Origin of the sequence: Brevibacillus sp. AG, assembly GCF_028369215.1 — a bacterium.
Classification (GTDB): Bacteria; Bacillota; Bacilli; order Brevibacillales; family Brevibacillaceae; genus Brevibacillus; species Brevibacillus porteri.
Genome location: NZ_JAQMYO010000004.1, coordinates 1 through 57,671 on the forward strand (window position 1 = coordinate 1; position 57,671 = coordinate 57,671).

Sequence of the window (57,671 nt, forward strand, 5' to 3'; positions counted from 1 at the left end):
TCGTATGGAAATTCAGTTTACCAACGAAAAGTGGGACATCGGTCATACGCAAGAAGTTGATTCCCAGATGTTTGTTGAGGAATTGCTTAACAGTCTACCTGAACGAGAACGTTTCATCATTCAACAGGTGGTCATTGAAGGAAGATCTGAAAGAGAAGTCGCAAAGAGGTTAGAACTTTCTCCCTCTCGACTACACGCATGTAAAGTACAGGCTCTACAACGGTTGCGAAATAAACTCGTATATGCTTAAAAGGGGGAGTAGTGTGGTAATAGCTGAGACATTATCCGAAATAGACTTTTATAAATTAGTTGATGATGCTCAAAAAGGAAATCCGCTTGCAATTGAGGCTTTAATCCAGCACTACGAACCCGATATGAAAAAAATGACTTGGTTTATTCGTATGCCACATGAGGATAGCATGCAATCTCTAAAGCTAATGTTGGTGGAGCTGATAAAATCAACGGCCACTCCTACATAAAAGGAGGCTATTGAATGAATGATACAGTAACAGTCATCATTGCAATACTTATCGCAATTTTGACTTTGTCGGTGATCCATAAGCATGTTGAGTTGCAAGTACAAATTCGTGATTTGATTAATGTAACATTACGTGCCACTAAGAATGACGAAAAAGAAGAATCACCGTAAGGTGGTTATTCCTTCTCTCTATAAATTGTAGAAGTGAAAGGGGCTTTTCCCTCTACTTCTATCTTACTGTGAATAGGAGGATGCCTCTTGGCTACGATGTTATTACTTGTATCGAGTGTTGCTTTGGTCCAGGTATTCATAAGTCAACAAAAATTGTCTAATGAGCTAAAATCAATTAAGAAGTAGGTGGAGGAACTGAATTGGAGGCAATTCCGATTTACCTTCAGTCTGTCAGGTGGGTAACTTTTTGGTGAGCAAAGTGGTCAACATTTTGGCCAGCGATCATAGTAAAAACAAAAATCCCCTTCCATTTGGTTGTGAAGGGGATTACTCATTACTCATTACTCATTACTTTAAGAGATAAACTGCACGCGTAGTCATAAATCCTTTGACCTCTTCGCCTTTATCCAGCTTTTGCTCGACGAAAGGAATACCAGCTTCTTGCAAACGTACTTTCACCGCGTTGAAATGGTGGAAGTCTACGACCAGCGTTTTGTTGCTTGCCTTAATCTCTTCCAACTGCTTTTTCACTAATGCATTGGCACCAGACTGTCCAATGATATGAGAAGCATTTACCATCACCATGTTGGCGAGTAAAACGACAATCAGGACCTTGCCTGCATGGCGGATAAAGCCCTTCTGTACATCCCAGATGGCCAGAGCAATCAAGAGCGGAATCAGCCAAAGCTGCGGGACATAGCGCGCCCACCAGCTTTCTGGATTAATGAGCACCGTTACGAAGAGTGCGAAACTAATCCACAAGAAAGGGGCCACTTTTTTACGATTGGTCCCCAACAATAATGCGGCGAGAATCAGACATGTGACAATGACAGCCCCGCCGAAAAGCGGTCCGAATCCGGCTACCCGCACATCAGGAGAGTAGAACACAGCGAGCTCCTTCAGGGTGACCGTAAACGGCACTTTCAGTGTAGGACTATTGGGTGTTGCAATATTCTCCGATTTGGAGAAAAGAGACAAGGCCAGGTTCTCAATGCTCGTATTCTCTTTGAAGCCATGCGGGCTGTTCGAGGTCATGATATCAACGGCACCTTTGCCCGCTAACGGATAAAACGGATGTCCCTTCGTTAGCGTGTTGGTGACATACGGATTGTACCCAACAACCCCTACAGTGATAACCAGACTGACCGAGAGCCACACGAGCATGCTCTTGATGTGCTGTCGGCGATCGTAGAAAAAGAAGAGCACGAGAATAGCCAAGCCGAGCAATCCGGCATACCCCAATGCCGTGAATTTGATCTGCGCCAGCAGCATGAGCGTTGCGCATAGCGCTAGTAGCGTCCAAACATGGTAGCGCTTATACAGCAGATAGCCGAGAGCGCAAATGATGAGCACGAGTGAGCCGAGCTGTCCGTCAATATAGAAGGAAGTCGATTGCGTAATCACCGCGGGATTGAACGCTGCGAGCAGCGCGAAGGCAATCGCCGCCCCTTTTTTCTCTGGGAAAGCGGTTCGGATGGCAGCGAGTGTCAGGAAAAAGGACGATGCAATCAACAACAGGTTAAATATTTTGCTAACCTCGATCTGACCAGTCAGTTTATACATGACTGCATCGAGCATCCAAGGCCCTTTGGCGTAATGATTGATCCACAGGTGAAAGGCCGAGAGAACCTCTCTATTATCCATCTCTCCCACTTCTTTTGAACCAGAAGGCTTGACGATGGGCTGGTCATGAACCGGGTTCCAGCCGTTGGTTAATTTCACGATTGCCTCTTGATGATACGTTTGCCCGTCAAAAGAAAGATCAAACGTATTGGCACTGATGTAATAGCTGATGCCTGAAACAATCAGCAATCCAGCCAACAGGGAGAAAAACCAGGCCCGTCGACGTGAACTTACGAAGACCGATACCATCCCGCCCATCGCAGCCAAAGCCGCAACGAGGCCAATCCAAAAGCTGGCGGCCGTCACGGATACGCCGAACAAAAATAAAACGGATGTGCTAAGCACAATCGTAGCCATAAACAATAGCAAAGCCGTCCCAAGCAGGAACGAGTACGTAGCTGTACGGTTATTCATGAACATAATCTCCTGTCTACGAATCTACTAGCCAATGAGGGTAGGGAGGTTCGCTGCCAGCAGATGCAATACGGTCGCAAGCAGTACCCCGAGCACCAGACCCCCGGCAATTTCCCATCTGGTATGTCCCATGCTTTCGCGCAAAGGTTTGGCGGGAAACACGTCCGGATGTTCCTTTGCGAGCTTGTTGAGTGCCTCTGCATGTTTTCCTACCGCTCTGCGCAATCCAGTCGCATCGATGATCACAATAAACGTCACAGCCACACCCAGCCCGAATGCAGGATGAGTAAAGCCCTCCTGCAAGCCAATCAAAAACACAGTCGTGACCATAACGGTTGTGTGCGTGCTGGGAAACCCGCCGTTCCCGACCATTTCTTTGGCCCGGGACCCAAAACGGAGGTAATTAATCAAAAATTTGGTTATTCCGGACACAAGCCAGCCGATAAACGGCGCTACCGCATAAAACATGATAAAACTCCTCTACGTGAAGATTATGACTGAGAAATGACGACGACGCCCACGACGATAATCGCCAGACCGACAATACGTGTAAGGGACAACGGTTCGTTGAAGATCAAGAAGGACATTACAGCTACCAACACGTATCCGAGTGCTGCCATGGGATAAGCATAGGAGAGCTGCACCTTTTCCAGCGCAGCAATCCAGATAAACGCAGAAAGTCCGTAAAGCGTAAGTCCCACCATAATCGGCAGGTTCGTGAAATAGTGGAGGAACTTCAGTAGCAGCATGTCATTGTTGCTGGTGAGCGAGGATGCGCCCATCTTCATTGCAACTTGTCCACACGCACTGAGGACCACGGAAATGATGATTAGAACAATGGATGGCATAGCTTAATCCACAACCTATCTGAGCAAGTAACTTCATGTACAAAACAGGTTCAAAACTTCCTTACTTCCTTATTTAAATTCAAATACGTAAATAATCCCGGCTACCATGACGACATACAGGAACACCGTAATGAGAATCGGCTTGTCCTGCAACAAAACTTTTTCCGGACTGCCGCCCTGGCCCGCGACGGTGATCAAATACAGGTAACGGAAAATACCAAAGATCACGAGTGGAATGGTCCACATCAAGTGAATCGTGCGTCCTGATGTAAAAGTGAACAAGGAATAGCTGATGATTGTCATGGTTGTAACAATCGTGTTCAACTGATTCAACAATTCGGAGGAATAACTGTCGAGCACTTTGCGATGCGTCCCTTTATCCTGCTGCAACAAAATCAACTCGTGGCGACGTTTGCTGATGGCCAAAAACAGAGCGAGTAGCATCGTACAGAGCAAAAACCACGGGGTGAAAGGAGTTTGGATCATGAGACTTCCACCGATGGCACGCAAAACAAAACCGGCTGAGATAATCATGACGTCCAGAATGACGACATGCTTCAGCTTCAGTGAGTAAGCGACGTTGAGCACAAAGTAAACAAACAGTACGAGCGCGAATAGTCGGTCAAAGTAATAAGCACTAAAAAGGGAACCCAGAAGCAAAAACGCACCGAATGCTAATGCGAGCGCTGGCGGCAATGCACCAGAAGCCATGGGCCGGAACTGTTTTTCCGGGTGATTTCGGTCATTTTTGATATCGACAAAATCATTGAGGATGTAGACACAGCCGGATACAAAACAAAACAGCAGGAAAGCCAGCACGGATTTTCCAATGACATCCGGACTTACTTTGTGCAAAGAAAATAGCAAGGCAGCAAAGACAAGCAGGTTTTTTGTCCATTGATGTGGACGAAGCTGCTTCACTAACAGGTAGACCATATTTTGTCGAACGCGTGGCGTTGTTTTGACGTCAACTTTAACAGAATTTGATGTTGCCCCCATATCTAACTCCTATCCTAATATCGAATCGTACCTTCTAATGACGAAAAATGTAAAAAGAAGGTTACACCTGTAATATGGTAACATAACTTGTCCCATAAAAATTTAACGATAACAGAAAAAGTGTGAACTTGCGATAAAGAATGATTGCCAAAAATAATATCAGGGTTTACAAGAAAACGCAGCCCTCATGAAGGAGCTGCGTTTTTCAGGTTTTCTCTCTTTTAGTTCACCCGTGGAATAGGAGTGGCTGCTTTTTTTCGCGAATACAGGAATAAATTGAAAAGAACGATCACGAGTATGATCAATTGCGGGATCGTCGTTTCCCAGCTCGCGTAAATGCCGAGAGTCGGCGCGTACAACAAGTAATCGCTGCTGTGTGCAGATAAGCTTCCCGTCACCTGCAAAGCGTGGATGCTGACGCCGACGAATTTAAACGCCATGTAGTAGAGTAATAGGCTGGCTACAAAAAAGAACGGACGAACCGGAATGCGTGCACTGAGCTTGATGATGGCAAAGCCAATCACAGCCAAGACGACAAGCGCGCTCAAAATACCGATCGCCAGGTCTGTCATGGAGATCGTAGCGGCCATCCCCATATAAAAGATAATCGTTTCAGCCCCTTCGCGGGCAACAGCGAGAAAGGCCGTGAATGAGAGTGACCACAAGGCTCCTTTTGCCAAAGAAGAGCCGATAGATTTCTCGACAAATTGATTCCATGCCTGCAAATTGGACTTCTTATGCAACCAGGCACCGATCGTCACCATAAAGAAGACGGCAATCAGTCCGGTTACTCCCTCAATCGTTTCTCGCGAGTTGCCTGTGGAGAGGGTGGAGAAAACGAAACTGAGGATGACGGCAAGAATGGCGGAAACTACGATCCCGGCAATGGACCCAGACCAGATCCATTTGCGCTTGTCAGTATTGCCTGACTTGTTCAGGACCGTAAGCAGAGAGACGATGATTAAGATAGCCTCCAGTCCTTCGCGGAACAAGATGAGTCCCGCATCCCAAGCCGTGTACGAGGATGCTGTCGCAAATGGCGCAAGCTCTGTCTTCATTTCTGCAAGATGAGCCGTCGCCTTTTCCCATTGCGGGGGATTGGACAGGATGAGTGTCGGGATGGCGACCATCTTGGCTTCGATGCTGCTGTAGGTAGCAGGCGATTTGGTCATGACTACGCCTTCAACAGAGGGCCAAGAGGTAATAAAGGTCTCCATTTTGTCCGAAGCAGCGGTTGCGTCCTGATTGGCGATATCTGTTTCTACCGATGCAAGGAGTTCCAGTAGAGACGAGATGGACGGCTGCTCAGAAGAAGGATTCGCAGCCGCCTGTTGGACTGCCTTTCCTGACAAATAATTGTCCACCGTAGTAATGAGTGCCTGTACTTTCTCTGCGCTCTTTTTCGGATCGGGTGGTTCTGTGTTCAGGGCAATGCGCGCACCGCTGATTTTGATTTCCATATCCCCGTAGACTGCGGCATTTTCCGCTCGAACAAGACCCTCTGCCTTGTACCATCCGGTGACGAAGCTGTTGTACGATTGCTTGGCTTTCGTCAGATCGCCTTCCGTGATGGCTGTCATGCTGTTTTGCAAGAGCGGTAGCAATGCTGCAATTTGCTTATGTGCGCGTTCTTTTGGCTGACCGCCTTCTTCTTGGGACGAGACGTATCGATCTGTTGCTTTTGCCAGATTGGAGATGGCTGCTTTTGCAGTGTCAGGATTCGCCTTCGCTTGGGCAAGGGCTTGCTCTGCTTCCGCGATTGCTTGCGTCAATGCTTGTGCATCTGCGGAGGTTTCTTCCGAATTGCCCTCCCAGATGCTCTTCATACTGCTGATCGCTTTGGTTACTTCTTCCCAATTGTTATCGCCACTGCTAATCAAGGCATCGCTGGAAAGGGCGATCATTTGCTTGAGCTGCTCTGGCACGAGGGGCGCGGCTACAGCGGCTGACAGAGCAGATGTCCATAGCAGCATGCAGGTACAAATGATAAACAGATAGCGTTTCAAGGTGTTCACTCCATCCCAGATAGTTGGTTAAAAAAGCGTGTCCCCGATGTATCCGCCCTCACTTGCACCAGGTAGACAGGCGTACAAACCACTGCCGACATGGGTGATATATTCATTGAGCAGGTCAACGGATGCGAGCTTTTTTTGCATCGGTATGAATTGCTTGCGCGGATCACGATTGAAGCAAATGAACAAAAGCCCAGCATCGAGCTGACCTGTCTTGAGATCCATTCCACTCGAATAAGAGTAACCGCGCCGGAGAATTTTCACCTTGCCCTCCATATGGGCCAACGCGACGTGGGAATCCACAGGAACAACGGGTTTGCCCTTGGCATCCTTGCGATCGAGATCCAGCTCGTCGAACTCATTTGCTTTGCCAAGAGGAGCTCCGGTTAAACGGTGGCGACCAAATGTATTCTCCTGATCGGTGAGGGAAGAGCGATCCCACACTTCGATCCGCATGCGGATTCGACGCATGACCATGTAGCTTCCGCCTGCCATCCACGCGGGACTTTCAGCAGTGTGAGCCCAGACGATTTCATTTGCGGTAGCGGGATCGTTCACCTGCGGATTGTTCGTGCCATCCCTGAAGCCCATCAGATTTCGTGGTGTAGAGCCAGTCGGGTCGGATGCGCTGGTACGCTGGAAGCCTTCTTGTAGCCAATGGAGGACAGCTTTGCCTCGAGCGATCCGGGCCAAGTTCCGCAGGGCATGGAAGGCGACCTGTGGATCGTTGGCACAGACCTGCACGACAATATCGCCACCCGACCATTCTTTTCGCATTTCATCGCTGTTGAAGCGAGGCAAATCGACCAAGGGAGCTGGGCGTTTGGCTGCAAGACCAAAGCGCTCGTCAAAGAAAGAAGCGCCAAGCCCAAATGTGATCGTCAATTTCATTGGGCGCAGGCCCATGGCTTCTCCCGTGTCGACAGGAGGAAGAAGGGCGTTATCGCTCTCCTCATCGACGTTTTTGCCGGCAGTCATGTGTGCTGCTGCCTGCGTCCAGCTTTGAAACAGCTTGCGGACATCCCCTAGCGAGGTCGTCGTCAAATCAAAAGCACCCATGCAGATAAAATCCTGCATAGGTGTAATGATCCCGGACTGATGCTTGCCATAAAAGGGAATGACCTCATCTGCACCGGTCGGAGTGGCACTTGTCTGCTCATTTTTAGGAGTAGAGGGCAAAAGGCTATTGACCCCAGTCGCCCCCAACAGCAGTCCAATCCCTCCGACACCAGCCAACTTCAAAGCTTCTCGACGTGTGAATTTGTTCGCTGTGGTGTTTGCGAGATGCTTGTCATTCATCTTGTTAGCCTCCTACGATCGTACCCATTTTGGACAATGGTTCAGCCAATGCATCGAGGGACTGACTCAGCTTTTTCACCTGGTCTGGCTTCAACTCGGTGTACAGCACATAGCCGTCGCCTTTGCGGTATGGTGCGAGTGCTTTATCCAAATCAGCGAAGCGGGCTTCAATTTCATTTGCAAGAGCAGAGTCTTTAGCCGTAACAGCAGGCTTCAATACTTTGTAAATTTCGTGAGCGCCTTCCACGTTCGCAGCGAAATCGTACAAGTCCGTATGGGAATAGCGTTCTTCCTCACCAGTCACCTTGCTCGTCGATACCTCGTTCAAGAGCTCAACCGCACCCGTTACCAGCATAGGCACATCGATTTCGACGCTCTCTACCTTCACGCGGAGCTGCTTCACATCTTGTAGCAGTTGATCCGCCACTTTTCCTTGGTCAGCGACCGATTTGGTTTCCCAGAGTGCTTTCTCCAATTTGTGATAGCCGCGCCATTCGTTATCAGGCACATCGCCTTCGCGGGCATCGATCCACGGGTCAAAATCGCCGAGAGATTCAGCAATCGGTTCGATTTTCTCAAAGTAAGCACGGGCTGGAGCGTATTCCTTTTTCGCTTTTTCCATATCGCCTGCTTTAACGGCGGTGGTGAAGCTCTCTGTTGCTTTTACGAATTGGTCGGTTTGGTCAACGACCCATTTACGGTATTGATCAATAGAGGCTTGCAGCTCAGGAGAAGGAGCAGAAGCAGTGCTCGCTGTCGCGGACTGATCAGCAGCGGCAGGCTTGTCAGGCTGAGTGGCTTCTGGTTTTTTCTCTTCGGTTTGTGTTTGTGCGTTTCCACAAGCAGCGAGCAAGGAGGAGCCGAGAACAACTGCGGCGAGTGGATAACTCCATTTTTGAATCATGAAAAGACATCCCTTCATCTAATATGAGTGCATAATTATATGATTATATGTCGATAATGAATATCATTATCATCCACAAAGAATTTTACTCTTTCTTAGACAGTTTGCAATCTTTTTTTGGCTAACGATCACTGGTTAGTTTTGGCGTTGTTCACATAAAACCAAAAGTAGCTCAACAATCCCTTAACAAAGACTTGTTATGATCGAGCTATCAACCAAATAAATAACGTCTGTAAGTGGGTCGAGACGTGGAGAAAGCCCTCATACAGCAATAGATTCGAAAAAGACCGTTCGTTCGGTTTGTTTCTTTGTGCTATTGCCGTGTATGAGGGCTTTTTGTGTTTTCGAATGAAAGGAGCGAGCAGAGGATTTGCTAGATACAGATAGGTACGATGCGTATTTTTTTGATTTGGATGGAACGATTTTTCTCGGGAATGAATTGCTTCCTGGGGTGGAAAAGACACTTGCCGCGCTGCGGGAGAAGCAGAAAAAAATCATGTTTTTGACCAATACGACGGTACAGACAAGAACAGCTTGTCAGACTCGCCTCCAGAAGCTCGGATTGGCTGCCCGGCGGGAAGAAATCATGACGGCTGCCTATGCGGCGGGATTGTATCTTCAAGAAAATGCGGAGCAAGCGCGTGTCCTGATCGTTGGGGAGCCTGCCTTGGAGGAAGAGATTGCGAGCTTTCATATAAAGCAGGTGCAAGATGCGGAGGAAGCTACGCATGTATTGGTCGGAATGGACCGTGCATTTACGTATGAAAAGCTGCAACAAGCTGCTGACGCTGTGCGAAATGGAGCCCACCTGATCGTAGCGAACCCCGATCCGTTATGTCCGGTTCCAGGGGGTGCCATTCCTGATACATGGCCGTTGGCGAGAGCGATTGAAACGGCAGGTGGAGCCTCTGTCTGGGCGATGACTGGAAAGCCGTCCCGGTACTACGCCGAGCAGGTTTTTCAACAGCTTCAAGTGCAGCCAGAAAGATGCGTCATGGTGGGCGACCGTTTGGAAACAGACATTTTACTCGGGAAAAACAGCGGTATGAAAACAGCGCTCGTTATGACAGGTGTGACGACCAGTCGCGAACTAGAAGCCACAGAGATTCAGCCAGATTACATCCTTCCGACGATGGAAGCCATGGGGCAAGTCGAGTAGGAAAACGAGGAGGCAAGGGAGATGGAGTTGGGAAAGAGCAGCAAAAAGTGGTTGTGGTCACTAATGGCAGCAAGTCTGGTGACAGGCAGTATGCCCGCGATGGCGCAAAGTGCGGTGAGCAAAACCTTGCTCATCACAGAGGTTGTTAATGATCCCCTTTTTGATGAAAGCACAGGCGAGTTTATCGAAATCACCAATATCTCCAACGATCCGATTGATTTGAGTGGATACATGATAGGCGACGAGGAAAAGCGTGGAGGAAACGAAGGCATGCATGCGTTTCCGGAAGGCACCATGATAGAGCCTTACCAGACGATTGTCATTTCCCGCTATGCAGACGGAATCGTGGAACGCCATGGCGTCACGCCTGATTTTGAATTGTTCGACTCCATGGAGGACGTCCCTGAGCTATTGCCGACGGATTGGGCGACAGGCAGCATTTATTTGGCGAATGGCGGCGACCATGTCATTCTGATGGACCCTGAGTACAATACGGTGGATTCGATGGCTTATATGGATGCGAAGGTTCCGGGAGTCACCTCTCATCCGGGAGTCGCTGGTGGGCACTCGATGGAACGCCTGACGGAAAAGGATACGAATGATGCGTCCAGAGATTTTGTCGATCAACCCAAGCCGACCCCTGGTGAGTTGTTGTTCGGACCGAATGCCCAAAAAGACAAGATTCCGGTCTCTGATCTGAAAGACGACGTGCTGATTGTCCCTGAACCCAAGACTGGAATTGTCCTACCGCCAACGGTGATTGCCATGTACGACAAGAAGTCCGAGATCGATACGATTCTGGATGCCGAAGCGTCTTCCATTTTTATTCCGGTGAAAAAATCCGGGAAGAACGGAGTCGTCACCCAGGACGGCACATCGCTGGACGAGGTACTGGACCAGATCAAGGGCAAGGCGATCCCGGTGATTCATATCGAGGACAAGAAATTGGTAGCGGAGGTCGATCGCCTGCTCCAGAAAGAGAACCTCTCTGATGTGCACATTGTGTCTTCCAGACCGGAAATCGTCCAAGAGATGCGGGAGAAAAACAATGAATACCGTGGTGCCCTCGTGTATATCGACGGCAAGCTGAACGAAAAGAAGCAAAAGGAGCTCGTACGCTCAGCCAGAAGCAGTCGTTCCAATGTGATCGTTCTCTCGCAAACGGCGATGACGGAGGATGTCATTCGCTACTTCCGCAATCGCGGGTTGTCTGTGTGGGGAATCGATCGGGCCAACAATAGCCAAGCGAGTGAAATGATCGAGATGGGTGTGGCGGGGGTTGTCTCACACGATCCAAAAGAGGTGCATGAGCTGCTTGCTGCATACCCAGAGAAAAGCATCACGCAACCTCCAATGGTCATGGCACATCGAGGTATCCCTTCCTTAAAGCCGGAAAACACGATGTACGCCTTTGAAGAAGCGATGGAGCTGGGTGTGGAGATCATCGAGACAGACGTCCACAAAACAAAGGATGACCACCTTGTCCTGATCCACGATTTTGATCTGGAGCGTACCACCAACGGGACAGGGAAGGTAAAGGATTTCACGCTGAAGGAACTGCGTGAATTGAACGCTAACAAGCTCGATCCAGCCAATCCTTCCTGGTACCAGCCTGAGATTACCGATGCTGTCATTCCTACCATGGATGAATTGCTGGAAGCGGCCAAGGGCAAAGCGGTGGTCATTCTGGAAGCAAAGGGGATTGGGTACGAAAAAGAAATGGCAAAGGCCATCAAGGAGCACGACATGGTTGAAGATGTGATTGTCAGCAGCTTCAGCTCAGAAGTATTGGAGCGTTTCGCCAAGCTCAATCCGGAATTGGGACTAGGCTTTACCTTGAGCGGGACCAAGCCAAAGGAACAGCTGGAACAGTATGCCGAAAAGCAGATAACAGATGCGGTTCAATTGAATGCCCAATACTATATCAACCATCAGATTGTCACGCCAGAGCTGATCCGATTCGCCAAGCATCGGGGAATCATTTTGACCGTGTATACCGTTAACGAGGAAGCAGATATGAAGCGAGCAACCGAGGCGGGAGTCGGGGGAATTATTACGGATTATGCGCAAAAACTTTACAATACCCAAATATTACCTTAGTAAGCAATTGTTATAGTCGAGTGATACGTAAAAAACAGCGAGAGGTTCAGGGGGGAAAGTCGTGGCTGAAGTGGAATTGCGGCGCATTTCCAAGATGTATGGGAGTCAGAAGGTAGTCAATGAAGTGAGCACTCGTATTCTGCCAGGAGAATTTTTCGTACTGGTAGGGCCTTCTGGTTGTGGGAAATCAACCACATTGCGCATGATTGCCGGGCTGGAGGAGATCAGCACGGGAGAGTTGTTGATTGGCGGCAAGCCGATGAATCAAGTCCCTCCGAGCGGGCGAAACATCTCCATGGTCTTTCAAAATTACGCACTTTATCCGCATTTGACGGTAAAAGATAATATTTTGTTTGGTTTACAGGTTCGAAAAGTAGACAAAGCGGAGCAGGGCAAGCGGTTAGAGCGTGTAGCGGAGATGTTGGGCATCGCGCATCTTTTGCAGCGCAAGCCAAAGGAATTATCCGGGGGACAAAGACAGCGCGTAGCACTCGGACGGGCCATCGTCAGTCAGCACCCTATCTGCCTGATGGACGAGCCGTTGTCCAATCTGGATGCCAAGCTGCGCGGACACATGCGCACGGAAATCCGTCGCTTGCAGCAAGAGCTGGGCATCACGATGATTTACGTTACGCACGATCAGGTGGAAGCGATGACGATGGCAGACCGCATGATGGTCCTGCGTGACGGCGAGGTTCAGCAAGTCGGAAAACCGCTCGACGTCTACAACCATCCAGCGAATTTGTTCGTGGCGGAGTTTACGGGGGCACCCCCGATGAATACGGTACCTGCCATTTGGCGGGCAGATCAAGCAGGAATTGAGGTAGCAGGTCCGCGCTTTTTGCCGCTTCCTATGTTTCACGGTATCAAGGACCAGACCCCGGTCGTTCTCGGTCTGCGTCCAGAGTCACTGCAGCCCGTCCTTGAAGGGCAATCTATGGATGCTTCCTGCCAGCTTCCTGTCACTGTGCAGGGAGTAGAGATTCTCGGTTCTGAGACCATTGTGGAATTCACCGTGGGAGACAAGCTGTGGAAGGCCAAATGGAACGGGCAATGGCACTGTAAAAGAGGCGAAACCATGCATGTTCGTTTTGATCCAGCTCAGGTGAACGTGTTTGATGGAGAAACCGGAAAAAATCTAGCGGTTACGACCAATTAAGAAAAGAAAAGGGAGAGGTACTGCGATGCGTAAAGTCGTCAAAAGCTTGTTTGCGGTCGTCATGAGTATGAGTCTGATCACGGGTTGCTCCAGTGGCAATTCTTCGTCCACAAACAATGCGGCGCAAGGAGCCAATTCGTCAGGCAAAACAGAGCTGTCCTTCTATTATCCGGTTGCGGTTGGCGGTCCTTTGACCAAGATCGTGGACGGTATGGCAGAGGAGTTTAACAAAGAAAATCCAGATATCACAGTCAAGCCAGTCTATACGGGCAGCTATCAAGATACGACGACAAAGGTACAGGCAGCTGTACAGGGCAAGACTCCTCCAGACGTAGCGGTGATGCTCTCAACGGAGCTGCATACGATGATGGACATGGATGCAATCCTGCCGTTGGACGACTTCATTGCGAAGGATGGCGGCAGCGAATACGTAAATGATTTCTTCCCGGGCTTCTTGGCGAATTCCCAAGTAGACGGCAAGACATACAGCATTCCATTCCAACGCAGCACCATCGTGCTCTATTACAACAAGGACGCGTTCAAGGAAGTCGGGCTTGATCCGGAAAAACCGCCGACATCCTGGGACGAGCTGGTTCAGTACGCTGCCAAATTGAAAAAGGACGGACGCTACGGCGTCGAGATTCCTTCCTCGAGCTTTACGTATTGGATGTTCCAAGCGCTGGCCTTGCAAAACGGCAAGAACTTGATGTCCGAAGATGGGAAAAAAGTGTTTTTTGATACGCCAGAAAATGTAGAAGCCCTGCAATTTTGGGTAGATTTGTCCAAAAAGCATCAAGTGATGCCTGAAGGTGTCAACGAGTGGGCGACTGTACCTTCTGATTTCTTGGAAGGCAAAACGGCAATGATGTTCCATACGACAGGGAACCTGACGAACGTGAAGAAAAGCGCGAAGTTTGATTTTGGCGTAGCATTTTTGCCAGCGAAAAAGAACTACGGCAGCCCGACAGGGGGCGGCAACTTCTACATGTTCAAGGGAACGGATGCAAAGAAACAGGAAGCGGCATGGAAGTTCATTCGCTTTATGACCGAGCCTAAGCGTGCTGCTCAGTGGAGCGTCGATACGGGTTATGTTGCTACACGTAAATCTGCTTACGCAGAAGAGAGTATGAAGCAGTACGTCAAGGACTTCCCGGCGGCAGCAGTGGCTCGCGACCAGCTGGAATACGGACATGCTGAGCTGTCTACGCACAATAACGGCAAAGTGACAAAGCTCTTGAACGACACGCTGCAATCTGTGATCACTGGTCAATCCGAGCCTGCGGAAGCATTGAAAAAAGCGCAGGAAGAAGCGGACAAGATGCTGGCGCCGTTCAACAAATAAATCAAGCAAGGCAATGGGGGAGCGACAATGGGGGAACTACGCGCAAAATGGAAAGTGAACATGTACGCCTGGCTCTTGCTCCTTCCCTCCCTCATCTTCCTGCTACTGTTTACCTTCTATCCGGTTATACAAACGTTCATACTCAGTTTTCATCAAGCGGATCTGGGTTCTCCAGAGCCGTTTTTTAACGGGATAGATAATTATAAACAAATGGTGGAAGATGAAGTGTTTTGGAAGGTGCTGACCAATAATATCTGGTTTGCCATCGGAACGGTGCCGACGAGTGTGGCTCTCGCGCTAGCTATGGCTCTGTTCGCCAACAAGGCAATACGAGGGAAGAGCTTTATCCGCACGGCTTATTTTTACCCGACAGTTGTTCCGATGATTGCAGTGGCGAACATCTGGCTGTTTATTTACACACCGGAGTACGGAGCGCTTAGTCATGTGATGGAGTGGTTCGGAAAAGGCGACATGAACTGGCTCGGCGATCAGAAAAATGTGATGTGGGCGATGATCTTCATGGTCATTTGGAAGGAAGCGGGCTATTTCATGATCTTTTATTTGGCGGGGCTGCAAAACATTTCACAGGAGCTATACGAATCCGCCTCCATGGAAGGGGCATCGTCATGGACGGTTTTTCGCCGCATCACCTTTCCACTGCTTATGCCAACGACGATGTTTGTCAGTATTATCGCCTTCACTAACTCTTTCAAGCTGGTAGACCATTTGGTGATCATGACCAAAGGCGGGCCGGATAATGCCAGCAATCTCTTGCTGTACTACATATACGAGACGGCGTTTTCTTTCTGGGATCAAGGAATGGCTTCGGCATTGACGATTGTCATGGTCGTGCTGCTGCTGTTAGTCGCTGCTTTTCAGTTTTTTGGTATGGATAAAAAGATTCATTACAACTAAGGGGGGATGGCAGATGCTTCGCAAAATCACAACAGTTGGAATGTACGGCTTGGCCGTTCTCTGGTTGTTTCCTTTGCTCTGGGCGGTCTGGACTTCCTTTCGCCCGAGGGAGCTGGCGACTTCGTGGTCGCTCCGTGCAGATTTTACACTCGATAACTTTGCGAAGGTGTGGGATGCAGCACCCTTTGACCAGTACTACATCAATACCTTTTTGATCGTGACGGGTATTTTGGTGGCACAAATGATCACAGCTACACTGGCGGCCTATGCCTTTGCGAAGCTGCAATTTTGGGGAAAGGATGTGCTGTTTGTCCTGTTCCTGGTCCAGCTCATGGTCCCGGCAGATATCTTGATTTTCCCCAACTATAATGTCCTGCGTGACTTGTCTTTGCTGGATACCAAAATCGGCATTATGCTGCCGTACTTCGCTTCTGCCTTCGGGGTTTTTCTGTTGAGACAAACCTTCAAGACAATCCCGCACGAGCTAGAGGAGGCGGCACGGATGGAAGGCTGCTCCTGGTTCCAGATTTTGTGGCGGGTGTACGTTCCGTTAGCGAAGCCGACCTACATTGCGTTTGGCTTGGTCTCGGTCAGCTACCATTGGAACAACTTCATGTGGCCGCTGATTATTACGAATTCCGTGGAAAATCGCCCGTTGACGGTCGGTCTGGCGATTTTTGCCCAATCGTTTGAGACAGGGGCGCAGTGGGCCGAGGTAAGTGCAGCGACTGTCATGGTAATTTTTCCGTTGTTGCTGGCATTTTTGTTGTTCCAGCGGCAGTTTATCAACAGCTTCATCCACTCCGGCGTGAAATAAGAGGGAGGGTCATGAATGATGAGAGACAAAAGCTCGTTTGCCGTATCCACCTATGCGTTATTTGATCTGTCCTTGCGTGATGCTATTGTTCAGCTTTTACACCATGATTGGAAGGCCATCGAGATAATGTGTGAAGAGAATCATGCCGACCTCTTGGACTGGTCCTGGGAGCAGTTGAAAGAGTTGAAGCAGCAGGGAAACGAGAGAGGGATTGCCTGGTCGATTCATGCGCCGATTAGCGGCTGCAATCTGGCGGCGGACTCAGGACCAACTCGGGAGCAAACAATGGACACGATGAAGCGCTGCCTGGAGATTGCTAGCTTTCTCGACTGCACCCATGTTGTGATGCATGCGGGGGAAGTAGAAGACCGACTCGCGGAAACAGAGCGTGCCAGAGGTGTGGAAAATGTGAGTCAGGCACTCCACGTGTTGACCACCGAGCTGTCCGCAGAGAGTAGAACCATACTGACGGTCGAGAATGTTCCCCCTTATCCAAAAGTGCTGGGGTGGAACGTCGAGGATCTCGTGCGTATATGCCGTTACGTAAAGTCCTCTCGCGTAGGGATCGTGTACGACGTAGGTCATGCCCATTTGATTCGTCCGGGATATGCAATCGATGCATTGCAGGAGGTGCTCCCTCATTTGTCCGCTCTTCACCTGAGTGATAACTTTGGCAAGCTCGACGATCATTTGGCGATAGGCGATGGAACGATCCCGTTTGCTTCGATCCTGTCACTTCTGAAAGACAACGGATTCGCGGGTCATTGGGTTGTAGAGACAAAGCAGCTTGGCTGCGCTGAGGTAAGTGTGGAACGGCTACTGAGGGCAGGAGGCGAATAACATGGACATGAAAACGATTTTGAAAACGAATCCGGTTATTGCGGCAACCGAACAGGATCGCTTGGGAGAGGCGATGGCGTCTCGAGCTTGCGCGATCCTGTTGATGTACGGAAAGCTGACCAAGCTGATGGAGGAAGCCGAAACCATCCGTCAGTCGAGCAAGCCGATTTTTTTGCACACAGACCTCATGAATGGCCTGTCCAATGACAAAGAGGCTTTTCGTTTCTTGTCCACCTATATCCAACCAACGGGCATTGTCACTACCAAAGGACCGATGATTCGCGCGGCCAAAAAGGAAGGGATGCTGACGATCCAGCGAGTCTTTTTGATCGATTCGACCTCTCTCACGACGACCATCAAAAACGTCTTGGAAAACCAGCCGGATGCGATTGAGATTATGCCGGGGATAGCGCCGTCTATTATTTCGTATATAAAGGAGCATTTGCCGCAGCCGATTATTTTGGGCGGGTTGATTTGGAATATGGAGCAGGTCAACGAAGCGTTGAAGGGTGGAGCAGATGCTGTTTCCTTGAGTAAGTCGGAGATGTGGAACCATATGACTGTTTAGGAGAAAGGGCAGGTGTGAAAGCACCTGTCTTTTTTGTGTGTTATCCAGTCCAACCATAGTTTTTCGTTTTATGACGGAGGTTGCTTAAAGTTAGCTTTTTTGCCTTCATACGTGTCTTTTTCCTTGACTAAAGTATGACAGTTACACGCCAAGATTGTTATAACACAAAAATTTTGACAGACCCGAATGTATTGCTCAATCCATACGAAAAGGAAGTTATACCCATTTAATGAAATATTGGGTGTAGAGCGGTCACTAACAATAGATATAAAGTTGTGAATACACTTAAATATACATAGGTATTTGGAAATGTTTCATCCAGAAACACCGGTTTCTTTACCCAAGCTGCTTATTCATCGTGTGTAGTAAACACGTCAGCCCATGTTTCTTACAGATATGTGTCCATATGCCTACATGATTGGTAATCAAGCACGAGTAAATTTATAATGTAGGTAACAAAATTCTACGATGAAGAAAGTAACAGCGAAGAGACACCCTTCAGCGTGAAAAGAGGGTAATATGGAACCAATTCAACTAATGGAAGCGGCAGAGCAATTTATTCGGACATGCTATCGCGAACTGGACAAGACAACGGACGAAACCGAGCGACGAGTACAGGAAGTCCGACAGATGATCGAACAGCAGGGATACTATGAGCATACAGCAGAGGAGCTGCGTCACGGAGCAAAAATGGCCTGGCGTAACAGCAATCGATGTATTGGGCGATTCTTTTGGGAATCATTACTTGTGATAGATGAGCGGCACGTCGAAACTGAAGAAGAGATGGCGCAGGCCATGCTCCGACACATCGACTTTGCCACCAATGGCGGGAAAATTCGCCCGACCATCACCGTTTTTGCACCTGCTGTAGCAGGCAGAGCTCCCATGCGCATCTGGAATGACCAACTGATTCGCTATGCGGGATACGAGACAGAGTACGGCGTACTGGGTGACCCGATTTCGCTTTCGTTGACGAAGCTATGTAAGAGCCTTGGATGGCAAGGAAAAGGCACAAACTACGACGTTTTGCCGCTCGTTGTGCAAATTGGAGATCGGACGCCGCAGTTTTTTGAGATTCCTCAGGAGCTGGTCTTGGAGGTGCCGATCGTGCATCCAGATTTGCCGGGCTTTGCTGATATGGAATTGCAATGGTACGGGGTTCCTATTGTATCGAATATGCGCATGGAGATTGGCGGTATCGACTATTTGGCCGCTCCATTTAACGGCTGGTACATGGGAACGGAGATCGGTGCACGCAATTTCGCTGACCAAGAGCGATATAACATGCTGCCAAAGGTCGCAGAGGTCATGGGGCTCGATACGAGCAGGGAAGGGACACTTTGGAGAGACAAAGCGCTCATCGAGCTGAATGTAGCCGTCTTGCACTCCTTCAAGGAAAAAGGAGTATCGATTGTCGATCACCATACGGCGAGCCAGCAATTCAAGCGATTTGAGGAAAGAGAAGAGAAATGTGGTCGAGCCGTTACGGGTGACTGGACATGGCTGGTTCCGCCAATCTCCGGAACAGCCACACACATTTTCCACAGTCTATACGACAACACAATCCATACGCCGAATTTCTTTTACCAAGACAAGCCGGAGCTCGGCAAAAAATAAGGCTTTCCAATGTCGCGAATTTGCTTCGCGGCATTTTTTTGTGCGCGATGTCACATACAGGGTGATGTGGTACGTTATACCAGTTGGAAGGAGGGAGAGAGTGGACACGAAACAGATAGAAGAACTCGTGGATGAGATCATTCAGGGAGCGGATGACCGCTACGCTGCCATCATGAAAAGCTACCAAACCCCCATATTTCACTACTGCTATCACATCTTGGGGAATCGATGCGAAGCGGAAGACGCCACACAGGAGGTCTTCTTCAAGGCTTATCGCAACTTGAAAAAATACAGTCCAACCATACCCTTTGCAGCTTGGCTTTATAAAATAGCCTATCACCATTGCATCGATCTCATCAGAAAAAGGAAATGGACAAAGATGTTGCCATTTTTGATGCAGGACAAAGAGTCTCAATCAGACATTGAGCGGCATATTGAAAATGTTTATTTCAGTGAGGATGTATTTCTTGCCATGCAGACACTCTCAGTAGAGGAAAGAACACTTCTCTTACTGCGAGGCGTGGAAGAAAAGACGTACGAGGAAATTTCCTTGATCATGAACAAAAACGCTGCGAGTCTGCGCAAAAAATTCGAGCGTACGGCATCGAAGTTCCGATCCGCTTATTCTCCTTTAGGGAAGGGAGGGTCAACTCACGATGAGACCAAACAAATCGCACGAGAATATTAAGGACCTGTTCAACGACCCGCGCATCCCGCAGGAGATTGACATTAGCCATCAAGTGATGACAAAAATCAAAAGAGAGAAGGAGAGATTTTTTGTGAAGTACAAGGTAAGCATATTAGTCGCTATTGGTTTGATCGCAAGCATTTCATCGGGCTATGCTGCTGTCCAGTTCTATCAATTGAAGGATGAAAAAGGCGAAGTTATTTATCAGCAGAAAGACATCTCCCAAATCGCGGAAAAACCCAAAGTTGTCAAGGAGGTAGATCCTGAAACTAAGAAATATCAAGAAAAACGTTCGGAAATTACTAGAAGCATGGAGCCTGGAACTGCCGCAGCCGTTTATATCGCCGTCCACAATCCGAAAAAAGCGGTTGCAACGCTCTATAAAGCATTTGAATTTGCCAATTTGGCCGATCTACACAAGAAAGCGGGAGATCAGATATTTGTGCCTGAGATATTGCCAGGGGGTTATTCCTTTGAGGATGCCAACCTCACATTTGACATCAAGAGAGAGTATGATAAGGAAGCTTTGTACAAAAAGGCAGAGCAAGAGAAAAAGGAATATGTTATTCAGCCATTGGAATGGACAAATGAGCTGGACACGCTATATGCGACATATAAGTCTGGGAAAAGCTTTATAAATTTGAACATCTCCAATTATGAAGATGTAGAAGACAGCACAACTTATGTAATAGATCAGGATGAACAGCAAAAAGAGGTAATTAAAGTAGGGCAAATCGAAGTGCTATATACAGAAGAAGCTAGTAAAGACGGGGTTGACAAGAGCATCGTCTGGGTTATGGAATACACTGGAAAGAAGATGCAGTATGAAGTAGTCGCGACTGGGGATGTATTGACCAAAGGGAATATCAGCGAGTTTGTAAATGCCATGATGCCGAAAAAATAAAGCTACCAATGTCGCGAGCATGCTTCGCGGCATTTTTTGTGACAGATTGAAAATAGTATCTCTGAGAACCAAGGATGCACGATGAATTAAGGAAAATTTTAGTTTTACCCCACAATTTTGTTTAACTTTTCATCTTACCCTAGATTTAGCAAGTAAGAGAGTAAGAGATTTACTTGCACACAAAAAAAGAAATGAAAAGGAGCGAGACCAATGAAAAAGAAATGGATGACAACTGCATCAGCTTTATTACTTACTGGGGTGATTGGTACTGTTATACCGTATGCAACCACTACAGCAGATGCAAAAGCAAACGTTGCGGAAAAAAGTAACCTAGACCTGACGATTGCATTCGTTTTTTCTAAGGATGGCCAGGCAGTAACCATTAAAGACAGTCAACTAGGTGAGCACAAGGCTACGGTTAAAGATCTCTCCGAGAAGTTAGGTATAACGGCAGATGATCTTAATCTATCTTCACATATGATTGAAATGAAACCAAATGCGACAGGCAGCAAGATTATTGTCAAAGAAACTTCCTTTAAAGGTGATGTGAAAGAGTATGAGACCAACGATAATGATGTCCTCATGCTGTTCGGTCTTCACAAAGTAACGAAATAAGCCAAAAAATAAAGCTACCAATGTCGCGAACATGCTTCGCGGCATTTTTTTGTGACGGATTAAAAATGGTATCTCGGAGAACGAAAAAGATGGGCAGAGCAAGCTCCTTATGCTAAAATTCACGAGAATGATTATCAATTTCAAAATTCGTTGAAGGAGAGGTTCTTTTTGAGAAGGAGAAAATCAGGCTTAGATAAGATCATAATGGTAGCCCTTATTATGGTCATGATCAGCATGTTATCAGCCTGCGGACAGACACCAGCCAATCCAACTGCTCAACCTGCGCAGGAAAGTTCAGTTAACGAGAGTAACAATGAATATATCAACTACCAAGCGTTTAATGGCACAGTAAAAATTCCGAAGGACCCAAAACGGGTTGTGGTTCTTGCGGACAGCTATGTTGGACATTTTCTGACACTGGGGATCAAGCCTATCGGTATCACGGACCATGCTATGGAAAACCCGTATTTTAAAGGGAAGCTGGATGGTATCGAAAGCGTGGGCAACGGAACATCGCTAGAAAAAGTACTGGCGATGAATCCTGATTTACTTATCGTGTTTGAAGGGGATAAGAATATCGAGGAGTTCACCAAAATAGCTCCAACGGTAGTGATTCCATACGGTAAGAAGCCAATCCGCGAAGAACTGCGGGAGTTTGGCAAAATGACAGGAAGAGAAGACAAGGCGAATGAGTGGATTGCCGAATGGGACAAGAAAATTGCTGAGGCAAAACCAAAGGTGCAAGCAGCGGTAGGAGATAAAACCGTTTCGATTTTGCAGCCATACGCCAAGGGGATCTATGCGTTTGGGCACAACTTCGGAAGGGGCGGAGACATCCTTTACGGAGAATTCCAGTTGAAGGCTCCGAATGCCGTACAAAAAGAAGCCATTGATAGCAATACCGGCTGGGCGGAGGTCTCGCTTGAAACAATGCCGGACTTTGCGGGAGACTACATTTTTACCAGTGCATGGTCCGGAGATGATACCAATCCGGAGAGTGTATACGGTACAAACGTTTGGAAGGGCCTGTCAGCAGTGAAAAATAACCAGGTTTTTCAGATTGATCAGAAAGGCTCCTATTTTAATGACCCGATCTCATTGGAAGCGCAACTCACGTTCATTGTAGAAAAATTAACGTAGAAGAAAAAACCCCCGAAACATAGGTAGCAAGTATGCTTTGCTACGAGTATTCGGGGGTTTTTGCTATTTATTTAGCGGTTGTAATAACTGCTAAGAGCTGGGAGCAGACCTAATGGATTTTTCCGCAAGTCCTTGGCACTAAAGAAAATGCTGCCCTGAACCTGAGGAACCATCGCGTTGTAATTCAATTGGTTGATAATCTCCTGGGCGCTCTGCCAGCCAGCTTCAGCCGTTCCCAGCTTGTAAGGGGAATGACCGATGTAGAGCTTGACGTTCGTCCCTTGTACTTCGTTTGCCCACCAAGTAACGAGCTTGTCGTATTGGGCAGGGGCGAAGGAAAGGCTCCAATAAATTTGCGGAGTCACATAATCGATCCAGCCTTGTTGAATCCATGTGCGCACATCGGCAAACATGTGGTCATAAGCAGTCACGCCAGCTTTTGTATCGGAGCCGGTCGGATCGACATTGCTGTTGCGCCATACACCGAATGGACTGATCCCGAATTGAACGTGAGGCTTGACGCTCTTGATGGACTGATTCAATTGTTGAACAAATTGATTGATATTATCGCGGCGCCAGTCTGCTTTGGATACGATTTTCTTGCTGTTGTAAGCCTTGAATGCTGCATCGTCTGCAAAGGCGACATTGGAAGGATAGAAATAATCATCCAGATGGACACCATCGATTTCATAGCGCTGCACGACTTCCATTACTTCATTGATAATTTGCTGACGTGCTGCCGGAATACCCGGATTGATGTACAACTTTTTGTTGGCATTCACAATCCAGTCAGGGTGCTGCTTGATCACATGATTCGCTGGCAATTGGTCTGTTTTTGCATCCGTAGTGGCACGGAACGGGTTGAACCAAGCATGGAATTGCATCCCGCGTCTATGCGTTTCTTCTACCATAAAGGCAAGCGGGTCGTAGCCAGGATCTTTCCCTGGGGTTCCCGTCAAAAATCTCGACCATGGAGTGAGTGTAGAAGGGTACAGAGCGTCTCCAGATGGACGCACTTGCACGAAAACAGCGTTCATTCCCATGGCTTGCAGCTCATCGAGCAGCTGTATGTATTCTTGTTGCTGTTTCGCTGGGTTTCCGTTAGAACCGGAAGATGGCCAGTCCAAGTTGTAGACTGTCGATATCCATACCCCACGCAAATCTCCGTTTGTCACGACAGGTGTGCTTGGTTCCATCCCGCCAGTTTCACTCAGAACATCCTGTGGTGGCGGAGTCATGGTAGCGACGTTGCCGCTTTGTAGGCGAATCGTTTTGGTTTTGTCTTCCCAGTTTACCGTTAGGCCCAACTGCTCGGATACAAAACGCAGCGGAACCATGATTCTTCCTTGCTTGTTCTGAACAGAAGAATCAAGTGGGACGCTGTTGTTGTTCACGAGAGCGTTCTTCTGATTAACCGTCATGGACAACAAGGTATCTTGCTTGCTGATCGTTGCGGTCTGAGAATTTGGCTCCCAATTTACTTCGGCTCCCAGATTTTCACCGATCACTCGCATAGGGACCATCGTTACGTTTGCTTTTGGAATAATGTACGGAGCGACGTCACTTTTGATTTGTTGCCCGTCCAAATAGATGCTGATGCCAGAGGATGTCTGCGCGGCCTGCACGGATATCCCCATCGTTGGAATACATAGTACGAACATTAGCAAAAGCATAAACCACTTGCGTACCTTCATTTTTGCCAATCCTCCGACAAGATAGATTTGCTTAAAACATTAGCCAATACGTTTGACGCTTTATTATATCGCTTTGTTACGCTCCAGTGGGAAGTTTCGGCAAAAAATGACGACACTCATCGAAACAAGGGAACCACCCAAGCTGCTCTGGCATAGGCAGAAGCATATGTTGTTTTCCTTCTGGTCATGGGACAAAAGAGAGGGAAAGGAGTGCAAGCATGAGTTCTTTTCTTGCGCAAAAGGCACCGATTGTTTTTGTTCCGGGGCTGTTTGGGTCGATGAGTGATCAAATTATTCCGGGTACTGGTGACTGGGGCTTCGGGTTTGCCCGAACGGCTTACGAGCCATTTATCCGTTTGCTTGGAAAAATGGGATACTCCCTCAATGAACAATTGTTTGTAGCTTTTTATGATTGGCGAAGGCAGATCGATATTTCAGCAGAGCGCTTTTTGCTGTCTGTCATCGAGCGAGCGAAGCAAACGACAGGTTCCCCTTATGTCAATCTCATTTGCCATAGCATGGGGGGCCTTGTTGCTAGAGCCTATGTCCAAAGCGAATATTATCAAAACGATGTGGATCAGTTGCTCATTTTTGCGACTCCCAACGCAGGATCGCCTGTCGCCTACAGCTATTGGGCAGGAGGGAAGCTGCCGCGCTCCGTTTCTGCCAAAAGAAATGTCGTGGAGCTATATATGAATGTTTATCTAGCCTATTTGGAGCAAAGCATCCCTTTTCATCGTATACAAGCTATTCATAGACATTTTCCGAGTCTCCTTGATCTTACCCCGTCAGCAGCATATGGCGATTATTTGCTGGAGAAAAAACAGGGGGTAGAAGCCTTCGTCCCTTATGAAAAGATGGTCGTGAAAAATCAATACATGGACTACTTGAACGCAACGATGGGGATTATCGCAGCCCGCAATATTCGCGTCACGCTGGTAGCTGGCATTGGACACGAAACGATTCATTACCTGCGAACAGTCCCTTCGCTGTCTCCCGATAAATGGGTCGATGGAAGAGTAGTGGGCTCGATCAATAGTGACGCTGGAGATGGGAGTGTCATGGCAAACAGTGTATTCGCACTCGAAGGTGAGCGTTATTACGTAGAGGCGACACATCTGGAGATTTTGTATAAAAGTGAACCGCTTCTCCGGCAATTGCTAGAGTAGGGGAAAAAAGAGGACCAAGCCGGGAAAATCCCTGGACTTGGTCCTTTAGATGAGCTACGCTTTCTTGTTTCTGCGATACATGATCGAAATACCGATCAAGATCGAAACGATACCTGCAACGAGAGGGAGTGGGTTAGCCTGTTCTCCCGTCTGAGGCAATACTTTGCCTGTAGCTGGAGATTCGTTGTTAGTCTCCAAGACGTTGGAGTTATTGGCAGCTCCCGAATCGTTCGGTTTGGTTGTATTTCCTGTTTGATTCAACTCTCCCGAAGTGTTGGGGTTCGTAGTGTTGTTGTTTGCATCAGGAGTACCAGGTTGGTCTGGATTGCCAGGTTGGTCTGGATTTCCAGGTTGGTCTGGGTTGCCAGGTTGGTCTGGGTTGCCAGGTTTATCTGGTTTGTCTGGTTTATCCGGTTTCTCGGGCTTTTCCGGCTTAGGCTCAGGTTTTGGCTCAGGTTTTGGCTCAGGTTTTGGTTCAGGCTTAGGCTCTGGCTTAGGTTCTGGCTTCGGTTCAGGTTTAGGCTCAGGTTTTGGTTCAGGATTTCCGCCACCACCGCCACCACCACCGCCACCGGAGGTTACGTCATTTTCGGCAGTAACAAGCACATGCTCGCCAACTACTTGGTTCCGTTTAATCTCGAAAGCAATTGGCTTGCTGTTTATTACATAACCAGTAGGAGCCTTCGTCTCGATAAACTCGTACTTGCCAGGATTTAGGCCTTCGACTAGAAGTTCACCGTTTGCATCAGTTGTCAGCTTTGTCAGCTCTTGATCGTTCTTGTCTTTGGTTACCTGACCATTTTCATCGCGGAGCGTAAATTCAGCTCCTGTGAGCTTATGATTTGGGTATCCCTTTCTTATTTTGGTCAGTTTCACAGATCCCGGGATCAATCTGTTGGTCAACGTGAGAGCTGTCGTGCCTTCATCTGTTACTTCGAATTTCAGTGGTTCAGCAAGCTCATAACCAGCAAGCGCTTTTGTTTCCACGAGCTGGTAGAATCCTGCTTTCAGGTTCTCGAGGAGAAGGATACCGTCCTTATCCGTTGTGAGTCCATTTTGCAGTACTTTCCCGTCAGCATCTTGAAGCTCAAAGGTTACGCCAGGAAGTGGCTCTTTGGTGTAGTGGTCCACTTTCAGCAATTGAACGGACCCGATATTTTTGGTGTTCTTTTTCGTAAGGGTCACAATTTCTGTCTGGTTGGAGGCGATTTTGAATGAAATAGGAGTCGCATCCAGCTTGTATCCCTTCGGAGCTTTCGTTTCGACTAACTGATAGTTTCCTTCTGCCAGATCGCCTTTGGAGACTTTTCCGTCAGAGCCGGTTGTCAGCTCAGCGATTGTTTCGTATGCTCCGCCCTTTTCAACCTGTAGATTGAAGACAGCGCCTTCCAGTGTTTTTCCAGCATTCTCCGCGTCAACTTTGGTTAACTCAAATCCTTGACGGAGCAGCTTGTTGTCGATGGTTATTTCGATTATAACTGGAACAGCTGGGTCAGCACCTGCAGGAGCTTTTAACGTAATGTCTTTTCCATTTCTGTACTCGTCTGCGATGACGTAGCCAACAGGGGCGGATAGTTCTTTTAGCTTGTACGCTTTAAATTTGTAGCCTTTGAAGGTGGCCATGCCATTTTCATCGGTCACGACTGTTTCCAGCAAGGTTTTCCCTGCCTTGTCGTACAGACCAAACGTGGCGCCTGCCAATGCTTTTTTCGTATCTGCGTCTGTTTTGACGATTTTCAAGTCGCCTTTACCAGGTGTGCTGGCTCCGCCACCAGCACCGGACAAGCTGACTTTGACACCTTCTTGTCCGTCTTTCCCTTTACCTACAACTGTTTTCCCTGCAAAAGAGGCCTCGTTTTTGATGATCTCTCCATGGTCAGCATTGATAAAGGAACGGTACTCCAGGATGTAGGCAGTGTGCAGATCGTTTTTGAAGGTCAGTTTAAAGGTATTGCCGACTACTTCTAATTTGTAGTCCTCGGAGGCCATTTCTTTTCCGATAGTCAAAGCACCGGATTCAGAGACGGATGTCGTAAAGAGTTTGAAGGAGTCTTTCATCAGAAGTTGATTGCTGGACAGGGTATCCGTCAATACAGCACCTGCCGAAATATGAGACTGGCTCGGATTGATTCTTACTGTCCATGTTGCATACTCTGAATCTGCTCCTGTACCTTGTACGCCTGTTTTGAGGACGTATTGCCCACCGTATGTCGGTCTGACGGTCGTCTTGCCTTTATAGAGTGGAGTGCCTGTTGTGTCACTATCGTGCATAGTGGCATTGTTTTCGTACACTTCTCCGACAGGCAGATTAGCCAAACTGGTTTTGTACGTGATGCGATAGGCCGAGTCGATGGGACCGAGATGAAGCTCGAAGCCGTTGGTCAGTTCGTCAAATTTGGTGGCGACAACTGGACCCTCGACCACTTTTACACCATCTGCTCCACCTGTGAGCAGCAACTTATGGATGGTTAACGAGTCCTTCACAAAAGTTTGTTCTCCGGTATAAAAATCGCGGATGATCGCGTTGTTAATCTTGTGAAGGTTGTAGTTCACATCGATTGTCCACGTGATTTCTTTTGTGCGGGCGTCGTATGTACCCGTTTTGTTGCCGTTATTGTTGGTGTAGTTGTCTGGTTTAACAGTAGCGGATTTCGTGATAGGGTCTTGTGCTTTCCCGTTTTCCTTCCAATTTAGTTCAGCCTTGTTTTTGTACACGGATGGACGGTCCTTGGAAGTAGGATCGAACTTCGTCAGGTACGTAATGACTAGACCTTTTGTGACTGGTTTGTGGAAGGTGATCTTGAATCCTTCTTCGTACGTTGAGTTCGGAGAGATGCTGTAGTCTTTGTCAGGCCCTTCTTCCAAATCCTTTGTCCAATCGTTGATCTTTACTTTGTCAGGAAGAAGAGTCAGCCCTTGACCCGCATAACTGTCGGTAATGACGACTTCATCCATCACCTGATTGTCGTCGTTTAGACTAAGCGTCCATTCGATTGTCTTATCCAGGTAGTTCACTTTTTCTTTTTTGGCGTTTTTCCAGAAGATTGCTTGATTGATCTCTCTGGATGCATCTTTTTTGGCTCCATCATAGATCTCTACTTCATTTTTCACGAGGTAGCTGTCTTGGTGGACCCGATTTTTGGCTTTGGTTTGGTAGGTGATTTCGTAAGCGGCCGACACGTCATGGTCAAACTGCAAGCGGAAGCCAGTAGGCGATGGGGTTACGTTGTACTCTGTGATGGCAGCCCCGTCTTTTGTTCCGTTTCCGTTGTCACCGATGGTCATTTTATGAACGGTAAAGGAACCATTCACGAGCTCTTGATGACTCGTATCGAATCGATCCTCGAGCCATGCATCGCTTTGCGTGATCAGTTTTTCATTGTAGTTGTACTGAATAGCCCAGGTGATCGTTTGTTTGTTGTAATCGTAGTGAATCGCCTTTTTGTTCAAAGGCTGGCTGAATCGGACAGAGACATTCGCGGAATCGATTAAATCCTTCGGGAGGTTCGTTCCTGTGACAGTGGCTTTATTCGTGTAGGTTGTATCTGTCGTACCGGTGACGTTGGTCTTGTACACGACGCGATAAGCACCGTCGATGTCGCCAAAGTTAATTTTGAACCCGTTTCCTTCTGTCAATTTCTCAGGAGTGAAGGTGGTTACCTCAGCCTTTGGATTAACAGAGCCATTCAACTGAACTTCCAATGGGAAGACCTTAATGGAGCTCATGTCGATATCCAGACCGCTTGGAAGCTCATCCGTAAAGATAGCGCCTTTTATCGGATTTTCACTTAGGTTAAAATCGACGGTCCAGTCGAGATAGCTAGGATTCATGCCCTTGTTTGCTTTCCCGTTCTTGTCGATTTCATTGTTGTTTTTGCCTTTGAAATGGACAGAGATCGGAGCGATGCCATCGAATTTGAAATCGATCTCCTGTCTCGTGCCACCTTCAAACTTTTTCTCATCGAATTCCCGCCACACATAGAAGGTTCCGTCATTGATCTCTGCGCCGTCATTGATGGCATCACTGAAAGTGAAGGTGACGGTGCCGTCTGTTGTCACTTCATAGGTGCCGTAGCCTCCGTTCAGATCTCCGGTCAAATTGCGATCGGTCCGAAACTTATCTGGGAGAGGGAAGGTAAAGGTGGCACCTTCTGAGTAAGGATGTCCAGCAGGGATTTGCCAAGTGAAATCAACTTGAACACGCGAGCCCTGATCCGGGCGGATGTCTTCTATGTTGTTTCCGTCCTTGTCCTTCATGACTACGCTGGTGATGATGCTGTCTTTGATGATGTTGGCGTCGGGTTCTGGGAGAGGAACGGGAACTGGTTCAGGTACTGGTACAGGAGTCCCTGTGCCTGGATTAGTTGGAGTTCCCGTACCTGGATCGGTAGGAGTTCCTGTACCCGGATCGGTAGGAGTTCCTGTACCTGGATCGGTAGGAGTCCCCGTACCTGGATCGGTAGGAGTTCCTGTACCCGGATCGGTAGGAGTTCCCGTACCTGGATCGGTAGGAGTTCCTGTACCCGGATCGGTAGGAGTTCCTGTACCCGGATCGGTAGGAGTTCCTGTACCTGGATCGGTAGGAGTTCCCGTACCTGGATCGGTAGGAGTTCCCGTACCTGGATCGGTAGGAGTTCCTGTACCCGGATCGGTAGGAGTTCCTGTACCTGGATCGGTAGGAGTTCCCGTACCTGGATCGGTAGGAGTTCCCGTACCTGGATCGGTAGGAGTTCCTGTACCTGGATCGGTAGGAGTTCCCGTACCTGGATCGGTAGGAGTTCCCGTACCTGGATCGGTAGGAGTTCCCGTACCCGGATCAGTAGGATCGCCTGTACCCGGTTCCCCGCTATTGTTAATGACAACCTCACCTTGTGTTTGGGCATACGAGGTTGTCGTGAAACCGAAAAAGTTTTGGATGATGAGCAAAAGTGCCACCACAACGACCCAAGATTTCCTTTGCATATGCTCCTCCTGTACTAAATTAAAACTAGCTCGTTCCGTCTTGCAGTAGGAAGGGTTAGGGCTGAGATGAAGTCGTTTGTTTCCATTCAGCTTGAACGATCAGTCTGTCCTTCGGATCTTTTGCTCCAACAGGGGTGCATGTGACCAAGGTGATCAATGGCTTCTTTTGATCCTCTAGAACTTCTACTTGTGTACGATCTACGACAAAGGCTTTCACGACAACGAATTGGTAGGTTGCCGTTTTCGTCTTGATCTCAATCTCATCGTTAGGTGCTAGTTCGTCCAAGCGATTGAATTGCTTGCCATGAGTAATCCCACGATGGCCTGCCAGTCCAACATTGTTCACACCGAATTCCTTGTCTGGCTCGATCAGGCCAACACCTTTACTCAAGGCATGCTTGTCCGCGCCTTCAAAAATCATCATTTCCAGATCAATTTTGGGAATCCGAATCACGCCTCTGGCACCTTCCAACATAGCGAGCGGCTCTTGTATCTGAGGAGCTGGTGGGTCCTCTGATGTAGCCGTTTCTATTTGCTCGCTGACGTTGCTCAGTTGTTCGAACGCTTCGATGAGCTGTTCTTGCTTTTGTGCAGATACCGCCGTTTCCCATTGAGGATAGAAAAGGAGGAATAAGCCTGCCAGGATAAACCCAGCACTTAACAGCACTCGCACATTCTTCAACTCCCTTTTCGCACCGTTAACTCAATTCAACTTTCCCCCCTTGTCCTAATTTTTAGTTACACTAAACTTTTTCAGCAAGAGGATTCTTCGTTGTACAAATCATGTAGTCGAGAACAACAGATACACCCACTGTTCCAATTGTGAAAAAATGCCTAGAGCTATCATAATCTTTCGACCTAAACAATTTCTGAACATGAAAAAAGCCAGAGGAGAAAGACTCTCCTGGCTGGCTTTTTCGGTCTCGTTCTATGGTTAATAGGCGACGCTTTTTGCAACAAATCCAACTAAGACTTTCCCGTTTGCATCAATGGTGGAGCCGTAATACCAATCGCCACGTTCACCGACTACTTGAACAAGTGCATCTCTGACAGCGTAGCCCCTGCCTGGACTTTCTGTCGCTCCTAAGGATTGGCTTTCGCCCGCAACAGATTCAACCCCATCCCGATAAAAACAATCCCCGTCAGCTTGTTGAGTATGACAGAGAACTTCTGATTATTGCGCAATTTTTGCGTAGCAAAGGAAGCGAACAAGGCGAGGAGACTGCACCAGATGCCACCCGTAACGGTAAAAGTAAGGCCAAGAATAAGGAAAGGGAGTGGTCCTGCTTCCGTCGCGCTAACAAATTGCGGGAGGAAGGCGATGAAAAACAGGGCGACCTTTGGATTCATGACACTTGTCAGGATCGCTTGCAGATAGACCTTTTCACCCTTCAGCTTCTTGGAATCGGCCGTATCAAAAGCTGGTGATTCCTTTGTCATGAGCATGCGAACGCCCAAATAGACGAGATAGGCGACCCCCAATATTTTGACGATGTTAAAAAGCACGATGGATTGCGCCAAAATGAGCGACAAGCCGAAAGCAGCCAAGAGTGTGTGAATGAGTGAGCCTGTCAAAATGCCGAGAACCGAAAGAATTCCTGCCTGTTTTCCTTGCGAAATGCTGCGGGTGATGATGTACATCGTGTCTGAGCCGGGTATCAGGTTCAACATGATTGCAGTCATCAGAAATGCTTCATAATGAACGATTCCAAACATCGCTTCCCACTCCTTGTCTATCTATAAAATAAAAATAGATTATAGAATAATCTGACACTTAAAGCAATGCGAAAAATGAGGAAAAGCTCCTGACGCAGATCAAAGAAAGTGTATCATGATCGCGCGGGGAGCTCATTATTCAAGTAAACGGATTACGGCGTCGATTCAGTAGCGCGTACCCAGCCTTCTTTTCCATTAAATACAATCTGGTACCAGCCATTCAGATCGGCGATGACTTGGAGGGAACCATCTGCTACTACCTGACCGATCTTCTCATATTCATCACCTGGCCCCGCAAAAACATCGATTTTTTGAGTGGCAGGGGGAGTTTGATCCGTCCCTTCTGTTGAGCCGTCAGCGGGGGAGGTCGCTTCTCCTGACTCGTTACCCTCGTTCGTTTCTTCGGGATTCTCTTCTAAGTCAGCCAGCTTTTCTATGTAATCCAAGCCATTGTCCTCGAGCTTGAACAGAGCGATTTCCTTTTCCCCTTTGCCTACCGCATTTTTCATGATCACATGCTCGGAGTCTTCTACGCTGATTTCATCCGCCTCCACCGAAAAGCGCTTATCGAGTGACTCTTTTGTCAAATTCGGAGACAGTGCCGCGTAGGCGTTAGCACGCTCCTTGCCGGATGCACTCACGATAATCACAGGCTTTTCTTTACTTCCGAGCGTATCGTCGATCTTCGCCTTTGCTGATTTCATGTCCACATCGAGCGACTGATCCAGATAGAGGAGCGAGTCATTTGGCATTTTCGCTGCGAAATAAAGACGTTGATCTGCCTTGGAGAGTCCAAATGCGTAAAGCTTTGCTCCCCAGCGATCTGTGCCGGAGAGCATGTCGGTGAACGTTCTGTCTGGATATCTCAATTGCAATAAGCGTGCTGGATCGTATTCCAACCAGAGTTTTTCCAGATCGGACAGGAGTGTAGCTGTATCCTGGAGCGGATTTAACTGTTCGTACAATTCACGCGCTTTGGTGAACTCGAACGACTTGATATATTGTTCTGCCTGTTTGAGCTTGCCCTCCAGATAGCGGGTGATCGAATCGAGTACAGGCGAATCAGTAGAGAGCACATCCTCGATTTTGCGATAGGCGGCTGCCATGTCCACGAAGGCACTCAAATCCTTCGAACGGATAACTTCCTTGATTTCAGCTAGTGCATACTTTTCCAACTGACCCACTAACCAATCTGCCTCGATACCCAGTTTTTCGTAATGGCGTATGCTTGTAGCCGTTTTGGTGATGACTTCTTCAAAAGGAGCCGAAGCGATCAGCGCCCGCAGCTTGGTCTTTTCATAGTCCTGGAACAAGGCCGTGAGCTCAGCCTGCTTCTTCTTTTTGCCGCCGTAGTATTCATCCGGAATGACAAGGAGTGTTTCGATGAAAGATTCGTCTTGATAGTTTTCCTTTTCGAGATTCGATTGTGCCTGAGCCTTCGCTGTTTGCAAGGCATTCAAGTAATAATCGGAAAAGCTCTTATCCATACCCAAGTGAGCGGACAATTGCTGGAAAAACATCCCCGGTACGTCCTTTTGATTTTGGTATTTCTGTTTGACTGCTTGGTATTGTTCATAGACTACACCGATTTCTGCGACCTTCTTTTCCGAGATGGCAGAACGTGAATGCAGGTGAAGCCCTTCTAGTTCAGCACGGATAGAAGTCAGTAGGAACATGATGGAATTCCATTCGTCATCCCCGTAGGACAGGACAGCCATATCATGCGCGCGAGAAAAGGTTTCCTCGGCTTGCAGCAGGTTCTTTTGTTCATAAAACGCCTTTGCCTGTTTATATAACGTAATCTGCTTGTACCCAAATCCGAGCTTGAACAGAACGGCGATCAAACCCAAGGCAAAGAGTCCAAGAAAAATATTACGGACCCAGAGGGACCTATGATAGGGAGAGATAGGCAGCATGAAAGGCTCCTCCTTCACAGTAAGCCTTTGAAATCCGGGTCAAACGCGTAATGCGTATCCACCCTGTTTTTGGTAGAATGATATAGTTGTTCCCAACCTTCATCCTTATGGGTTTGTACCATTTTTGCCAATCGCAGAAGGCGCTCGCGAGGCAAAAAATCGATAAATTCGATAATCAGATCCTGATATTCATCCACATAAGACTTCATGCGGAGCGCTGCACCTGCCACTTGACCGATGAGCTGATCCCCATTTTCTAGTAACAATATTTGATTTTTATAACGTCTGACATAATTGAGAACAGATTTTTTGACGAGCGAAGGCTGGACCTTGATGACTTCGCGCACATATTCCATGAAGTCCTTGTCGTACATAGACGGGATGAGCGTTTCGAGCTCCAGTTCCATGTCTTTTCGCAGGACGTAATGATTGAGGAACATGATCTTGCGTATCTTGATCGTATCGGAATCGACGAAATGCCCGATCTCTCTCGTTTTTTCATAAGCTTCCTTGAGATGTCCTTCTTTGACGTCGTTGCCCACTTCCTCCAAATGACGGAGGAGTGACTTCTTGAGCGTATCCAGTTCCTTTGTCAAAAAGTGTTGAAATTGTATGTCTCTTTCATAGGTGCCGTATTTTTTCTGCATCACGAAAAACAGCACGAACAACACACAGCCAATACCTCCTGCGAGAGCTAATTGCAAAAGGGTATCCGCAGAAAGGAGAGCAAGACAGACGAACAAGCCCAAGAGCAAAAAGCGCGTCTGCACATAACGGCGCGTCACAGCGTGGGAAACCTGGCGGATCGGTGTGTAGGCTCTCCCACAGGTCTCACAATGTGTCTCCCACAGGACATGGTACGTATGGCATCGCGTGCACGCTTGAATTCTTTCATACGTATGAGTGGTTTTACGGGTTTTGCGGAATTGGACGCCGATTCGTTTTCTCATGGTGAATCCCTCTTCTCATTCAGTAAGGCATGAAGATGCTGATCGATTTCGGCGTTGGAGAGATTGCGCCGTTTTAGTCGCAGCAGCTTGAGGAATCGGACCGCTAGCAGCAAAAAAGCCGCAAACAACAGAAAGTAAGTTAACATAAAATTTCTCCTAACGAAGTTGTCGAAATCTGTAACAAAGAATCATGTCGTATCGTATTACGAGTAAGGGGCAATCATTCTAGTACTTTTTTATCATCTGTCTTCTACTTCTTGAATCTAGTGGTAATAGTGTCATAGTCTTACTTCCTTTGCAACACTTCACAAATTCTTTGTAACGAACAAGAAAAGGAGCTCTCATGAAAATAATACGATTCCGAATGTTATGTCGATACGTAGCATGTCTTGCCCTGCTTTTGGTCAGTGTCCTCTCCGTCACTCACCCAGGCTTTGCGCAAACGAGCGGAAACAATATGGACGCTGTCCTGGTCGTGGACGTCAGCAACTCTATGACCCAAAGCGATAAGAACAAAGTCAGCAACGAAGCGATGAAAATGTTCGTCGACATGACGTCGATCCAAGCGAACAAGATTGGTGTCGTCGCCTATACCGACAAGATCGAGCGGGAAAAGGCACTGCTTGAGATTAATTCCGAAGAAGACAAGAACGATATCAAAGCCTTCATCGACAGCCTGCAAAAAGGAGCCTACACCGATATTGCTGTAGGGGTTACGGAAGCAGTGAAAATCCTGGATGCGGGACGCAATCCAAACAATGCGCCGATCATCGTGTTGTTGGCAGACGGAAACAACTATTTGAACAAAGCATCAAGCCGTACCCAAGCACAATCTGATCAAGAGCTACAGCAAGCAGTGAAAGAGGCCAAAGACAAAGGCTATCCGATTTACACGATTGGCTTGAACGCAGACGGTCAGCTTAACCGCACGACCCTGCAACAGATCGCTGCGGATACAAATGGTAAATTTTTCGAAACAAGCACAGCGGACAAGCTCCCGCAAATCTTGAGCGAAATCTTTGCAAATCACTTGAAGCTGAAGGTTGTCCCGGTGAAAAGCTTCGTTGCAAACGGTCAGGCTCAGGAGATTCCGATCCCAATCCCGAATGGCAGCGTCATGGAAGCCAACATCTCGATCATGTCGCAAAAAGCAGTGGAAGTGAAGCTGTATGACCCAGCAGGCAAGGAAGTACAAATCCCTTCCAACCAGGTCAGACTGTCGAAATCCAATGCGTACACGATGATCAAGCTGGTCAAGCCACAGCAGGGCGATTGGAAGCTACAGGTAAAGGGTGCCCCGAAGGAAAAAATCGATATTAACCTCATCTTCAACTACGATCTGCAATTGGAGATGGAGCCAGTCACAGCCAAGAGCTTCAAGGCTGGCGATGTCGTACCGATCAAGGCTGCACTTGTTTCAAACGGACAGAAGGTAGTGAGTCCTGATCTGTACAAGCAGATGAAGGCGACACTGATCGTCAATGACAAGACGGATAATAAGACGAATGAGGTCGTCCTGAACAATACGGGCAGCGGGTTCGAAGGCAGCTTCACAATCCCGGCTGACCATGCGTATGAGATCAAAATCAAGGCAGAAGACACCAGCTTTTACCGGGAGACAAAACCACTCCTTGTAGATGCTTCCAAAACGGCAGGCTCTGGAGCGAGCAAGCCGAACACAACCACTGATCCTGCTGCAGAATCGAAACCATTTCCATGGATGACCGTAGTAGGAGGTACCGTGGTTCTCATCCTGTTGATTGGTGCAGGCTTGTACGCACTGTCGATCTATCGCAAGGCGAACAAGGGCTTCGCGGGCCAAATCGCCATCGAGATCGTGGATGAGGATACAGGGGAAAAGTCCAATCCGCAGTACAAGAAACTGAACGCGTTCAAAGGAAAAGTGAAGCTGCACCAACTCTTGCAGCTCGCCCCTGAGTTTGCGGAGACAGAGAAAGTCATCTTTTTACCAGGGAAAAACGATACGTTGATCATCGAAAACCGTTCAAGCTGCCGAATCGAAAAGGCCGGACGTGTGCTCGATGCAAGCAAAGGCAAAGAGCTGAAGAAAAACGATCGCATCAAAATTTCGTTAACGAATGTGAACAAGTCCTTATATGTAGATTACATCGTCTAGGAGTGAGTCGATTATGAAAGCAGTTGTGAGAGAACACATTCAACAATTGGACGTATCCCTCGGCGGAGGAATCGTCAGTGACAAGATTCGCGTAGATACAATTGATAACCCGATGCTCGTCATCGGTCTTGGCGGTACAGGAATTGATGCGCTATTGCGCCTGAAATACCAAGTGAACAGACGCTTCAAGCTGCCAGTAGACCAGCTTTCTAAGAAGCGCAAGGAAAAGCCGGACAATATTGAATTCATCGCGTTTGAAACGAATGAACATGACCGTAACAAAAAGTACAAGGGCATCGGACTCGATCCAGTGACGGAGTTCGTACTCCTGTCCAATCCTGAGATCGGCGGTGTGTTGCAGAATCGCAGCATTCTGGAGCCGTACATCACTGACTGGCTCTCACCAGAGCTGACGATTACGGATGGAATCAGCGGAGCATCGGGTGTTCGTCAGGCAGGTCGACTTCTTCTCTTTACGAAAATTACGCAAGTCGTACAAACCATTGAGAAAAAGGTCAAGATGCTGTGCGAGGGCACGAACAAAAAGCTGACTGTATTCCTCTTGAGCGGATTGTCCGGGGGAACGGGGAGCGGTTGCTTCCTCGACATCGCCTATATCGTACGAGGCATTTTGGAGCGCGACTTCGGTAGTGCGGGGGTAGACAAGGTGAATACGCTGGGCTACCTGTTCACGCCTGACGTCAACCTGTCGAACAAGAGTCTCAGCTCGCACACACGCGACTACATCATGAAAAACGGTTATGCGGCATTAAAAGAGCTGGACTACTGGATGAATGCGGATGAGCGAAATGAGCGTTTCCGCCAGCAATACGGCAATGTACTCACTGTCCAATCGCCAATGCCACCATTCAACCTGTGTCATTTGATTTCTGCGACCAATCTCGAAGGCAAAGCATTGGAAAACGCCTACGATTACTGCATGAACGTAACCGCGGAGAACATTACGAACTTCATGGCGAGCGAAGAAAAGCGTTCGGGTGAAGAGTTTGCGATCCACGACTATATCAGCAACATCCGTACGAACATCAACCAGATGCCAAAAGCGTACGCAGCGAACTACCAATACAACGTCATCGGTGCTTCCTCTGCTGTCTTGCCGATCGAAGAGATGACAACGTACTTGGCATATCGCTTGTTTAATAAGATGGAAAAAATGTTCACAGTAGCACCAACACAGGAAGATGCGGAGAAATTCGCCCGCAAGCTCGGAATCGACATCGACTCGATTTCCCGCAAGTTCGAGGAGCGCGTTCCTGAACCGTTGCCAGGCTATGAAAACAGTGAGCGTCTGAACTACAGCAACGTGATCACTCAGCAAGTCGTGAGCATCGACCACGAGCTGGAGCAGGGTTATCTCGCCAAAGCGCGCGAAGCGTACATCAAATGCAAGAAGCAGACGCCAGGCGACATGATCTCTGTTTTCGGCGAAATGATTACGCGCGTGTTCCTGCACCCGCAGCAAGGACCATTCTATGCGTCCCGTCTGATTCATTCGGACAAAGGCTATTGCCTGATGAAAATGATCCTCTCCTACATCGAGAGCCTCAAGGCGAATCTGGAGAGCTTCCCGCGTGAGATTGAGGGTGCGCGCGAAAATGCGAATGAAAAGCTGGGCGATGCCCGCAGTGCTTTCATCTCCAAGGAGAAGAAGAAAAACAGCTACATCGAAGCAAAGATCAACGAATACCAGCTCCTGGCTGATCAAGAAAAGCTGGAGCAAATGATCGAATTCTACGAAGAGCTGCACCGTTTGTTGAATGCAGAAAACAACCGTATTTATAACGTATTTACTGAGATTTTGAACGCACTCAACCAAATTTTCGAGCAAAACGGCGACATCCTGATCAAGGGCGGCGAAGAGAGCGACCGCACGGGCAACAAGACGTACTACTGGAACATCGTCAGTGTGCCGGATATCTCCAAGGTAGTCAGCAACATCCTGGAGCAAAAAGATGCGGATGACCTGATCCGCGATTTCACCAGCGAGCTGCTGCGACACTCCGATCAGTGGGTCAAAGAGCAAGAGCTGGATATCGTTAGTTCGATCTCGGAATTCCTTTCGGAGAAGTTCGGTGAGCTGATCACCAAGTCGATGGAAGAATTCCTCGTGATCAAATACGGTCAGGACGAGACACTCGATCGCATCGTAGAGCGCAAGATTGCGAGCAAGCTGGATGAAGAGGCGATTCCGGTCTTCCATCTGAGCAACAATCTCGGCAATATGCACTTCCCTTCCTGGGGCTTTGTATCCGTGCCGCTGAAAGCACCATCGATTTTGAAGGGGATTAAAAACTATCAAGATACAGCGATTAGCGGATCACGCTTTACCGTCAAAGAAAGCGAAGTCAAAAACCGCATCTTCTGGCTGAATACGAAAAACGGTGTTCCACTGTTCGCTTACACACCGTTGAAGGTCTACGAGGAAAGCTACGAACGTACCATTCTGGATAGAGAGGGTATCGGACGCCACCTCGTTCAAACCGAAAAGAACAACTGGGCGTACCTCCCATCCCCTATTCCGGAAAAATCGTGGGGAGATACGTACCAAAATGGGCGAATCAAAGCGTACAACGCCAACGTACGCGAACTGTTTGACCGTGCGGTGCGCTATGGAGCTATCCGCGAAAAAGGCAGCGACAGCAAGACCAGCAACCGTTATGAATCCATCATGACGAAGCCGTTCTCGCTGACCACTTTCTTGGCTAAGCACCAAGCGCAAGGAGACGCGACCAAGCTGAGCCCTGGCGAGATCAAGCGTGCATTGGTTGAGCTCAAAGGTTTCCTGAGAGATGGTCTGGAGCAAGAATTTACGCGTGATGTGTTCGGCAGTATCAATGAAGAGATGGCAAAAGAAAACCTGATTCGCTATCCAGAGCAGATTCGCCTGATCGAACAGGAAGTGCGCAAATACGAAGAAATCGAAGCCAAAATCCAGGAGCTGGAGCAGATCGTAGGTGCCATCAAGGACGAAGAAGAGCTGGTGACCCGATTCATCGAAGCACTTTACACAAACACCATCTGCAAGCGCGGTGCACTCTACGTCTACGACAAGGATGAGGAAGAAGATGCGTGGGAGCCATTCATCAACCTGATGAAGGTCAACAAGCACGTCGAATTCGCTATCTATGAAAAGTTCCGCGCATTGGATCACAAGAACATGGCAACCATCCAGCGCAAGGCTGCAAAACGCAGTGACGCGATGACCTCCGCAGAGGATACGCAGCAACTGCTGGTAAAACTCGATGAAATTGCGGCGACCTTCCAAGAAACGAAAAACGATCTGGAATACGACCGCGATGAATACGTAAACGGTGAAGAGCTGTTCCAGTTCTACAAAAAGGTTTGGTCAAAAGTAAACGATATGCGCAAGACGCTGCAATAAGCAATCAGGATCGTTTAATAACCGAGGAGGACGCATGAGGGATTTGATTGGAGAGTTCGCGACCCAATACGTTACGGAATTGGAAAGACAACTGGATAGCGGAAACGGACAGCGAAGCATTCAAAACCCGGTGCTCTTCCTTTTTCTCGGGGATAAGAGCGTAGAGGCACTGCAAGCTGTTCGTGCCCACAACGAGCGCAATTGGCAAAATGGTCACGGTGTTCTTTATGTCCATGCGTATCAGGACAAAACGTGGGAGCATCCGCAAGTAATCGGGTGCCGCTTGCCGCAGGCAGATGCCGACAAGAAAAAGATGCGTACTTCGATCCACGAGCGTTTTTTACTCGATGAAGCTGTCACCATGGAGCTGAACAAGGTGATGAAGCTGGCAAGCGTGCGGGTAGCGGAAATGGGCAAGTTGTTCACTGCTTTTCAGCAAGTCAATATAGCGGTCGTGGCAAGGGCGGATGACCCTGCTACGATCCTTTTGCCAGAGCTGACGTTGCTACTCAAGGGCTACCTCAACGAGCTGTTTAAAAACGTATCTGTCGACCTGTACGTCCTGCTTCAAGAAAAGAACAACGGGGAAGCATTCGGGTTCTCGACAGCGCTCTCGGTTAGCTTTTTGGAAGAGGTCAATCGCTATCAGCGGAGCGACTACAGTTATCGAGCGAATCTCTTGGTAACGGAGGATCTCGTGAAACTGCCTGTGGAGCATGTGAACGCACCGTTATTTTCACTGGCCTACCTATTGAGTGACAAGACAGAGCATGGCTTGTTTATCGAAGGCGGCATGCAGGAAAATTATGAGCTGATCAGCAAGCTGGTGCTTTTGAACAACAAAAAGGTAGAGTCGGAGTTCCATGAAAGCAATGATGGCTATAACAAGCTGCAATTTATGCGTAGCATCACAGTTGATCATGGGCAGACCAAGCTCGCGTCTGCTGGACTATCCAAAGTGAAGCGACCAACTCATGCGATTGCGCTGACAGTACTATCCGCCGTATTTGACCGCTATTGGGAGCGACTACAAGACGGCGAGGTATTGCCGAAAACAAAAGCGAGAGAAAAGCTCGGATTGACGGCGCATGATTTGCAGCGAAAATTGGCTGGCATTCTCCCTGAGGATCACATCCTGGAGGAAATGACGGGGCTCATGACTTCTGGTATCAGCTACAGCGAGCTTTGCAGTATGAATATGCGTGAAGCGGAGCTGGCTTTGTTTGACGGTAGCAGCCAAGCCTTTTTTGAGGCGAATGTCGTTTCAGGGGCGCGTAAACGTCTGGATCACATGCTGTCCCAGGAGTCCTTGGCTGATTTGATTCAGAAAGGAATTATCGAGGATGAACGGCTTGGGCTGTATGCGGCTTACTATCTCACAGCCGAACACGCCAATGGAGCAAACCTGCTGGATGAGCTGCGCACAGGAATTCGAGAGACATCTCGACAGGTTGAACAGATTAAAGCCGAGCTTGTCGATCTCTACCAAGAGCGAGTGGAGCGGCAGGATATTCGCGTAGGAGGATTTTTCACACGGGATAAGGAGCGTGTGCGGACCTTCATTCGCCATTTGCTGGACGCTGTTTATGGCAAAAAGCTGGAGTTGCTGGATTGGGAGATGATGCTCTCCATCCTTGTGAGCTATGAGAAACAGGCAGAGCAGATTCACCGGCAGTTAGGTGAGCAAGTCGAGCAGCTGGAAGCCTTGCATAAGCAACTGCGGGAAATCGCCCAGACGAGCGTTCGAGAAGCGACTGACTACTTGGGCAAAAACGTCGACGAATATTACGAATCGGTGGTCCATGAAACAATCCGGTCATTGGAAGCTTCGCGCGGCAGTGATTTTTACATGGAACAACGGTATATTGGTAGCGGCGCTCTGCTCAGCGGGAATCGACTCGCCGGACTCGTGGAGAGGCTGTGTCAGTTTTGCCGGAACGAGATTCTCACCCGTGCGCCATTTGCTTTATCTTTTGAGGCGGAGCTGCTTGCGCGTGCCAACGTCGGGGCTGCTTACGATAACCGAACCGTGCTGACGAAGGAGGATTTGTTCCTCGATCTCGCATTGGTGTTGGAAGAGCGCGCAGCGGTTCACATCGAAGTGTTCCATTTCTTGCAGAAGCATCGCTATGAGGAGAAGTACTTGTTTGCTGATATTCACAACGACTTCGTCCAATATGCGCTGCACAAAGATGAGAGCACACGAACTTACAAGCTGGGCTGCATCCACGAGGAACAAAAAAGCGGGATAGAAAAAATGAACCTGATGGGTGGATTCGGCATGGAAGAGTTGATGTTCTACCGCAATAACAAGAAATACCATGCTTCCTATGAGGAAAGCGGGTTTGTCTTTCGCCGCGTGGGAGGAGATGAGTCGTCATGAGTCAGAGAAGGGTAAGCTTACTCATGCTAGTTTGTAGTCTGGTAGGTGGCGTGATCGGATTTTTGGTCGGGGAAGTCATGCTTGGCAAGCTGTCCGGAGAAATACCGCAATGGTTGTTAATGGGACTTTATTTTGGTCAATATGCCTTTTTCGTAGGACTGATGTGCCTCATTGCGGAAATGATCTCGCCACGACTGAATGGAGTCGGTTGGAAACAGCGCTATCTGGGCTTTTCCTGGAAAATGCTCGTGCCCAGCACGTTTTTGATGGTGGGCGTAGTGGCCATGCTGCTTCAGCTGCTGTACGGGTCATCATTTCAACAGGCTAGTGGGGCCAACAATATTGTCATGGTTCTGGATACGTCAGGCAGCATGCAGTCGTCTGACCCGGATAACCAATTGTTCAAAGCAGCAGCCGACATGGTGCAGCGCATGGACAGTGACATGAACATAGCAGTGGTTACGTTTCACGATCAAACGAATGTGCTGCAACCCCTCACCGAGCTGAGCAGCCAGTCCGTGAAGGATGAGATTGTGAAGAAGCTGCTTCAATATCCGCGAACGGATGGCGGCACTCGAATCGACCTGGCTCTGCAAGCGGGGCTAGATCAGCTGCAAGCCAATCAAATGGTGAATAGTACGGTCGTGCTGATGTCAGACGGCTATAGTGATCTGGATGTCCCTGCTGCACTTGCACCCTACAAGCAAAACCAAGTGATTGTCCATACCGTAGGCATGAGCCAAATCGATGCAGACGGAACGGCGTTGCTTCAAAAGATCGCTGCTGAGACTGGCGGCAGCTACTTCAATGTTGAACACGCTGACCAAATGACAGGAATTTTTGGTCAGATTTACGATATGAGCCGAACAGACCGCAATATCGTTTCCGAGCGGACAGGAGCGACAGAAGAAAGCATGTTTTACGCCATTACCCGTGTGGTCAGTGTTCTGATCATCGGTGCTTTGCTCGGCTTGGCGCTGGGTCTGATTTTTGACAATCGCCATCTGGCCAAAAGTTTCACGATTGGCGGGGCGGTATCAGGACTGTTAGCTGGACTCGTTTTGGAAATGGGACTGTCGTCAATCGACTTGCTCGATATGGTTGTACGTTTGCTGGCGTGCTCCTTGCTCGCTGTCATCCTGACATTGTTCACTCTCTTTGTGCCAGCTTCCACGAGTGGTGGATCGTCTTTTGCAAAGCGGAGACTGAACACCAGACAAAACCCTCGCGCGTTGGACGCCGGGAACCAAAGCAGCAAGCGGTTTGAGTAAAGGGAGCATGATGAATCATGATTAATCGGGAGGAAACAACAGAAACCTTCATCAAAGACGTCACCTGCCAGTATCAAGGGAGCGAATACGTGCTCAATTGGCATTGGGCGCAGGATATTCCGTGCGTGTACGTGCACAAGTCGCAGTTTGGCGCCCCTTTTGACGTAAACGAGCTGGATGATCGTCAGTTCAAACTGTATACCCGAGAGGAATACAAAGTCCACAAAGGGCTGCGGGAAAAAACAGACGGCATCGGCCGATACACATACCGCATCTTTCCTTGTCGATTGGAAAATGGAAAGCCGATTCTGCTCATGCCAGACGGGGATGCCCATGTGATCAACGTCAGCACAGGAAAGGCCAAAATCTACTACTCGTTCAAACGGGGCGGAAGCTGGTTTAGCAAGCATCAATCGTTGCAGATTCGCATTTTTTCAGAGATTCCGATCGCGCGGGACGTACTCTGCTACGTAAAAAAAGAAGGCTCTCCTCCCGCCCACAAGGATGATGGTACCCGATACAATTTCATTCGCGATCTCGAGCCCGGTGTCAATCTGATGCCGGAGATCGAGGTCCGGAAAAAAGACGTTGTCCGCCTGTTTTTTACGGACGGGAAAAAATACGGAGAAATGTACGAACTGATTCCTGAATAGGAGGGGATGCGCCATGCTGTCGTTTTTGAAAAACATGTTTGAAAAGAAGCCGCAGGTCAAGGAACGGCTTCCTTTTTACGATATTGTCTGTCCGTACTGCTTCGCCAAATACGGACCAGACCAAGTTGTCTTCCGTGCCACACATCATCGTCAGGACGACGAAGACTACGCGTTGCAGGAGGATGAGATTCTCAATGCGTATCGGGATAAATTCGGACTCGATGCCGTCGACGAGTTGGAAGCGGTGATCGATCCTGAATCCATCCCGGAGGAAAACCATTTGTACGTTGATAACGTCCTCGCAGGTGTGACCGATCGGTATGGCATGGTTTCCAAGCGCAGATTATGCCCGAAATGCCACAACGAGCTGCCGATTACAGCTGGCAAAGCGCCGAGCAACATTATTTCGATTGTAGGGGCATCCCAAGTCGGGAAGTCCGTTTACATGACCTCATTGATCCATACCTTGCAGAACACGACTGCGAATCACTTCGATGCAGCGTGTATGCCGCTCAATGCGCAGATTAGCCGCAAGTTCCGGGAGAACTATGAGGCACCCTTGTTTGAACGCGGACAGCTGCTTGATTCTACGCAAAAAGAAAAGCGTCAGGAGCCGTTCATCTTCCAGTTCATTTTCAAGGATAGCGACAAGGCACCGTTGATCCTGGTGTTTTTTGACGTAGCGGGCGAGGGAATGGTCGACCGCGAGTATTTGGAGCTGTATGCGGCGCATGTGAAAAACTCATCAGGCATCTTGTTCCTGGTTGATCCGCTGCAAATCAAGACAATTCGCGATCGGGTCATGTTGCAAGCAGGTGATGAGCCCGGGGAATTCACGGCAAGGTACGACGAGCCGCGTGAGGTCGTTATTACGCTGTTTGAGAACTTCATCGGCTATCAGGAGCAGAGCAAGACACATATTCCGACTGCTGTCGTATTGACGAAGAGCGACATGCTGCATCTGATCAAGGAAGACGACGGCGAATACATCAAGTCCAACAGCAACGTTTTCCGCAATTTCGTCCATGAACAATATTTAAATACGACTGAATTTGAGAACATCGATGGGGAGATCCGCCGGTTCATCGAAAAGGTGGATAGACCGTTTAAAGACGCGTTGGATGTTTACTTTACGAATACGGCCTATTTCGCTGTATCTGCGCTGGGGAGCAATCCCGTCAATCAAAGGGTGAGTGGTGTCGTGACGCCGATTCGCGTCGATGAACCGTTTATTTGGTTGATGCACCAGCTTGATTACATCGAGGGGAGGGAGCGGTAGTGAGCAACCGTCAGCCCATTTTGCAGCAGTACTACACCCGCGGGCGACAAGGGGTTTTCCGTTCGAACGAAGGATACGATACTGTCGCCAAAACGCCAGGGCTGGATAACCAATTCATTAAAAAGGCGCTCCATCCGTTTTGCGTGTACGACGCGCCGCGACAGCTTCAAGAGCGGGCGGAAAGCAATCTGGCGCTCTTCCCGGAGGCGCTTGTCAGCTTCCATGCCGAATCAGGAGAGATGGTTCTCGGTAGAAGTGTATTTGTCGGAGCGGATTTTACCGGTCAGCGCAATACGTTTTTTAGCCACAACTATGTCATTCCGGTAGAGCGTCGGGATGAGTTTATCAAGAACCCGGGCAAGATCTTTGGAGTGCGCTCTTTTACGGATCGTCACGACGATGCAGCGGGCAAGGAGCTTCCTACCGTCGATGACATCCCTTCAGAAAAAGGCTTATCGCAAGACCGAAAACAGCTGCTTGGGCAACTGGGCGTCGATGAGCGTTTATTCAAACAGCTCCTCTTTGCGGTGATGTCCTCGCTCGCAGCGAAAAAGAAGGTGTTCATCAGCCTGGATGTGGATATTAGTGCCTCATCCAAGAGTGCTGCTCAATTGTTGGAGATTTTGTACAGTTGTCTGCCTTATGAGATGCGCAGACATTTTGGGTTTCTCACTTTTAGCAACGAGCCGCAGAGCAAGAAGCATATCCACGTCACGTTCGTGGAAAAAGGAAGCATACGCCCAGGCGGGGGGCACAGCGACAAAGACTTTTTGTTCGACTTCGCCCTTGGTCGCGTTCAGAACGTCGATTTGCAGGACGGAGGACACGAATACCTCGACTTTGCTTGGGAGTATGTGAATGAGCCACGGATTTTGGATGCGTTCCACGAATTTTGTGAGGAAGTGCTGGCTGGAGCAGACCATGCACTGGCCTTGAACATTCGCACGTACTATGAGCTGTGTGCCCTGTATTTGATTGAAAAGGGACGAACGTCTGTGTATGAGAGCAAGCGGGCGGGCGTTTGGCAGGCGTTGAACAGCTATTTGGGACACAGCAGCCTGACACGCAAGAAACGGCTGATCGAACTTCAGGAAATGCTGATGAGGGTCGAGGTAGAGGCGCTTTCGTCCAAACAGCTGCCTGACGGTGAGACGATCAAGCAAATGATTGAGTCCTACCGTGTCACCAGGCAGGAACGCCTGCAAATGGATTTGATCCGCTTCTTGATGGACGTGTTGATGAAGGCCAAGACCTCGAGACAGAGCAGCTACGTGGCAGAAGTGTACAAGCATTTGTCCAGCAACCGGGAGCTGTTTGGCTTCATGATGCGGACGATTTTTGGCTATCCACAGTTGGTGAAGCCGCTCTTTGAGGATTATATGACCGAGCGGGTAGCCGCCGTGACCAGTTTGGACCAGATGTTAAAGGAAATCCGGTTTTGGACGGAAACAGAACCGCAAGCTATGCGCAATGCCGTTTTTGTTGCTACCACGACGGAAAAAGTATTGCGTCTATTTGCGCGTGAACGTCAAAAGCTCACTGCCGCCATTACCATTCATCAGTTCTTTGAAAGCATCGATGGGGCACGCAGCTATGCCGATGAGCTGTTGGATGAGCTGGACAAGTCCTTGATGAAGCTCGTCGCGCTAGACACGCTATCCAAGGATGATTTCCAAGTGCTCATCGCCCTCTTGGAGGAGAAGCCACAGAGCTTTTTCGGAACGCTGGATCTGGAGAGTCGCCACAAACAAGAAATGCTCTTGAATCTGGCGAAGCTGCACGAAGAGAGAAGCACGCCACACCCGGCAGAGTTTTTCCGGAAATGGGATCGGGAAGCGATTTCCGTGCAGCAAAGAATGATCCAGAATATGTTGAGTAAACCGCTCCATGCGGACGAGTTCCCGCAGATGCCGCTGGTCTTTTACCGGGAAGATCATTTTGGTCAGGAAGGCTTCCAGTTTGCAGAATTGCTGGAGTATGTTCAGCAAAATGGTGGGGAATCCGTTACACTGTCCTTTATCCAATGGACAATGAGCCAGCGGATGTTTTTCGAAGGGAAGTATTTGCTGCCTGCATACAGACAAGCACTGAAGGCCTTCTTCCTTGAGGAGAAAGGTAAGAGATTGCGGGACAAAGAATGGCGAAAACGGTGGTATGCGATCCGAAATGCTGATTTCCGCAAGCTTTTGGACGAGGTACGCAGCGAAACAGCCAATCCGCTCGTGAAGCTGTTTCGGCACAAAGCTACGGTGATATCCAGCGTAGTTGTCTTGCTAGGTGCTGGAGCGTGGGGAGGCTACATGGTTTGGGGAGGTACGAGTACGCATGTACAGCCACCTGAAACAAAGCCTGAACCGATCCGTCCTCCGGCTGTGTTCGTACCGGTTTATCGGTTGATGGTGGACGAGCCTGACATCCAACCTGTTCGTGGCGTTCTTGGGGAGCGAAGCCAAGATGCATCAACGGGCGGGCAGCCTGTTCAGACAACGACACCTTAAGTAAATAAAACGCCAACGCGGTCTGCTCTGGTAGGAGCGACCGCGTATTTCGGGGGGCGTTGTTGTACAAGAAAACGCCTTGAAAATATATTGACAAATATTTTTATTTGTGATATAATAAAATATTTTTCTGTTGAAATAACTCCTCGCTCCGTGATAAAAAGTAGTTGTGCGATGAAATGGTGTGAGGAGGAATAGGGTATGAAAGCTAACACAGGTGTGAAAATGATTCCGTTACAAGGAGAGGCATTTGGCAAGCCGATGGTGATCTATCCCACCTTGCTTTGGGATGATGACCGAGCGGTATTAGTAGATACAGGAATGCCTGGTTCATGGGAGACCATTCGTCAGGAGATGAGCCGTGCTGGCATACCACCTGAGCGTTTACAGGCTATCATTTTGACACATCAGGACATTGATCATATTGGCAGTCTTCCAGAAATCGTTCGTGAGCTTGGCGGACAGGTTGAAATATACGCGCATGAGCTAGATCAGCCGTATATTGAAGGCACACGCCCTCTCCTCAAAGCAAACCCCAAAAGCATGGCCCCATTACTTGCGATGTTGCCTGAAAAGGAACGCGAGCACTTGCAATGGCTTTGCGAAAATCCGCCAAAGGCAATGGTGCACAAGACACTGGCAGACGCAGAGATTCTGCCGTATTGTGGGGGAATTCGCATCATTCATACTCCCGGACACACGCCGGGGCATATCAGCCTATATGTACAAGATAGCAAGACCTTGATAGCAGGCGATGCTATGGTCTACATGAACGAAGCACTGCGAGGACCGATTCCGCAAAACACTCTCGATATGGAAATGGCAGTAAACTCATTAAAAAAATTCGAGAACTTGGAAATTACTAGTATCATTTGTTATCATGGAGGCATGTGCCAAAACAACGTGGAAGAGCAGCTTCACGCTCTGATACGGTGAAGCAGTTACACGAGCTTACACGATAAAACAATGAATCCAGGTTGGAATATGTGGATATAAAAAGCGTGGAGGACACCAAGCTGGAGTAATCCCTATGGTGTCTTTCCCATTTTATCCTTGCAACGTCTTTTGCGCTGTTTGCTCGATTTCGGTATGGGAGACTGGGGCAGCTGGAGAGGTTTTGTAGTATTTTTCCAGCGACTTATCTGAACCTGTCCAACGAGCCAGTGCAGCGAACACAGCGAACATGCCTTTTTGCAGGAAGCGCGGAATGATAGGGAGGTAAAACTGCCCCATCTGAAAGATCGTTCCCAAGAGGAGGATATTTTTCGGGATATTCTGCTTGATAATCGGCAAATAAAAGCTACGCCCATCTGTATCGAGCCCGTATCCACAGCGGACAAACGCTTCAAAAGTACCTGCCGGACGGATTTCCACATCGAAGCTAACGAATTCGTTAGAGGGATTGTGGAACCCATGAATCTTGTCTGTCGGAATGGTTAGCTTCTCTCCCGGCTTCAGGATTACTTTTTTTCCAGCAATGGTTACCTCTAAATTTCCAATTACACCTTCAAAGGTTTCGACAAGTTTTGTATGATAGTGTAGAAAAATCCCGTTATCCGGTGGAAGATCGGTACGGAATAACAAATATTCGCCATTCGTTTCTTCCGTTGTCTTCAAAAAGGTAACTACTTCATTATTGTGCGGGTTACTTACACTGCGACTTAAATTTGACAAAACTATACCTCCTTAGAAAATAGTAAAAAGAGATTATATTAAGACAGAATATAGATTAAATATAGATTAATTGTTCCGGGGCAACAATTAAAAAGATAGGATGTTCTACCTAAAGATGGAGTGGATAGTATGAGCGGCATGATCGTGGTTCCAGGGTATAGGGTGGTAGAGTTTCTTTCCACTCATTCAAAATTGGGAATTTATCGGGGTTACAGAAATAACGACAATCTCCCTGTCTTATTCAAAGTACCGATGGAAGGATCTTCCCATAAAGAATCTCTGTGGAAACTGAAGCATGAATATCGCATTCTTCAATCATTGGAATCCCATGCAGTGGAAACGATCATCGAACTCGTTAATCACAACCGTGAGACGGTAATGATTACGGAAGATTTCGGGGGAGTGCCGCTCGCCTTGCTTATGAAAATGAAAGGACTGTCGCTGAAGGAGATGCTCTTCATTGCGGTCCGCATGGCTTCCTGCTTGAAAGAAATCCATCAGCACGGAATCATTCATAAGGATGTAAATCCCGATCATATCCTGGTTCATCCTGAAACCTATGAGGTAAAGCTTGTTAGCTTTGGGTTGGCGTCTAAATGCCACCAAGAATACCAAAGTGTGATGAATCCAAAAGAATGGAAGGGGAATCTTCGCTACGTCTCGCCGGAGCAGACGGGGAGAATGAATCGCACCGTCGATTACCGCTCCGACATTTATTCTTTTGGTGTCACGCTCTACGAGTTATTGACTGGAAAGCTGCCCTTTTTAACTTCGGACATGCTTGAACTCATACATGCTCATATGGCGAGAAAGCCGCTCGCTCCCTCCAGTGTAAAACCATCCGTTCCAGAGATTCTATCGGACATTGTGATGAAGTGTCTGTCAAAAAATACAGAGGATCGCTACTTTAGCATGTCTGGCTTACTGGCAGACATGCAGCGCTGCTATGACCAGCTTGAACAAAACGGTTTGATTACGCCTTTTCCGCTTGCTTTAGAAGATCGTGCTGATCACTTGCGGATTCCAGAGAGGCTGTATGGACGTGAGCAAGAAATCCAGATGCTCATCGATGCATTTGAGCAAGTTACGAACGGCGCTACGAGGATGGTTGTCCTCAGTGGCTCTGCAGGCGTGGGTAAATCTGCTCTCGTGCTAGAAGCGCAAAAAGCGTTTTTGAGAGGCCGGGGACGTTTTGTTTCAGGAAAGTTCGACCAATATAATCAGGCCGTTCCGTATTCGGCCATCATTCAAATCTTTCAGGACTTGATCAAGCAGCTCTTGGCAGGCCACGAACGCGAGCTGCTCGCTTGGCGAGAGATGATACTCGACGCCATGCAAGGACTTGGTCAAGTGATCGTGGATGTCATTCCACAGCTTGAGGCAGTGATTGGCAAACAGCCTGCCGTACCTGAGCTACCTGCAACAGAAGCAAAAAATCGCTTTCAATGGGTGATGCAACGCTTTATTCGGATTTGGGCGCGACCAGACCATCCACTTGTCTTGTTCCTAGATGATTTGCAGTGGGCGGATTCTTCTTCGCTTTTCCTGATCCGAGAGTTGGTTGCGGATATGCAGATCAGTCATTTTCTGCTGATTTGCGCTTATCGTGAGCATGATGGCAGTACGATGAATCCGTTGATTGCCCTTTTGACAGAGACAGGTATCAAGAGCCGCACTTTGCGTCAATTCACGTTATTGCCGCTTCGAGAACCCGAATTCAATGCGATGCTAGCGGATGCGTTGCATAGTGAGCCGGATATGACGAAGCCGCTGGTTACGATTATCATGCAGAAAACAGCTGGGAATCCGTTTTATGTAAGAGAATTCATTAAAACGCTGTATGATCGGAACTTGCTGTGGTATGTGAGAGAAGAACGGAATTGGCAATGGGATTTGGCAGAAATCGAGAAGCTGGGTACTACGGAAAACGTGGCCGATTTTCTCGTAGAAAAAATGAGAAGATTGCCTGATTCCACTCAGCAGCAGCTCGGTTATGCTGCTTGTCTGGGTAACTCGTTTTTGCTTCATTTGATAGCCAAGTCACGAAATCAAACGGAGTCAGAAGCCATCCAGCATATACGGCCTGCGATTGAGGAAGGTCTCATCTATCCGATTGAAGGAGCGGAATATCTGAATTACGCTGCGCTCGTGGAAGAAGAAGTGGCGTCTCAGATGAAGATTCGTTTCCGCTTTGTGCATGATCGAATTCAACAGGCCGCCTATTCGTTGTTAGCAGAGGCAGAGCGCGGACAGATTCACGTCAAGCTGGGCAGGATGATGTGGGAAATGTCCCAAGGGAGCGAATCTGGCTCCCTGTTCGAAATTTGCGATCATATGTACCGGGGCAAAGAGATACTGGAGGATCAGGCGGAGCGTATTCATGTAGCGTACTGTCATTTACTCGCTGGTCAAAAAGCGAAATCCTCTGCGGCATTTGAGTCCGCCTTGCAGTACTTCCAACGTGGTCTCGAGCTGGTCGGGGAAGAGGGCTGGCAGCACAATCATGATCTGACCATGGAGTTGTGTGCGTTGACTGCGGAGACGACGTACCTCTGTAACCAATTGGATGAGGCAAAACAATTGTTTGAACGCGGGATGCAGCATGCCAAAACAGACCGAGAACGAGTACGCATTTTGGAAATGGAAATTCGCATGTATACACGACTGGCTGAATTTCCTCGTGTCATGGAGATCGCAAGCGAAGCCTTGGGGTTATTGGGAGTACCGATTCCCAAAAAGCCTGGCAAGCTCGATATCATTAAGGAAATGTTTCACATCAAACGCCGTCTCAAAGGCCGGAAAATAGATGAGCTGCTGTATTTGCCGGATGTTCCCGATGAAAATTATCAGATGGCGATGAGCATCATCAGCTACGCAGGCCCATCTGCTTACTATGTCAATCTCAATTGGTTTGCTTTAACGATTTTGCGTGCCCTTCATCTGTCGCTCGTACACGGAAACGCGGTCGCCTCGGCGAACGGTTATACCGGTTACGGGATCGTACAAGCTGCTCAATTCGGAAATTATCGAGAGGCTTACGAATTTGGGCAATTGGCTTGCCGTGTAGCAGACAGTTTCGCCGATCCGATCGCCATGACGAAGGCGTATGGCGCGTTTGCCTTACTGATTAATCACTGGTGCGAGCATGCGCGGACGAATATCCCTCTCCTGAAAAAAGCGATTCAGCTCGGTTTGGATGGTGGCGGCAACATTTATGCTGCCTACAATGCCCATGGGCTTTTGGAGGCCATGCTCTACTGCGGTGTGCCAGTGGAAGAATTGGAGCAGCAAATCGAGGAATACAGCGATATGATTCAACAAATCAAGGTCGTTGATCACGATGATCGACTCCTGTTATTGCGCCAGGCGCTGCATACTTTTACACGGTGGACCGACAAGGAACGAACGGCGTTTTGCCATGATGGATTTGACGAAGCGGCATATGTAAGCAACCTGCAAAAAGAAGGAAACAGCTACAAGCGGTACATGTACCACTACTATAAATCGATGGTTCATCTCATGTACGGGAACCACCTGGAGGCTGCAGAGCTGCTGGGCGAAGCAGAGCAATGGATGGATTCAGTCAGCGGACAAGTTCTTGTCAGCCAGCAAGTTTTTATGCAAACACTGGCATTGACGGGGCTCTATGAGAACGCCAACCGACAGGAAAAATCGAAGTATGGGAAAAAAATCAAAGGAAATATCAAAAAGATGAAGACGTGGGCAAAGGAATGCCCGGAAAATTTTCAGCACAAGTGGTTATTGATGCATGCTGAGTGGCTGCGTGTCACTGAGAAAAAACAAGAAGCAGGTCCTTTTTATGAACAAGCGGTTCAACTCGCCAAAAAAGATGTTTTCTTGCAAAACGAGGCAATGGCAAATGAATTGGCCGCCCAGCATTACTTGGCACTTGGACTCGATACGATTGCGAAGGTATACATGACTGAGGCACACGAGGTTTACATGCTTTGGGGAGCGGTCGCCAAGGCACGAGAGATTGGGGAACGGTACCCTTATCTTTTGCAACGGGTAAGAAGCTTAGGAGCTTCCGCCGAGATTGCCACGACTGACCAGACAGCAGACCTCGTCGATTTAATGAGTGTCATCAAGGCATCGCAAACGATTGCTAGCGAGCTCCGCTTGGAAATGCTGCTGGCCACGATGCTGCGCACGGTGATGAGCAATGCAGGTGCGGAGAAAGGAATCCTCCTGCTGAAAAAAGATGGTGAATGGCTCATCGAAGCGGCAGGCTCTGTCGATTTGGACGTGGAGATCATGCAGTCTGTCCCGTATGAGCATAGCGGGATGCTCTCTGTCGCCGTCGTGAATTACACCATTCGTACAGAAGAGATGCTGGTGCTCCACAACGCTTCGGTTGAAGGCGTCTTTTTCCGCGATACGTACATTGCGAAGCACGAGCCGAAATCCATTCTATGCTCCCCGCTATGGCAGCAAGGAAAAATGATCGGCGTCATTTATTTGGAGAACAACGAGACGACACATGTGTTCAACGAAAAACGCTCAGAGCCGCTCAGACTGATCTTCTCGCAAATTGCGATCTTTATTGAAAATGCGAGACTGTATCATCAATTGGAGCAATGGAATCAATCCTTGGAAAAGATCGTGACAGAGCGTACCAATGAAATTCAGGCCCTTTTGCAAGCGAATAAAAATCTGTTAAACAATGCGGGACAAGGCTTTCTGTCTTTTTCCAAAAACCTGCTGGTCCATTCCGAATACAGTCGGGAATGTCTACGAATTTTTGGTCGAGAACTGGCTGGGGTGTCGGTCGCTGAGCTACTATACCCAGATCGTGCAGAGGACAGCATGTTTATTGAATCCCTTTTGGAAAAGTACTTTGAAGCAAAAGACCAAGGGCAAAAAGAGCTGTATCTCAGTCTTTTTCCTACGGAAATCCAGATCAATCAAATGCCGTTGAAGCTGGCATGTAAGCCGATTTATGAAGATCGGCGAGATTCGCCAGAGGGCTTGATGCTGATCCTGACTGATATGAGTGAGCAACGGGCGCTCAAATCCAAGATGGAGCGAGAATGGCAAAGGTTGAATATGGTCGTAACTGTTGCGATTAGTCTCCCGCTCTTCCAAAAGGTACTGCGAGATTTTGATGCTTTCTTTGAGGATGGGTGGAAGCGAGTCCTCGGAGAAGAGATGGCGGATTCCGAGAAACTATTCAAAGTGGTCGCTCAGATTCATCAATTTAAAGGTGACTTCAGCCAATTACACTTGATTCATACACCGCAAAAGCTGCATGATTTGGAATCGTGGTTGATTCAATGGGCAAAGTCCGAAGAACGCCTCTCCGACGAGGATGTGCGCGCCCAGCAGTCATTCGCAGAGGTTCAAGCTGCGATGCAACAAGATTTGTCGATCATGCAGCACAAGCTCGGGGTCGGGTTCCTGGATCATAACGAGCATGTGTACACCATTGCAAAAGAGCAATGGGAAAGCTTCGAGCATGAGATCACCAGTCTGATACAGGGGGAAGCTCAGCAGGAGCTGCTCCACCGCATCCGCAAGCTTCGCTATCGTCCTATGAAGGACATGTTGTCCCGGTATGAAGACTATGTAAGTGAGCTCGCTATCCGTCTGAATAAGACCATCGATCCGGTCGAATGGGATGCAGAAGAAGTACTGGTCGATCCGGAGCGATTCGAGAATTTTGCGAGGAGCTTGGTTCACGTATTCAACAATGCCATCGATCATGGAATGGAAGAAGAACAAGAACGATTGGCATACGGAAAAGAACGCAGCGGCAAGATTCAATGCCGCATTTGGCAAGAGGATACTTCCTTGTGTGTCACGATTCGTGATGATGGGCGGGGCGGAGATAGGGAAAAGCTAAAGTTGGCAATGGCGGAGCATGCCACGGTGCAAGAAAATGCGAGTCTCGTATCGGGCAGAGGAATTGGCCTGTCCATTGTTAAGCAAGAGGTTGAGCAGTTGGGTGGAACCCTTCAGGTTGATACTCAAAAAGGAGAGGGCACCCGCTTTACCTTCCGAATCCCGTTGGAAGACATTCGCTAGACCCATAGAAAAAACTGAGGCGACCGTGCCTCAGTTTTTTTGTTTGATCGACTAAAGAGAATTCGTAATGGAAGCCAAAAGTCGTTCTTCATCGATCGGTTTTAGAATATAATGGCGCGCTCCAGCGTTGATTGCTTCAAAAACGAGCGGCTTTAATCCGTTGGTGCTGACCATAATGATGTTGGCGTCGGGGAAGGTGCCGATGATTTTTTTGACAGTCTCTATGCCATTCATTCCTGGCATATTGATATCCATCGTCACCACGTCGGGGAGATGGGCCGCATACTTTTGATAGGCGTCCAATCCATTCGTCGCTTCTGCAATGACTTGATGGCCCGCCAGTTCCAAAATGATTTTCATGTAATCTCGTACTACAAGGGAGTCGTCTGCTATCAGTATACGAGCCATAAAACCTCCTGTTTCGAAACGGTTAGTTATTCTTAGTAAGTAAATTGTCTGCTTTTACCATAACACTGATAGGAAAAATGTCGCAATCATTTGATCATAAAAAGTGTAGATGAACATATAAAAAAACAAACGAATTCCAGTTTGTGATGAAACTGGATTCGTTTGTTTTATTTTCCAAATGGTTGATATAGTTGGGTTAGCAAAAGCAATCTGGCTTGCCGGGAGCATCACGATAGGCGAGCAAGGCATTGACCCCATGACTTAAGATGGCACCGGAACGTGTCACTGCGGCAACGAGTAGAGCCTCCATTATTTCCTCCATGGTGCCGCCTAGCTCTTTTTTACTTTTTGACATGAACATCGATGCAGTAGGGGCAGCCAGTCACATGAGCGACCACAATGGCAATCAACTCTTTCGTTTTGACCGGGAGCTGGTGGGATTGCTGGTAGATTTGTCGCTCGAGAGAAAAATAAGAAGCGGCAGCCTCAGGGGCCAATTTCATCAATTCAGGGATATGCGACAAATTTGCTGATTCATAATACGAACGTGCTTTTGACATGAAACATCCTCTCCATTCCATGGGTAGTGGCTACGACTTCATTGTAGAGAGGGAAGATACTTGCTTCTGTAACTTACTCACCATTCTCACCAATCACCAGGAAAAAGTTTTTCCTGGAGGGCATCACGGCGAATAGCAGCGATTCGGCCTCGTCCTAACTGAAGCCATCCGGCTTTCTCAAACTCCTTGAGTGACCGACTGATTACTTCTCTGGCAGTCCCGAGTTCAATGGCAATCGCTTCATGGGTAATCGATAGGTGATTGCGAGAATCCGTGGTACGACGGAGTAATAATTCGGCGATGCGGGCGTTGATCGGCTTAAACGCGATATCTTCGACTAG

The 57,671-nt window shown here is 48.4% G+C and carries 44 protein-coding genes (1 of these 44 running past the window's edge); 26 read left to right on the forward strand and 18 right to left on the reverse strand.

The genetic code is table 11. From position 1 onward, the window contains the following. The 3 genes from POF51_RS11440 to POF51_RS11450 all read left to right on the forward strand — a co-directional run. Positions 1 to 250 (forward strand): sigma factor-like helix-turn-helix DNA-binding protein (locus POF51_RS11440; RefSeq protein ID WP_271755392.1); only part of this gene is annotated, 250 nt, incomplete at its 5' end. A gap of 13 nt (positions 251 to 263) precedes the next feature. After that, positions 264 to 479, forward strand: coding sequence for a helix-turn-helix domain-containing protein (locus tag POF51_RS11445; RefSeq protein WP_158265763.1), 216 nt, complete (start codon positions 264 to 266; stop codon positions 477 to 479). A gap of 14 nt (positions 480 to 493) precedes the next feature. Continuing rightward, the gene (locus POF51_RS11450) at positions 494 to 649 is read left to right on the forward strand and encodes a hypothetical protein (protein ID WP_271755393.1); all 156 of its coding nucleotides are present in this window, start codon (positions 494 to 496) and stop codon (positions 647 to 649) included. Between the two features lie 348 nt (positions 650 to 997). Here the strand turns inward: POF51_RS11450 and POF51_RS11455 are convergent, their stop codons facing one another. The 7 genes from POF51_RS11455 to efeO form a co-directional block, all read right to left on the reverse strand. Continuing rightward, a complete protein-coding gene (locus POF51_RS11455) occupies positions 998 to 2,686 on the reverse strand; it encodes a hypothetical protein (protein ID WP_069849940.1) in 1,689 nt (562 codons plus the stop codon). A gap of 27 nt (positions 2,687 to 2,713) precedes the next feature. Beyond that, a complete protein-coding gene (locus tag POF51_RS11460; protein WP_017246669.1) occupies positions 2,714 to 3,154 on the reverse strand; it encodes a divergent PAP2 family protein in 441 nt (146 codons plus the stop codon). A 23-nt stretch (positions 3,155 to 3,177) separates the two neighbouring features. Next, positions 3,178 to 3,534, reverse strand: coding sequence for an SMR family transporter (locus POF51_RS11465; RefSeq protein ID WP_017246668.1), 357 nt, complete (start codon positions 3,532 to 3,534; stop codon positions 3,178 to 3,180). 69 nt (positions 3,535 to 3,603) lie between these two features. Continuing rightward, complete coding sequence (locus POF51_RS11470; RefSeq protein ID WP_069849938.1) at positions 3,604 to 4,533, reverse strand: decaprenyl-phosphate phosphoribosyltransferase; 930 nt, start codon at positions 4,531 to 4,533, stop codon at positions 3,604 to 3,606. A 221-nt stretch (positions 4,534 to 4,754) separates the two neighbouring features. After that, positions 4,755 to 6,539 (reverse strand): FTR1 family iron permease, encoded by a 1,785-nt coding sequence (locus POF51_RS11475; protein WP_271755394.1) that lies wholly within the window; start codon positions 6,537 to 6,539, stop codon positions 4,755 to 4,757. A 27-nt stretch (positions 6,540 to 6,566) separates the two neighbouring features. Beyond that, the gene (efeB, locus tag POF51_RS11480; RefSeq protein WP_069849933.1) at positions 6,567 to 7,844 is read right to left on the reverse strand and encodes an iron uptake transporter deferrochelatase/peroxidase subunit; all 1,278 of its coding nucleotides are present in this window, start codon (positions 7,842 to 7,844) and stop codon (positions 6,567 to 6,569) included. Positions 7,845 to 7,848: 4 nt separating this feature from the next. Next, positions 7,849 to 8,748 carry an iron uptake system protein EfeO gene (gene efeO, locus POF51_RS11485; protein WP_017246664.1) on the reverse strand — a complete coding sequence of 300 codons (900 nt, stop codon included), beginning with the start codon at positions 8,746 to 8,748 and terminating at the stop codon, positions 7,849 to 7,851. 370 nt (positions 8,749 to 9,118) lie between these two features. Here efeO and POF51_RS11490 point away from each other — a divergent pair, with 370 nt between their 5' ends. The 13 genes from POF51_RS11490 (at position 9,119) to POF51_RS11550 (ending at position 22,612) form a co-directional block, all read left to right on the forward strand. Continuing rightward, complete coding sequence (locus tag POF51_RS11490) at positions 9,119 to 9,907, forward strand: HAD-IIA family hydrolase (RefSeq protein ID WP_069849931.1); 789 nt, start codon at positions 9,119 to 9,121, stop codon at positions 9,905 to 9,907. A 21-nt stretch (positions 9,908 to 9,928) separates the two neighbouring features. Beyond that, positions 9,929 to 12,007 carry a glycerophosphodiester phosphodiesterase family protein gene (locus tag POF51_RS11495; RefSeq protein WP_069849929.1) on the forward strand — a complete coding sequence of 693 codons (2,079 nt, stop codon included), beginning with the start codon at positions 9,929 to 9,931 and terminating at the stop codon, positions 12,005 to 12,007. A 61-nt stretch (positions 12,008 to 12,068) separates the two neighbouring features. Continuing rightward, the gene (locus tag POF51_RS11500) at positions 12,069 to 13,166 is read left to right on the forward strand and encodes an ABC transporter ATP-binding protein (RefSeq protein WP_069849927.1); all 1,098 of its coding nucleotides are present in this window, start codon (positions 12,069 to 12,071) and stop codon (positions 13,164 to 13,166) included. A gap of 25 nt (positions 13,167 to 13,191) precedes the next feature. Then, positions 13,192 to 14,508: an ABC transporter substrate-binding protein gene (locus tag POF51_RS11505; RefSeq protein ID WP_173623434.1), complete on the forward strand. Its 1,317-nt coding sequence runs from the start codon at positions 13,192 to 13,194 to the stop codon at positions 14,506 to 14,508. A gap of 27 nt (positions 14,509 to 14,535) precedes the next feature. After that, on the forward strand, positions 14,536 to 15,423 hold the full coding sequence (locus tag POF51_RS11510; protein ID WP_106835451.1) for a carbohydrate ABC transporter permease: 888 nt from the start codon (positions 14,536 to 14,538) through the stop codon (positions 15,421 to 15,423). A 13-nt stretch (positions 15,424 to 15,436) separates the two neighbouring features. Then, positions 15,437 to 16,240: a carbohydrate ABC transporter permease gene (locus POF51_RS11515; protein WP_017246658.1), complete on the forward strand. Its 804-nt coding sequence runs from the start codon at positions 15,437 to 15,439 to the stop codon at positions 16,238 to 16,240. 18 nt (positions 16,241 to 16,258) lie between these two features. Continuing rightward, on the forward strand, positions 16,259 to 17,080 hold the full coding sequence (locus POF51_RS11520; protein ID WP_069850215.1) for a sugar phosphate isomerase/epimerase family protein: 822 nt from the start codon (positions 16,259 to 16,261) through the stop codon (positions 17,078 to 17,080). A 1-nt stretch (position 17,081) separates the two neighbouring features. Then, positions 17,082 to 17,648: a glycerol-3-phosphate responsive antiterminator gene (locus POF51_RS11525; RefSeq protein WP_017246656.1), complete on the forward strand. Its 567-nt coding sequence runs from the start codon at positions 17,082 to 17,084 to the stop codon at positions 17,646 to 17,648. A gap of 519 nt (positions 17,649 to 18,167) precedes the next feature. Next, on the forward strand, positions 18,168 to 19,265 hold the full coding sequence (locus tag POF51_RS11530; protein ID WP_069849921.1) for a nitric oxide synthase oxygenase: 1,098 nt from the start codon (positions 18,168 to 18,170) through the stop codon (positions 19,263 to 19,265). A gap of 100 nt (positions 19,266 to 19,365) precedes the next feature. Further along, complete coding sequence (locus POF51_RS11535; RefSeq protein WP_069849919.1) at positions 19,366 to 19,953, forward strand: RNA polymerase sigma factor; 588 nt, start codon at positions 19,366 to 19,368, stop codon at positions 19,951 to 19,953. Further along, the gene (locus tag POF51_RS11540) at positions 19,922 to 20,857 is read left to right on the forward strand and encodes a hypothetical protein (protein WP_069849917.1); all 936 of its coding nucleotides are present in this window, start codon (positions 19,922 to 19,924) and stop codon (positions 20,855 to 20,857) included. Before POF51_RS11535 ends, POF51_RS11540 begins: the two co-directional genes overlap by 32 nt. A gap of 210 nt (positions 20,858 to 21,067) precedes the next feature. Continuing rightward, positions 21,068 to 21,472: a hypothetical protein gene (locus POF51_RS11545; RefSeq protein ID WP_069849915.1), complete on the forward strand. Its 405-nt coding sequence runs from the start codon at positions 21,068 to 21,070 to the stop codon at positions 21,470 to 21,472. A 204-nt stretch (positions 21,473 to 21,676) separates the two neighbouring features. Further along, entirely contained in the window at positions 21,677 to 22,612 is a 936-nt protein-coding gene (locus POF51_RS11550; protein ID WP_069849913.1) for an iron-hydroxamate ABC transporter substrate-binding protein, read from the forward strand. A gap of 71 nt (positions 22,613 to 22,683) precedes the next feature. On the opposite strand, the gene POF51_RS11555 is transcribed toward POF51_RS11550, so the two are convergent. Then, positions 22,684 to 24,306 (reverse strand): family 10 glycosylhydrolase, encoded by a 1,623-nt coding sequence (locus POF51_RS11555; protein WP_271755395.1) that lies wholly within the window; start codon positions 24,304 to 24,306, stop codon positions 22,684 to 22,686. A 218-nt stretch (positions 24,307 to 24,524) separates the two neighbouring features. On the opposite strand from POF51_RS11555, the gene POF51_RS11560 reads away from it, so the two are divergent. Then, positions 24,525 to 25,475, forward strand: coding sequence for a lipase/acyltransferase domain-containing protein (locus POF51_RS11560; RefSeq protein WP_069849909.1), 951 nt, complete (start codon positions 24,525 to 24,527; stop codon positions 25,473 to 25,475). 54 nt (positions 25,476 to 25,529) lie between these two features. Here POF51_RS11560 and POF51_RS11565 read toward each other — a convergent pair whose 3' ends face one another. From POF51_RS11565 to POF51_RS11590, 6 genes are all read right to left on the reverse strand, one after another. Next, a complete protein-coding gene (locus tag POF51_RS11565) occupies positions 25,530 to 30,437 on the reverse strand; it encodes a collagen binding domain-containing protein (protein ID WP_271755396.1) in 4,908 nt (1,635 codons plus the stop codon). A gap of 55 nt (positions 30,438 to 30,492) precedes the next feature. Continuing rightward, the gene (locus POF51_RS11570) at positions 30,493 to 31,110 is read right to left on the reverse strand and encodes a class D sortase (RefSeq protein WP_069849907.1); all 618 of its coding nucleotides are present in this window, start codon (positions 31,108 to 31,110) and stop codon (positions 30,493 to 30,495) included. Positions 31,111 to 31,520: 410 nt separating this feature from the next. Continuing rightward, positions 31,521 to 32,153 carry a LysE family translocator gene (locus POF51_RS11575; protein WP_069849905.1) on the reverse strand — a complete coding sequence of 211 codons (633 nt, stop codon included), beginning with the start codon at positions 32,151 to 32,153 and terminating at the stop codon, positions 31,521 to 31,523. Positions 32,154 to 32,305: 152 nt separating this feature from the next. After that, positions 32,306 to 34,069 carry an SH3 domain-containing protein gene (locus tag POF51_RS11580; protein ID WP_069849903.1) on the reverse strand — a complete coding sequence of 588 codons (1,764 nt, stop codon included), beginning with the start codon at positions 34,067 to 34,069 and terminating at the stop codon, positions 32,306 to 32,308. A gap of 14 nt (positions 34,070 to 34,083) precedes the next feature. Then, positions 34,084 to 35,019 (reverse strand): hypothetical protein, encoded by a 936-nt coding sequence (locus POF51_RS11585; protein ID WP_017246642.1) that lies wholly within the window; start codon positions 35,017 to 35,019, stop codon positions 34,084 to 34,086. Next, positions 35,016 to 35,165, reverse strand: a complete 150-nt coding sequence (locus tag POF51_RS11590; RefSeq protein WP_007724683.1) for a hypothetical protein — start codon at positions 35,163 to 35,165, stop codon at positions 35,016 to 35,018. The genes POF51_RS11585 and POF51_RS11590 overlap by 4 nt, the downstream gene beginning before the upstream one ends. Positions 35,166 to 35,362: 197 nt before the next feature. Here POF51_RS11590 and POF51_RS11595 point away from each other — a divergent pair, with 197 nt between their 5' ends. The 8 genes from POF51_RS11595 (at position 35,363) to POF51_RS11630 (ending at position 49,579) form a co-directional block, all read left to right on the forward strand. Beyond that, complete coding sequence (locus POF51_RS11595; RefSeq protein WP_069849901.1) at positions 35,363 to 37,156, forward strand: vWA domain-containing protein; 1,794 nt, start codon at positions 35,363 to 35,365, stop codon at positions 37,154 to 37,156. Between the two features lie 13 nt (positions 37,157 to 37,169). After that, positions 37,170 to 40,559 (forward strand): tubulin-like doman-containing protein, encoded by a 3,390-nt coding sequence (locus POF51_RS11600; RefSeq protein ID WP_271755397.1) that lies wholly within the window; start codon positions 37,170 to 37,172, stop codon positions 40,557 to 40,559. A 34-nt stretch (positions 40,560 to 40,593) separates the two neighbouring features. After that, positions 40,594 to 42,942, forward strand: a complete 2,349-nt coding sequence (locus POF51_RS11605) for a hypothetical protein (protein WP_271755398.1) — start codon at positions 40,594 to 40,596, stop codon at positions 42,940 to 42,942. Beyond that, positions 42,939 to 44,213, forward strand: coding sequence for a vWA domain-containing protein (locus tag POF51_RS11610; RefSeq protein WP_069849895.1), 1,275 nt, complete (start codon positions 42,939 to 42,941; stop codon positions 44,211 to 44,213). Before POF51_RS11605 ends, POF51_RS11610 begins: the two co-directional genes overlap by 4 nt. Before the next feature lie 17 nt (positions 44,214 to 44,230). Continuing rightward, positions 44,231 to 44,866 (forward strand): beta-mannanase, encoded by a 636-nt coding sequence (locus tag POF51_RS11615; RefSeq protein ID WP_271755399.1) that lies wholly within the window; start codon positions 44,231 to 44,233, stop codon positions 44,864 to 44,866. Between the two features lie 13 nt (positions 44,867 to 44,879). Continuing rightward, a complete protein-coding gene (locus tag POF51_RS11620) occupies positions 44,880 to 46,145 on the forward strand; it encodes a TRAFAC clade GTPase domain-containing protein (RefSeq protein ID WP_017246636.1) in 1,266 nt (421 codons plus the stop codon). Beyond that, a complete protein-coding gene (locus POF51_RS11625) occupies positions 46,145 to 48,643 on the forward strand; it encodes a GAP1-N2 domain-containing protein (protein ID WP_271755400.1) in 2,499 nt (832 codons plus the stop codon). Before POF51_RS11620 ends, POF51_RS11625 begins: the two co-directional genes overlap by 1 nt. Positions 48,644 to 48,844: 201 nt before the next feature. Next, the gene (locus POF51_RS11630; protein WP_069849890.1) at positions 48,845 to 49,579 is read left to right on the forward strand and encodes an MBL fold metallo-hydrolase; all 735 of its coding nucleotides are present in this window, start codon (positions 48,845 to 48,847) and stop codon (positions 49,577 to 49,579) included. A 111-nt stretch (positions 49,580 to 49,690) separates the two neighbouring features. Here the strand turns inward: POF51_RS11630 and POF51_RS11635 are convergent, their stop codons facing one another. Further along, the gene (locus POF51_RS11635) at positions 49,691 to 50,317 is read right to left on the reverse strand and encodes a cupin domain-containing protein (protein WP_069849888.1); all 627 of its coding nucleotides are present in this window, start codon (positions 50,315 to 50,317) and stop codon (positions 49,691 to 49,693) included. A gap of 129 nt (positions 50,318 to 50,446) precedes the next feature. Between POF51_RS11635 and POF51_RS11640 the strand changes: the two genes are divergently transcribed. Next, positions 50,447 to 56,362, forward strand: a complete 5,916-nt coding sequence (locus tag POF51_RS11640; RefSeq protein WP_069849886.1) for an AAA family ATPase — start codon at positions 50,447 to 50,449, stop codon at positions 56,360 to 56,362. Between the two features lie 51 nt (positions 56,363 to 56,413). On the opposite strand, the gene POF51_RS11645 is transcribed toward POF51_RS11640, so the two are convergent. The 3 genes from POF51_RS11645 to POF51_RS11655 all read right to left on the reverse strand — a co-directional run. Continuing rightward, on the reverse strand, positions 56,414 to 56,770 hold the full coding sequence (locus POF51_RS11645; RefSeq protein WP_069849884.1) for a response regulator transcription factor: 357 nt from the start codon (positions 56,768 to 56,770) through the stop codon (positions 56,414 to 56,416). 341 nt (positions 56,771 to 57,111) lie between these two features. After that, positions 57,112 to 57,330, reverse strand: coding sequence for a carboxymuconolactone decarboxylase family protein (locus tag POF51_RS11650; RefSeq protein ID WP_271755401.1), 219 nt, complete (start codon positions 57,328 to 57,330; stop codon positions 57,112 to 57,114). Positions 57,331 to 57,416: 86 nt separating this feature from the next. Next, on the reverse strand, positions 57,417 to 57,671 hold the final stretch of the coding sequence (locus POF51_RS11655; RefSeq protein ID WP_069849880.1) for a Crp/Fnr family transcriptional regulator. Its footprint extends 420 nt past the window's final position; 255 of the gene's 675 nt are visible here — the last part of the coding sequence; the start codon falls outside the window, past its right edge; it ends in the stop codon at positions 57,417 to 57,419.

Coding starts and splice junctions, on each gene's coding strand:
- POF51_RS11450 (WP_271755393.1), top strand. CDS start 494: ATGAATGATACAGTAACAGTCATCATTGCAATACTTATCGCAATTTTG.
- POF51_RS11455 (WP_069849940.1), bottom strand. CDS start 2,686: ATGAATAACCGTACAGCTACGTACTCGTTCCTGCTTGGGACGGCTTTG.
- POF51_RS11460 (WP_017246669.1), bottom strand. CDS start 3,154: ATGTTTTATGCGGTAGCGCCGTTTATCGGCTGGCTTGTGTCCGGAATA.
- POF51_RS11465 (WP_017246668.1), bottom strand. CDS start 3,534: ATGCCATCCATTGTTCTAATCATCATTTCCGTGGTCCTCAGTGCGTGT.
- POF51_RS11470 (WP_069849938.1), bottom strand. CDS start 4,533: ATGGGGGCAACATCAAATTCTGTTAAAGTTGACGTCAAAACAACGCCA.
- efeB (WP_069849933.1), bottom strand. CDS start 7,844: ATGAATGACAAGCATCTCGCAAACACCACAGCGAACAAATTCACACGT.
- efeO (WP_017246664.1), bottom strand. CDS start 8,748: ATGATTCAAAAATGGAGTTATCCACTCGCCGCAGTTGTTCTCGGCTCC.
- POF51_RS11495 (WP_069849929.1), top strand. CDS start 9,929: ATGGAGTTGGGAAAGAGCAGCAAAAAGTGGTTGTGGTCACTAATGGCA.
- POF51_RS11505 (WP_173623434.1), top strand. CDS start 13,192: ATGCGTAAAGTCGTCAAAAGCTTGTTTGCGGTCGTCATGAGTATGAGT.
- POF51_RS11510 (WP_106835451.1), top strand. CDS start 14,536: ATGGGGGAACTACGCGCAAAATGGAAAGTGAACATGTACGCCTGGCTC.
- POF51_RS11515 (WP_017246658.1), top strand. CDS start 15,437: ATGCTTCGCAAAATCACAACAGTTGGAATGTACGGCTTGGCCGTTCTC.
- POF51_RS11520 (WP_069850215.1), top strand. CDS start 16,259: ATGAGAGACAAAAGCTCGTTTGCCGTATCCACCTATGCGTTATTTGAT.
- POF51_RS11525 (WP_017246656.1), top strand. CDS start 17,082: ATGGACATGAAAACGATTTTGAAAACGAATCCGGTTATTGCGGCAACC.
- POF51_RS11530 (WP_069849921.1), top strand. CDS start 18,168: ATGGAACCAATTCAACTAATGGAAGCGGCAGAGCAATTTATTCGGACA.
- POF51_RS11540 (WP_069849917.1), top strand. CDS start 19,922: ATGAGACCAAACAAATCGCACGAGAATATTAAGGACCTGTTCAACGAC.
- POF51_RS11545 (WP_069849915.1), top strand. CDS start 21,068: ATGAAAAAGAAATGGATGACAACTGCATCAGCTTTATTACTTACTGGG.
- POF51_RS11550 (WP_069849913.1), top strand. CDS start 21,677: ATGGTAGCCCTTATTATGGTCATGATCAGCATGTTATCAGCCTGCGGA.
- POF51_RS11555 (WP_271755395.1), bottom strand. CDS start 24,306: ATGAAGGTACGCAAGTGGTTTATGCTTTTGCTAATGTTCGTACTATGT.
- POF51_RS11560 (WP_069849909.1), top strand. CDS start 24,525: ATGAGTTCTTTTCTTGCGCAAAAGGCACCGATTGTTTTTGTTCCGGGG.
- POF51_RS11565 (WP_271755396.1), bottom strand. CDS start 30,437: ATGCAAAGGAAATCTTGGGTCGTTGTGGTGGCACTTTTGCTCATCATC.
- POF51_RS11575 (WP_069849905.1), bottom strand. CDS start 32,153: ATGTTTGGAATCGTTCATTATGAAGCATTTCTGATGACTGCAATCATG.
- POF51_RS11580 (WP_069849903.1), bottom strand. CDS start 34,069: ATGCTGCCTATCTCTCCCTATCATAGGTCCCTCTGGGTCCGTAATATT.
- POF51_RS11585 (WP_017246642.1), bottom strand. CDS start 35,019: ATGAGAAAACGAATCGGCGTCCAATTCCGCAAAACCCGTAAAACCACT.
- POF51_RS11590 (WP_007724683.1), bottom strand. CDS start 35,165: ATGTTAACTTACTTTCTGTTGTTTGCGGCTTTTTTGCTGCTAGCGGTC.
- POF51_RS11595 (WP_069849901.1), top strand. CDS start 35,363: ATGAAAATAATACGATTCCGAATGTTATGTCGATACGTAGCATGTCTT.
- POF51_RS11600 (WP_271755397.1), top strand. CDS start 37,170: ATGAAAGCAGTTGTGAGAGAACACATTCAACAATTGGACGTATCCCTC.
- POF51_RS11605 (WP_271755398.1), top strand. CDS start 40,594: ATGAGGGATTTGATTGGAGAGTTCGCGACCCAATACGTTACGGAATTG.
- POF51_RS11610 (WP_069849895.1), top strand. CDS start 42,939: ATGAGTCAGAGAAGGGTAAGCTTACTCATGCTAGTTTGTAGTCTGGTA.
- POF51_RS11615 (WP_271755399.1), top strand. CDS start 44,231: ATGATTAATCGGGAGGAAACAACAGAAACCTTCATCAAAGACGTCACC.
- POF51_RS11620 (WP_017246636.1), top strand. CDS start 44,880: ATGCTGTCGTTTTTGAAAAACATGTTTGAAAAGAAGCCGCAGGTCAAG.
- POF51_RS11630 (WP_069849890.1), top strand. CDS start 48,845: ATGAAAGCTAACACAGGTGTGAAAATGATTCCGTTACAAGGAGAGGCA.
- POF51_RS11640 (WP_069849886.1), top strand. CDS start 50,447: ATGAGCGGCATGATCGTGGTTCCAGGGTATAGGGTGGTAGAGTTTCTT.
- POF51_RS11645 (WP_069849884.1), bottom strand. CDS start 56,770: ATGGCTCGTATACTGATAGCAGACGACTCCCTTGTAGTACGAGATTAC.
- POF51_RS11650 (WP_271755401.1), bottom strand. CDS start 57,330: ATGTCAAAAGCACGTTCGTATTATGAATCAGCAAATTTGTCGCATATC.